This window comes from Alistipes sp. AM16-43, from assembly GCF_003435745.1.
GTDB lineage: Bacteria > Bacteroidota > Bacteroidia > Bacteroidales > Rikenellaceae > Alistipes > Alistipes onderdonkii.
Map to the genome: position 1 here is coordinate 109,261 of NZ_QTUQ01000003.1, position 57,671 is coordinate 166,931.

Genomic DNA, 57,671 nt, shown 5'->3' on the forward strand with positions numbered 1-57,671 from the left:
CCGCCCTACTTTCTTTCAGTGAGCATGATGGCGGACAAAGAAAGTAGCAAAGAAACCTTTGTCCAATCTGCGATAACTAAAAAATCCGCAAGTAAAACTTGCGGAGGCTATATATTGGGTCGTTATTTTTTGGTGGAGGGGAATGATAATCTCGAACCGTTGAACTACACATTTCTGCTTCGTCTCCATTTCCCCCAACGATTTGATACGTTCAATCATTTTTGTTGTTCCTTTCTGAATTTTCCTAAATACTTTCTTCATAATTTCGCTATACTTTTTATGGTTAATAACTATGTTTTGTATTGCTCTCACAACACTTACAACTTGAAGTGTTATTTGGAAACCGATAGGCAAAAATGGCTCAACGATGTCAATTAACGAGAAAATCCTACGATAATCTATCAAGTGATAGAGCAAAAGACGTGCCAAGTTAAATATGGCACGTCTTTTGCCAGTTTTGTCAGTCCTTTTATGGGATATACAACAGCGCAAACTCCGCCTTTCTCCGTTTGAGCAGCATGGCGTGGCGTTTTCCTTTGTAGTTGCAGAAGGCTATATACTCACGGTAGATGTTCCTGTCACCAGCTTCCAGCTTCTTGATTAAGGTGCTTTTGGGGATTGTTTTGCTGCCTAACAGCTTCGCCGGTCCCACATTGTAAGCTAACGTGCCAAGCAAAATCGAATCAACCCCGAATTTACGGAACATGGCGACAAATTTGCGCAGGTCTTTCCGCAAAAGTTCATCCGCATCCCGTTTTGTCATGGTTCGTGCCGAATACTTCTCGTTTGGCAAAAGTTTGTGACCCCAACCGACGTATGGGTAGTGTTTTTCTGAGTGCCAGCCTTCAAAGTAGCGGCAGCATAAAAAAGCACGTTCCATAAGCGGCAGTCGGTAGATTGCCGCCTGCCCGTCCGTTCCCTCTTGGCGGCTGATCTGCGCGGACACAGAACAGACCGTCAGAAGTGAACAGAGCATTGTCATGAATACACGCATCATTTCAACAAGGGGCTGAAGTTGCCGATGGGAACGATGGTAAGATCGTCGTCCTTTACATTCCTGTTGTTGAAGTCAAATTCCAGTTCGTAGGAGTTGCTAAAGTTATCCTCCACCACCACGATGAAATTATGCGCCTCATCACCCGCCGCCGTGTAGTACAGGCGGAATTTTTCGTTCTCCAGCAGGTAGCGGTCGTTAGGCAGGAAGGTGATGCCGTTATCCATTTTGAGCGAGCCTTCCCCCTCGAACTGGAAATAGCGGATGGTATAGAGCGTACCCGAAAAGTCGCCCTCCTTTTTCAGTTCACAGCGGATTTCCACTGTCTGCCCCTTTACTACCTTGTTCGGCACGGGCATGACCTCCACCGTGAAGGGATAGGACTGCTGGATGTCCATGTCATCGTCACATGACACGAGGGTGAATGACATGGCGGCTATCAGGCATAACGCCACTGCCTTGAATATTGATGTTCTCTTGTTTCTGTTGTTCAGTATGTTCATTGTTCTTCGATTTTTAGATGGTTGTTTTTCTGTTTTTTCGTTGTCAGTTGCAGGTACTCGTTCAAGTCCTTGCAACCGTCATAGAGGGAGGAACGGTCGGTGACACGTTCCCCGTATCGCATGGTAAGTGCGGCAAGCGTCCGCCGTCCGGCTTCGTCACGGTCGAGGAAGCAGCCGATGCGCCCGTATCCGTCCAGCAATCCCGCCGCCTTCTCCACGTTGGCGACTGAGTTCAGCACAAGACAGTCAGCGTTACCGGTTACACCAAGCGTCACGGCAGAGAGAAAGTCCATGAAGCCCTCGAACACGAGGCACTCGTCAGCCGGGATGTCATTCGCCTTTACCAGTGATACAGACTTCGGAGGTATGCAACCCTTGAAATATCGGCTTCTGACTTCATAGCCACCTGCCATGTTCGGAAAGCCAACGGCAAAATACCGTTTCCCACGCACACCGTAGTTCAAGCGGCAGCAGTGACGGGATGCGATGGCGTAAGGGATGCCCCGTTCCTCTAAATACTCCGTCAGCAGTGAGCGGAGCAGCGGAGCGACCTCCACATCCTCAAAAACGGATTCGGTCGGCTTCGAGAGATAGACGGGCTTTTCCCATCCGGCAACCGTCATATTGGCGGCTTCCGCTATGAACTTCGCTTGCTTCATGAAGTCATCGCTTTGCAGAAACTCCCCGGCAAGCGTGAAGATGTCGCCGCCCTTGCCCAAACCGAAGTCGTACCAGAGCTGTTTCGCCACGTTCACACGGAAAGAGGATGTGCGCTCGCCCCTGTACGGGGCAAGATACCACAGCTCGTTACCGCTCCTTCTGACAGGCTCATGCCCCAGCCGTGCGAGAAAATCCGCAAGCGGCATCCTTCTGACAGCATCTATTTCCGTCCTTTCCATGCCCGTGTCAGTTGATGATGAACTTGATACCGACCCCGAACTGCGTGTGGAACTTCCGTGTGTCGCCACCCCAAAGGCAACGCTCCCGCAGGTTGGCAAGCAGGGCGATACGGTCTGCCACGTAACACTCCACATCGAGCGTCAGCGCACCGCCGTAGATGAAGGCGTCCCGGTCGTGCAGCGTGGAGCCGTCATGCAGCACCTTCTTCCCCCAATTTACCGCCTCATATCCGGCGAGAGCCGAAGCCCCGGCATAGACGAAAACAATCTTTCGGGCGTCCGACAGTATCTTGAAGTAATAGCCGCCCTCCGCCGTGAACTGCGCCACGGGTATCTTGGTGTCCTTGTAGGGATTGTTCTTCAACAGGTATTCGCCACCGAACACCCACTTGTTCCCCTTCTTCGTGTAGGTGGAGAGAGCCGCCCCGAAGCTGTACCCGCCGTCCTTGCCGCCGAGATTGAAGCCGTCCGCCATGTCCGCCCTCACCTCGATGCCCTGCATCTTCGGCAGACACCGCTGGGCGTGCGCCTGCCCTGTAAAAAGGGCAAGCGACGCGATGATTATTGCGATGTACTTTCTCATGGTCAGCGTACTTGAAGTTCGTTGATGGTACCCGCGCGTACCAAATCCTCGTTCTCAATCACGAAGGACTGGTGACGGCCGCCGTTCTTCTCGTTCAATTCCACCACGAGGCACTTGTCATCGGGGATGGTGAACTTCGCCATCGTGAAGACCGTGCGCTCGCTCTTTTTGCCCGGCACGAGGGTGGCGTAGTTCTGCGCGCGGAGCGGCAGAATAATCTGCTCCTGCACGGCAGTACGCTTCGCAACCTTCTTGTCCACGATTTTCCAAGTGATGTAGTCCACATCGAAAGGCACGTTGCTCTGGTTCTTTATCTCCGTGTGGAAATAAAGCAAGCCGTTGTGCGTGTAGATGCCTTTCAACAGGTATTGGATGCCGAAACGCTTGCAGCCGATATGCTTCACCTCGCGCTTGTTCTGTTTGTGGATGGACTTCATGATAAGGCGCACCAGCATCGGGCTTTCGCTGCCCAGCTCTTTCAGATAGATTTCCTGCGCGTTGTTCGGGCGGTTCACCGTGCTGCCGTCATGGATGAAGTCGCACATCTCCACGTTGAGCAACAGCGGTTCGGCGGCGTACTTCACGTTGAAGGTGTAGAAACTGCCGTCCTCCGTGATGACGGACATATTCGTTTCGTTGGGAAAATTCCTTACGGTAGCCTTCACACGGATGATGTTCTCCGCTCCGTCGGCTTTCCCGGCAATCAGGTCGGGCGAGCCTAAATCGACATAGCGCACCTCCGCCGGAAAAATGACGTGGACGGTCTTGTCGTAGGTCACTTCCAGACCGTGCGGCGGTATCATGCGGTCGAAGGTCAGCTTGCGTGACAGCCCGTGATATAGGTCGCCGTCCGCCTCCTTCTGCGGATAGACCTCCTTCGTCAAGGTCGGTTGTTCACTTCCGTTGGTCGTTTCAACGGTTACATTCTCCTGCGCGTTGGCAGTTATGATGCCCATAGCGAGGGCAAACATGATGATTACTTTTCTCATTACTTTTGGATTTTAGTGGTAATTTTTATTGTTTTCAATATTTTTCTTGGTAAAGCATGACCCTGTACCCGGCTTTCAGATGCACCTTGACGGTTCGCATCTTTTTGGCGATGTACTGGCTCGTGCCTTGTATCAGCCCCTTGCCCAAGTCGGAGGCGAGCTGCGCCCCGGCATTGGTGGAGATGTTGATGCTGCTTCCCAGCGAGCCGCCCATGTTGGCGGCGACCTCCCGGACGGCGTTCATCTCCATCGAGTTCGGGATGAAGATGCCGGGCTGTCCGTCCGTGTCATAGACCGCAAGCTCCACGGGGATAATCGTGCCGTCGTATTCCAGCGAGGTAATCTCGATGTCGAGCCGCTCACCCTGTATCTTGCCCGTGCCGACCACCACCGCACCCCGGGGTATTGTCCTGCCTGCCACCGCCATAGGCTCCAGCAGGCGCAGCCTTACCGTCTGCCCGTCCGTCACGCTCTGCGCCCCATGCACGCACGCCGGTATGGTGTTCCTGTCCAATACCTCCGCCGTGCCGACAGCCGTGTTGAAACCCCGGTTGCGTTCCTGCGATAAGGCGGCGACAAACTCCGCGTTACTCATAGGCTGTGAGAGTGAAGAAACTACTTGATGCTCCACCTGTCTGATAGGCATTGCCTTGTTCTTCTTCCCTTTCTGCACGGTAGTTGGCTCTGCCCTCTGTTCCGCCGATGGCTGTCCTCCGTTCTGACCGCCCATGTACTTTGCCGCCAGCTCGTAGGACTTCTCCATAAGAGCCACCTGCTCGTCCATAGAGGAAGCCTTGCCCCTCTCGCTTTCCAGTTCCGACTCCAGCGATGCGATGCGCTCCAACAATTCGTCCATCTCCGCATTGTCGTTTTTCGGCTGGTCGTAGAAGTTTCCGAGCGTGGCGTTCAGGTCACGGTAGGCGGCTGCGGAGGACTGGATGGTCTGCGGCGTGGCTGGCTTTGCCCTTTCTTCCTTGCCGCCCGGATTGGCGAGGTCGAAGTCCACTCCGTTCTCCGTTCCCGCTATCTCGCGGTCGAACATGTCGCCCAGCTGCCCGATGGCACGGTTGCGGCTCTCCTGACGCTCTTCCATCTCCCCATGCTCGTAGGCTTTCAGCTTGTCGCCGATAATCTGCCGGTTCGCCTTGTCAGCGTCGGGCATCTCGGTGTTGTATCCGTCCGTTCCCGGCGGTTGCTCCTTGCCGGAGGACGGGGCGAATATCAGCCACATCGCCCCGATGAACACCAACACCATAGCGGGCAGCACGATCATCTTCTGCCGTTTCAGCCGTTGCGCCTCTGTCAGCGGTTCGCGCTCCTTTTTCGGTTTCCCCGTTTCGGGAGCAGCTTTGTTCTCTTTCGTCGGTTCATTCTTTGTCTGTTCCATATAAATAAGGTGTTAAGTGATTGCCTGTTTCCGCCGGGGTCGGCAGTTCCACCCGTCCGGCGTGTCCCGTTTCCATATGTGAGCCGTCGTTCCTGCCGATGTCATAGACGGCTCTGCCGAAGGTGTAAAGGGCAAGCACCGCGAAGGCGGCGAACATCCCCAGCACGATGCGGCGGCGTGTTTCCGGCGGCAAGCCGTCCAGATACCCTTTGAGACTTGCCGCCAAGCGTTTCCGTTTGTCGTGGAGTTTCCAATACATGCCCCACATTGATTTTCTGATACTTTTCATGTCCTGTTACCGTTTGATAGTCTGTAAATCCTTGTTCTCAATGATGGTGAAACCCTCGATGGTAAAACCGTTCGGGTTGTCATCCGACCGCGATGCGTTCAGCAGGCGGCAGGTGGTCACGAGGCTGCGCTCGGTGACGTTGCTCTGCCGGATGATTTTCTGTGTGGCGTAGGTCACGGCACGGTAGGGATAGGCGTTGAAGTCGCACACCACGCTGTCCACCTTCAGCACTTGGTTGATGTTCCCGGCGATGATGCGGTTGTAGTACCCCTTCTCCGCGAAGTCCGAATAATAGTGGTACACGCTCTTGTCCGCCAGCAGCAAGGCACGTTTCACGTTGTGTTCAATCGCGCTTTTTTCAGGTGATAGCGTGAAGAACATCTCGTGGAAACGGCGCACATGTTCCCGTGCCTCCGCCGGGCGGTTCTGCGACAAATCCTGAGACAAGGCGAGCATCAGGCTCTTGCCGTTGTCCAGCACATAGATTTTCTCCCGTTGCTTCTCTGCGAAACGGTAGGAGTTCCACACGCTCCACACCGTCACCACGGCGCACAGCGAGAGGAAGACGATACCGAACAGGCGTATCTGCCTGAACGACGATTCGATGTTTCTAAGTGATTTGAATTCCATTTATATTTTCCAATTTATGATTGCACATTGATTATTTCAGCAATTTGCCGACACGTCCGACTGCGTTTCCTGCGGCTGCACCCGCCACGCTGCCCGCCATGCTTCCGGCTCGTCCCGCCATCTGGTTCACGTTGCGACCGTAACCGCCCATGCCTCCGGCTTGGATAATCCAGCCCGCAACGGTGGGAATGGTAAAGTAGCCGATGATGCCGATGCAGAGGAATACGATATACACCCCGTCGCTCGAATCCAGCGAGAAGTTCGGGTCTGCCTGCATCCGCTCGATGTCGTTTTGCAGCATCAGAACCTGTATCTTCGCCAGTATGGTGCTGAACATGTCCGATACCGGTAGCCACAGATAGACCTGTATATAGCGGCATATCCACTGCGTGAGCGTGTTTTGGAAACCGTCCCATACCGACAGGGCGAAGGCTATCGGACCGAGAATCGCCAGCACCACGAGAAAGAAGGTGCGGACGGTGTCTATCACGAGGGCGGCGGCTTGGAACAGCAGTTCGAGTATCTCGCGGAAGAAGTCGCGGATGCTCTTCTTCATGTTGTACATTCCCCGGTCGATATACATTCCCGCCATCGTCACCATGTCGGAGGGCGACCAGCCGAGTTCCTCCAGTTGCTTGTCAAATTCCTCGTTGGACACGAGGTAGGCGGTTTCGGGGTTGCGTACCATCGCCTCGTATTCCAGTTTGTCCTTCTGCTCCCGGTATCGGTTCATGTCCAGCGTTTCCGCCTCCAGCATCTTTGCCGTGCCCTGTACGACGGGTGAGAGGATGCTGTTTATCGTGCCCAGCACCACAGTCGGGAAGAACATGATGCACAGACCGATGGCAAAAGGACGGAGCATCGGGAATACGTCTATCGGTTCAGCTCTCGCCAGCGACTGCCATACCCGGTAGGCGACGTAGAACAGCGCACCCAGCCCGGCGATGCCTTTCGCCACACCAGCCATGTCCCCACACAGCGGCATCATCTGCTCATAAAGTGAACGTAAAATCTGATGAAGGTTGTCGAACTTCATAGGCTACCAGTATCTTTCGTTCATGTTCCCGTACAGCCCCATGATGCGGTCGAGGTCGTTCTTCTTTTTCGCACGCAGGTAACTCACGGAGATGTTCTTGTTCGTGTAGTAGCTCACGAGGTTGCGGTAACGCTTCATCTTCGAGTGGCAGCGTTCCACCACGTCCATGCGCTCCTTGTCGGTCATGGAGAGCGTGGTGATGTTCACCACGTTCCTGAGTTCCGTCAACACTTCGTTGCTTTCCTCCAGCAGTTTCGTGTAGCCGAAAGCGATTGCGGAAAGCTCTTCGGGTCTGAAATTCCCGTCACGGAGCATCCGTTGGAAACTGTTCACATAGATGTCTGTGATGTCGCCCACCATCAGGATGGTCTGCTGCACCTTGCGGGCGTCCTTGACCAGATTGTTCACCGATTTGAGGGCATCGTAATACTTCTTGCCCTGCTGATAGATTTTCACCGTCTCCTGAAAGTTGCTCACCATGTTCGTGGCGGTCTTGGAGGTATGGATGATGTTTTTGGAGGCATTGATGATGCCCTGCGCTAGATTGCCCGGATCGCTTACGACCCACTGTGCGCTTGCCCTGCCCGCGAAAAGCAGGCACAGGCAGATAATCATTGTTATTCTTGTTCTCATGTTACTTTGGATTTTAGTGGTTGTTATTCTTCGGTCGGATGTCCCGGCTGCGGCTTCACCCGCACATAGTCCCCGTTTGGCGAGAAAGTCAGCACATCCGTGGCCTCGTTGTAGGACACGTCGATGCGGAAGCCGGTGTTCATGAACAGGTTGCCGTTCTCCTCCTGCAAGAGATAGGTTTCCGGCTTGAGCTTGCGGCGCAGACCGCTACGACGGAACACCGTCACTTTGTAGGCTTCGCCCTCCTTGTAGATAAGCACGTCAGGTTTTCCCTCCACGCTCTCCCAGTTCCCGCACAGCATGTCGCGGCGGTTGTCGGCCACGTCGCAGGATTGCAGCATCATGACCGCCAATCCGATAAGGCACTTGCTGACTTGCAGCATTTTCACTTTTGGTAAATTCATACGCGTTTTTCTTTTTTGGTTGATACATTCTGTTTTTTAGTTATTCCTTGTTTCTCCGCCTTTCGGCAAGCTGCCGGATGGCGGCTTCGATGTCGTCGCCCAGCTTCTCCGCCAGACGGTAAACCTCCACTTTTTCCGTTTCCTCGGTGGTGTACGCCAGATACTCTTCCGCGCTGACCTCCGTGGCATAGACCGCCGACTGCGTGCCGCCCAAGCCTATCCACACCTCCTTGTAGAGCCGTGAAGGGTTGTTCGCCATGTTGATGGAGAGTATCTGCGACTTCTCCTTTTCCGTCAGTCCGAGCAACGCCTGTATCTGGTCGAACTTGTTCATATATTTCCTTTGGTCAAGCAGGATTTTACAATCCGAGTTGTTGATAATGCTCTCTTTGACCACCGGAGAACTGATAATGTCGTCCACCTCCTGCGTCACCACGATTGCCTCGCCGTAATATTTTCTGACCGTCTTATACATATAGCGCAGATATTCAGCCATGTTCGCCGATGAGAGGGCCTTCCAAGCCTCTTCCACGATAAGCTGTTTCCGCACGCCTTTCAGCCGCCGCATCTTGTTGATGAAGGCTTCCATGATGATGATGGTCACGACGGGGAACAGTTCGCGGTTTTCTTTAATCGAATCTATCTCGAAGACGATGAACCGCTTGCCGAGCAGGTCGATGTTCTCCGTGGAGTTGAGCAGGAAATCGTAACGCCCGCCCCGGTAATACTGCCGCATGGTGGTGAGCATGTTGTCGATGTTGAAGTCGGACTTCTCCACCTTGATGTCACGCTGTGCCAGTTCCTTGCGGTAGTCGTCACGCATATACTCGTAGAAGGTGTTGAACGACGGCACGATGCTACGGTCGGATTGGATGCGCTCAATATAGGCACTCACGGCACTGCCCAGCTCGCCGCTCTCCGTCTTTGTCACCTTGTCGTCCTCCGACTTCCAGAGCGTCAGCAACAGGGTCTTGATGCTGTCCTTCTTCTCCACGTCGAAGATGTAATCGTCGGTGTAGAACGGGTTGAAGCTGATGGGCTTATCTTCCGTGTAGGTGAAATACACACCGTCCGCTCCGCCTGTCTTGCGTCGGATCATGCCGCACAAGCCCTGATAGGAGTTTCCCGTGTCCACCAATACCACATGTGCGTCTTGCTCATAATATTGGCGCACGAGGTGGTTCATGAAGAAAGACTTGCCGCTGCCCGAAGGACCCAGCACGAACTTGTTGCGGTTGGTCGTGATACCTCGCTTCATGGGCAGGTCGGAGATGTCAAGGTGCAGCGGTTTTCCCGTGAGCCTGTCCACCATCTTGATGCCGAAGGGCGAGAGCGAGCTGCGGTAGTTGGTTTCCTCTGTGAACAGGCACACCGCCTGTTCGATGAAGGTGTGGAAACTCTCTTCCGCCGGGAAGTCCGCCGCATTGCCGGGTATCGCCGCCCAGTAGAGTGTCGGGCAGTCGATGGTGTTGTGGCGCGGCACGCATTCCATGCTTGCCAACTGGCTGCCCACGTCGTTCTTGATATGCTTCAGTTCCTCCGCATCGTCGCTCCACGCCATGACGTTGAAGTGTGCCCGTACCGAGGTCAGTCCGTAGGAATGGGCTTCGTTCAGGTATTGGTCTATCCACTCGCGGTTGATGCTGTTGCTCCTTGAATAGCGAGATAGCGACTGCATGTTACGGGCGGACTTCTCGAACTTCTGCAAGGTTTCCTCACTGTTGTCTATCAGCACATACTGGTTGTAGATATGGTTGCAGGAGAGCAGAAGCCCCACCGGGGAGGCGAATGACAGTCGGCAGTCACTCCGGTCGGTGGAGAGCTTCTCGTAACGGGTGTCGGTAGCCACCTTGCCCGGCAGGTCTTCCGCGTCGGAGAGGGTGTGCAGACACAGGCGGTTGTCGCCGATGCGCATCTCCCTTGCCGAAAGCTCGATGTCCTGCAAGGTGGTGTCACCTTCCGGCATGAGCGAGAAGTAGCGTTCAATAAGTCCCGTCTTTCCCTCAGTACCCACAATCTCATCGGTGGAGAGGCGGCGCAGCCTGACAAGCCCGCTGTCGTTCATGATGCGCTCGAACTGTTCGCAGGCTTCCAAGAACTTGGTCGTGGTTTCCCTGTCCAGCTCCTTCGGGATGATATGTCCCCGGCACAGCGTGCTGAAATTGCTCTGCATCCGGTTACGCTCCTTTGTTGTCTTGGTCAGGTAGAGGTAGCAGGTGTGTTTCAGGTACGGACGCTCGTTGAAGTGACGCTCGAAAGAGCGGCTTAAAAAGCTCATGTCGTCCTTCTGAAGCTCCGGTTTGTAGCGTTCCTTGATGAACCAGTCCTGTTTGTGGACGACGGAGTAGTCCGGCAGCACCTTGATAGCCTTGCACCAGCAACTGTGTATCGCCTCGTACTCCGCACCCGTCACGGTGTAAAGTTCCGGTAGTTCCACCTCGAAAGCCACCGTGATGTCGGCGTCCTTTGAGATGATGCAGCCATGCTCCACCGCTAAAAGTGGGAACCTGTTTTCCAGTGTTGTCATTTTCGATGTATTCCTCATTGTCTTTCTTCCTTTCGTTGTCGTTTGAACAGACGGGTTATCCGCCGCCGGTTGATAAGGTATCGGGGATGGCTCCGTGCCGCTCCTAATTTCATCAGCCCGTGTTCACCGTACCGGGCGTTCAGCGCGAAGGTCTGCCATACAAGGAGGGAGGACGATGCCGCGCCGAAGCCGATACATATCCACTGGTCGATACCGACCATGTAGAGGATGACGAACAGGACGAAGAGAGCCAGCAGACCTCCGCAGAAGATGAAGAGGTACTGTGCCTTCAAGCCCTTGAACTCTACCGGACGGCCGATACCCTTGTTGATTGGGTATTCAGCCATACATTATTTATTAAAGGAAGAATGAGCGCAGGATGGTGGCGGCAACAATCAGGAAGATGCACGCGCCGAACCACGAGGCGGCTGTCTTGCTGGTGTCGGGGTCGCCCGATGAAAACTTGCCGTACACTTTTACGCCCCCGATAAGCCCGACGACTGCACCGATGGCGTATATCAGTTTAGTTCCGGGGTCGAAATAAGAACTCACCATAGAGGTGGCTTCGTTGATGCCCGCGATGCCGTTTCCCTGCGCGAAAGCGGAGGCGGTTGCGGCGATGACAAGTGCCGCGGAGAGGATTGCTTTTCTGTTTTTCAAGATGTTCTTGTTCATAAACTGTTCTTGTTTTTTGCCGTCAAAAGGGTGGATGGTCCTTTGTCGGGCGGTTGATACTTTGTTTCTTTACTTTGGTTTTAGTGGATGCCCGTTTGTTTCCACGGACGTGGGCGTGTCCGTTGCGGATGGGGATGCGCCTTGCGTTTCCTCGCCGCGTGGGTTGATGTCATTCTTTCATGTTCATTTCTTTTATTGTTGTCATACATAGTTGCGAATGTCGAACTCCTCGATGTTGTCCGGCACGACGAACTCCTTTTCAGATTTCTTCAGCCGAATCTCGATAAGCCCCTTGATGCGGATGCCTATCTCCGAAGAGCCTTCCATCATTTTCTCGTACAACTCCGTGCCCTCCATGTCGGTGAACACCTTAGCCGCCTTTTCACGTTCCGCCTGTGTCGCGTCCGGGTTTTTGGCGGTCTTGCAGGCGTCGTCAATCTCGTCAAAGCTGCTGCCCGAAGCCCGTGGCGTGTCCGAGGCGTCCTCTTCCGGTTCGTCGTCCCCGTATCCCAGTTCCTCCGGCGGTATGCTCGTGAAGGTCTCATCGAGTTTTTCCTCCGGGACTTGTGCCGGGCGGGATGCGTTTCCCGTTTTTCCGTCGTCAAAAGTAGCCTCTTCCTCCGACAGCTCAATGCCTTTTTCAATAGTGGCGGCTTCTTGCGTCGGTATGGCAGCGGTTGTCCGGGTGGATGCCATCCTGAAACGGCTCTTGCCGATGATGTCCGCCTTTTCCGCAGGGACTTCCTCGTGTGCCGCTATGCGTTTAGCCTCATTCCCGTCCAGTGACCGCCATAATCCGACAATGCCCTTGAAGAAGCGGACAATCCGCGTGTCCATGATGCGCTCGTAAAGGAGCAGGAACAGGAACCAGAGGTTGCAGCCGACCGATACCGCCAGCAGAATGTCTGTCATGCTGATTGTGTAATTCATATCCTTCCGTTTTTGGTTAGAATACTGAATTGTAATTTCGGGCATAAAGGCTCTTTATCGCATCTTCGCACTGGTTGAAGTGGTGCGTCAGCACATGGTCGATGTAAGCGGACAGCGTAAGCCGGTCATGCCCGATTACACGGGTGATACGCATGATACGCTCGTGGTACTCCGGGCGCACATACGCCATCTTCCCCTCACGTGCCTTTACTTCCGGGTCGCGGATGAACAGGCGTTCATAGTCCTTCTCACTGCATTTGCCGCTTACCGGGACAGGCGACAGTATTTCCACACTCGCCTGCACTTGGGTAAACATACCTCCGCAGTCTTGCTGTGGTCTTTTTTCATTCGGTGTCATTTCTTTTTCCATTTTCAAATCAGATCTTCACGTTGTTTCTTGTACAGTTCGTTGATTCTCTCCTTGTGCTGTTCCAGATGCTGGCGCAGCACGGTATCCACATATCCGCCTACTGAGATTTCCCCTCCGGCGATGTCGTTCACGATTCTGAGGATCTTGCCGTGGACGTCACGGCTGATATAGACACATTGGCGGGTCTTTATCTCGTTGCGGCGCAGGAATAGCTCGTTGTAGTCCTCGTCCTGCCTTTTCCGGCGTCCACTTTCCCTCTGCGCTTTTTCCCGTGTTACGGGTTGCACAGGAGATGGTTCCGGTGCGGCGGTGTCCTCTTCGGTCGGTGCAGCTGCGGGTACTTCCTGTGCGGGGCGCAGTGTCCCGTCCTGTGTGCGCCGCCCGATGGAGGCTAACAGCAGTTCCTCGTCGATGCCTTCCGTGTTCACTTTCCTGCTGCCCATGCTCACTGCGGTCTGATGATGTCGCTTATCTCTTCGGAAAACTCCCGGATGCCACTCCCTTTCAGCAGTGCCGTGTCCATCGGGAAGATGGTGGAGCGGAAAACGCTCTTGCGCTCTTCCGAAAGGTCACGGCGGAACTTCTTGCTGTCGGGCAAGCGGGTGGAAAGTACCGGAAAGCCCATTTCGGCTATCACTTCCTCGTAGATGCCGTACAAGTCGTTCCTCTCCCTGCCGTCCACCATCGTCCAGAACAGATGCAGCCCCTTTGTTTTCGCCTGTCCGGTAGTCATCAGCCTGTCGCGGAACATCGTGACGAATTTCAGGGTACTCTCCACGACAAAGCGGTCGGCACTCAGCGGAGTGAAAATGTAGTCCATCTGCGAGAGCGTCTTTATCACGCCGTTGCTTCGGAGTGTGCCGGGCATGTCGAAGAACACCACGTCGGGTTTCACGTCCTCAGTGGCAATCATCCTCTCGGCATCGTCGAGGGCGTTCACCGCATTGCTTTTGACGATGGTGTAGGCGTTCTTTTTGATCCGGCGGAAATGGTCGCAAGCGAGAGCCTTGAAGTAGGTGCTGCTGTCGATAAGCCCCATTTCGTGTTCGCGCAGCCCGTGGATGCTGTGCTGCGGGTCGTCGCAGTCCACGACGGCGACATTGTAGCCTTTCACGTTGTGCAGGTAGCTGGCGGCAAGTGCCGTGACAGTGGATTTGCCGATGCCACCTTTCTGTGTTGCGAATGCAACGAAGATTTCCTTACTCATAGTTCCATTTATTTTAATTGTTGATGATTTGTTTTTCTGTTTCCATACGGATTTGGCTGTCGCACCATCCGCTTCCGTGACTACACACGCAGGCGGGTCGTCGCGTATCCGGTTCTGTGGTGAAGCGGTGCGTCGGACAAATGGTGATTGACGACATTGCGTCATGAAGTCATTGAATCCATACGTCACCGAATTGTCGGAGAACCGGGTTTCCGACGGTTCGGGTATCCGTTTCGGCAAGTATCCGAAGAAGCGGATTTCCGGGTATTTGAATGTTCCGTTTATCATATCTTCAAATCGTTCGTTTCTTGAATCATGCTGCAAATAAACAAGTATATTTTGGAACCTGTATCACTTCTCCGGCAAGTGGCGGCACGTTGCGCCGGTTGGCAGTCATTGACCGGGTCAAGCATCTGTCCGATACCGCTTTAAGGGCGTAACTTTGCACCCGGACAGCAGGGTTCGCCGATGACGCGCGGCCCGGAGTCCTGAAAGGTATTTTCCCAATCCGTCCCCTGACGGATTTTTATGTTCACCTGAACATAGCAAGATGTCTTTTCAGCCGCTCAAAATATTTTGAGCAGCCACGAAAAGCACTTGCCCTTGCAGGGGGCGGGCTTTCCCTCCGAAGTCGGGAAGCCTTTCAGAACTGCGGTGCTGTAATCCGAAGCGGCGGCTTATGCCGTCAATCCGCTAAATCCAAAGTAATATGAAAGAGAAAAGGAAAAGCAAATCAGGGAGAAATCCCAAACTTGATCCGGCGGTGTACCGGTACACCGTCCGTTTCAACGAGGAGGAACACAACCGTTTCCTCGCCATGTTCGGAAAATCGGGTGTCTATGCACGGTCTGTTTTCCTCAAAGCGCACTTCTTCGGGCAACCGTTCAAGGTGCTGAAGGTGGACAAGACGTTGGTGGACTATTACACCAAACTGTCGGATTTTCATGCACAATTCCGTGCCGTGGGTACGAATTACAACCAAGTCGTGAAGGAACTGAGGCTGCATTTTTCAGAGAAAAAGGCGATGGCGTTGCTCTACAAATTAGAGCAACACACCGTCGAACTCGTGAAACTGAGCCGCCGGATTGTGGAACTTTCAAGGGAAATGGAGGCAAAATGGTCGCAAAAATCAGTGTAGGAAGTTCGTTGTACGGCGCGATTGCCTACAACGGGGAGAAGATTAACGAGGCGCAGGGGCGGCTTCTCACCACCAACCGCATCTACAATGACGGTTCGGGAACGGTGGACATAGGCAAGGCGATGGAGGGTTTTCTCACCTTCCTGCCACCGCAGATGAAGATCGAGAAGCCGGTGGTGCATATCTCTCTCAACCCGCACCCGGAGGATGTGCTGACCGATATTGAGTTGCAGAATATCGCCCGCGAGTATCTGGAAAAACTCGGTTTCGGAAACCAGCCTTATCTTGTATTCAAGCACGAGGACATCGACCGCCACCACCTGCACATCGTGACGGTCAACGTGGACGAGAACGGGAAAAGGCTCAACCGGGATTTTCTCTACCGCCGCAGCGACCGTATCCGCAGGGAACTGGAACAGAAGTACGGATTGCATCCGGCAGAACGTAAAAATCAGAGATTGGATAATCCGTTGCGCAAGGTGGCCGCATCGGCAGGTGATGTGAAGAAGCAGGTAGGCAACACCGTGAAGGCTCTGAATGGGCAGTACCGTTTCCAGACGATGGGCGAATACCGTGCGCTCCTTTCCTTATATAATATGACGGTGGAGGAAGCGAGGGGCAACGTGCGCGGACGGGAGTATCACGGGCTGGTCTATTCCGTCACGGACGACAAGGGTAACAAGGTGGGCAACCCGTTCAAATCCTCGCTTTTCGGGAAGTCCGCAGGCTATGAAGCCGTACAGAAGAAGTTTGTCCGTTCCAAATCGGAAATCAAGGATAGGAAACTGGCAGACATGACGAAACGCACCGTCCTTTCCGTGCTGCAAGGCACTTATGACAAGGACAAATTTGTATCCCAACTCAAAGAGAAGGGCATCGACACCGTACTGCGCTACACAGAGGAAGGGCGCATCTATGGGGCTACCTTCATCGACCACCGCACGGGATGCGTGCTGAACGGTTCGCGCATGGGTAAGGAGCTTTCGGCGAATGCCTTGCAGGAACACTTCACCCTGCCATACGCCGGACAACCGCCGATACCGCTATCCATCCCTGTGGATGCTGCGGACAAGGCACACGGGCAGACCGCCTACGACAGTGAAGATATATCGGGCGGTATGGGCTTGCTCACTCCCGAAGGTCCGGCGGTAGATGCCGAGGAAGAGGCTTTCATCCGGGCGATGAAGCGCAAAAAGAAGAAAAAACGCAAGGGCTTGGGTATGTAATCAGAGTATCAACAATTAAAAAATCAATGTATGTCACAACAAGAAGACGATTTGAGGGCATTGGCGAAAATCATGGATTTTCTGCGTGCCGTGAGTATCATTTTAGTGGTCATGAACGTGTACTGGTTCTGCTACGAAGCCATCCGGCTGTGGGGCGTGAACATCGGCGTGGTGGACAAAATCCTTCTGAACTTCGACCGCACGGCGGGGCTGTTCCATTCCATTCTCTACACGAAGCTGTTTTCCGTCCTTTTGCTTGCCTTGTCCTGTCTGGGTACGAAGGGTGTCAAGGGTGAGAAAATCACTTGGGGGAGAATCTGGACAGCATTTGCCGTCGGGTTCGTGCTGTTTTTCCTGAACTGGTGGTTGCTGCCCCTGCCGCTGCCGCTTGAAGCGGTGACGGGACTGTATGTCCTTACCATTGGAACGGGCTATGTCTGCCTGTTGATGGGTGGTCTGTGGATGAGCCGCCTGTTGAAACACAATTTGATGGAGGATGTTTTCAACAACGAGAACGAGAGTTTCATGCAGGAAACGAGGCTTATCGAAAGCGAGTATTCGGTCAATCTGCCGACACGTTTCTATTACAGGAAACGCTGGAACAACGGTTGGATCAATGTAGTTAATCCCTTCCGTGCGTCCATCGTGTTGGGTACGCCGGGCAGCGGCAAGTCCTATGCCGTGGTAAACAATTTTATCAAGCAACAGATTGAAAAGGGCTTTAGTCAATACATCTACGATTTCAAGTATCCCGACCTATCTACTATTGCCTACAACCATTTGCTGAACCACCCGGACGGCTACAAGGTAAAGCCGAAGTTCTATGTGATCAACTTCGACGACCCGCGACGCTCTCATCGGTGCAATCCCATTCACCCGGATTTTATGGAAGATATTACGGATGCCTATGAGAGTGCCTACACAATAATGCTCAACCTCAATAAAACGTGGGTGCAAAAGCAGGGCGACTTCTTCGTGGAGTCACCTATCATTCTGTTTGCCAGTATTATCTGGTATCTCAAAATCTATCAGAACGGGAAGTTTTGCACGTTTCCCCATGCTATCGAGTTTCTGAACCGCCGTTACGAGGATATATTTCCGATACTGACCTCTTATCCGGAGCTGGAGAACTACCTTTCGCCGTTCATGGATGCGTGGCTTGGAGGGGCTGCGGAGCAGCTCATGGGTCAGATAGCGTCGGCAAAAATCCCGCTTTCGAGGATGATTTCACCGCAGCTCTACTGGGTGATGTCAGACAGCGAGTTTACGCTGGACATCAACAATCCCGAAGAGCCGAAAATCCTCTGCGTGGGTAACAATCCCGACCGTCAGAATATCTACGGTGCGGCACTCGGTCTGTATAATTCCCGTATCGTGAAGCTCATCAACAAGAAGGGGATGCTGAAGTCATCGGTCATCATCGACGAGTTGCCCACAATATACTTCAAAGGGTTGGACAATCTTATAGCTACCGCCCGAAGCAACAAGGTTGCCGTGTGTCTGGGCTTTCAGGATTTCAGCCAGTTAGTGCGTGACTACGGGGACAAAGAGGCGAAAGTGGTGATGAACACTGTCGGCAATATTTTCTCCGGTCAGGTGGTGGGGGAAACAGCCAAGACGCTCTCCGAGCGGTTCGGTAAGGTGTTGCAGAAACGGCAGTCCATCTCCATCAACCGGCAGGATGTTTCCACCTCCATCAACACGCAGATGGACGCGCTCATTCCACCGAGTAAGATTTCCGGGCTTACGCAGGGAATGTTTGTCGGTTCTGTATCCGACAACTTCAACGAGCGTATCGAGCAGAAGATTTTTCATTGCGAGATTGTGGTGGATGCCGAAAAGGTGAAACGGGAAGAAAGTGCCTACAAGAAAATTCCCGTCATTACAAACTTCACGGACGAGGACGGCAACGACCGCATGAAGGAAACGGTGCAGGCGAACTACCGGCGCATCAAGGAAGAGGTGAAGCAGATTGTGCAGGAGGAACTGGAGCGTATCAAAAACGATCCGGTGCTGTGTAAACTGCTACCAGATAATGAGACTGTCTAACAAGTCCCCAAAATTGAAAATTATCCCTATCGAAGTTTGAAGTGACCCCCAAAAGTTGGATACAATTTTTTTGGGGGGCACTTCAGTTCTGACGGGTAAAATCGTAAAATTCGGACTTGTTAGACAAATACTTACGCGGTTTCAACCTCAGGTACTGAATCTATCGAATTGACAAATTTAACCAATTGCGGATCTGAATCTTTTTGTATGAGGTTTCGGAGACTCTTTTTCAATTCATAAGCATCATCCCCTGCTGTATTTATTAAATCCATATAAAAATCTTTGTTTTGCAGAATCAATGAACGGCATGCCCCATCGGAAATTACAGGTTTCACTATTTTATCAATAACGTCTCCAGCTTGACTTTTCAAATTACCATGCGATCTAAGCCATGTTTCGAAAAATTGAAACTTTATTGCATTGATAGTCTTTTTACCGATGCAGAAATCATTTCTTATATCGGTAACTGTCGATTTAATTTTTCGTTTATCCAATCTTTCAACTATATTCTTGAAACAATTAGGGAAAGGATTCAAACTTTGAGTTCCAGAAGCAATATCCATCAGAATCTTTTTGCCAAATTCAGTCAAGTTATCTGGCAAGGATTTGATTTTAGCCAGTAAATGTTTTATTGCGACAAACCAATAATATGATGTATGTGCTGTTCTTTGGGCGTATAATGTATCAACACTTATTTCAGACAACGCTTCGAACGCTATTTTATTGATATGATCGGTCAGGACATTGCTTATTTTAGTGGTCAAATCGTAAAAAGATGCGTCAGGAATTACATCTTTAATATTGTTCTTAGTGATATACTTATCCAAATCGGTATTCCACTCTGCTAAATGCTCGATAAATACCTCATCCGTTACACCTATTCTGTTCTTAATATCTTCAAATTGGGGCAATATGTCTGAGAGCAATAATTTATAGCCAAGTTTATGATTTACCATGTATTGTAGTGTTTCATTTAATAGCGGTATATTCCATCCCACACTATTTACTAATAAGTCTCCATGATCCACATAATAGTCCATGAGTTCTGCAACATATTTTATATCTCCACCCTCTATTAAGGAAACGGAATGACCATGTGCCAATTGCATGGCGACTAAATCGTAATATCCAGACTCTTTAATGTTTCGGCCATCAGTTTCTAATTCAGAATGCAACTGATTTATGTAGGTTGAATCTAACGTTACAGGTAAAGGTCTTTCTTCGTCAGATGCCAATAAACGATAGGTTGTAAATATAGCCCCTATATTATCTTTATTTACATTCTGTTCATCAATGCAATTCGTGATCGCTTGCAAAAGCGTTGGAAACGTATAGGTAGAATTATCTTTTAACGTTTTTACAATATCTGCATGGTCGAAATTATCGGGTAGTAAGTTTGCCAAATAATTATCGAGCGCCTCCGAATTTGTTGCTACTTGATAATATTTATATGCTTTAGTTGTCGCGTTATCCCGATAGGCAGCATCTGTTGCATTTGCAGCTTGAATATAATCGATAAATGTATTTGGCTTGACTGTTTTTGCTTCAATCAATGACGTAAAATCGCACGCCAACTTATTTTGCGCAATAAACCTGTCTATTGCATCTAACGTTTTGAAATAGTCGCCGCCATTGAAGTCATTGAACCGAACTATCTTCTTATATAATTGAGCAATCACATGGTTTTGGCTTTCCGTGTCTAAATGCAACAGCAGTTCTTGGTATTCGACAGGGAACACCTGCTTCTCTATGGATTCTTTTAATTTCAATTGTGCTATTCTTTGCCATACACGCAGAATAACATCGCTCTTTCGAGTTAATTTATGCAAACAATGTATAATCTTATCGATAAGCGCATTGTCCATACATTGTATAACTTCTTCTAATACAGTGTCAAATTGTTTATTAGTCTCTGCATATTGATTTATGTCGTGGTCTTCTTCTCCGTTGATGCAGCCTTCAATATATTTTTTCAATGGAATTTGTCGAGCATCTTCAACATCGACACCATATACCAAAGCTGCAATTTCGCGTTGTGTTTGCAGATCATTGTTAATTATTGTTTGAATGCCATTCAGATAGTCGCCGGACAATATTTGTTCTACTGGATTTGCCAGAATATCCGTCTTCTTCAAACAGAACAATGCTATGTTTATCATCAAAATTTCGTTACACCACTCTTGTTTAAGAGCGACCATCTCATTGATATATGATATAATTTCCCTAACATTGGCATTAGGATTTACCAATCTGAATATCCGATTTATAGTTTCTTTCGCTTCATTTTCTGTTTCTCCAAATGCTTCAACAAACAGTTTGTTGAATATACTTCGATAGTCGGTAATAACAGGAGGAGCAACACGATAAACAATAGGGAAAGTTTTATTGATAAAATACTTGGTCAGTTGTTTCGTTTGTTCGTCGGTCTCATCTCCGAATGCACAAGCTAAATGTGTTTCATCGAAAGGAATAACAGCCCAAACATTTTCAAAACCGCTATCGGCGAAGAACGTATGGATAGAAGACCATAATTCTTTTACTTTTTCAGCGGGGAGACGATCCATGTTGTCAAAAACAAGGACTAATTTACGTTGTCCTTTTTCCTTGATAAAATCAGAAATGTCTTGCATCCATGTTTTGAACTCGTAAACCGTTGGTTCGTCTTCGCTCAAAGTCTCATAGCAAACGTCCTTTTCGACTTTATCTTGATAAATAGCTAACATATAACTCCATCCATATTTATGATCTTTGCTATATGCCCATTTCCAAACGCACAATGCAATAAGAACTGGCAGTGCAGCTATGATAATAGACAATAAAGAAAACCACCATGTTGTGGGTGTAGGTTTTACTGCATACGCAATAAATGTAAATATCGGAGTTAAAACTGCAACCAAAAATGCCGCAACCATACCATTACTGATAAGGGGATATTTTTCGGTTACGGTCTCCGTTTTACGGGCTAATAAATATTTCAGCTTTTCAGACCATGATACGGTTTTCGTACCTCCACCTTTGACTTTTATTGTTGCATTTCCAGATAGGATACCATCATCAATAAGTTTGCTTGTAAGCAATTCCAATATAGAGCGGCGTTGCAAGTCCTCTTGATGTCCCCATGCGTCATACTCAAAAAAGTAATAGTCGTCTGATAATTCACGTTCCAACATTTTAACCACGTTGGATTTTCCAGATCCCCAAATACCTTCGATGCCGATAATTCGAGGTAAAGTACATTCCTCATCCAATGAATCATTCTGACAAAAATGGCGAGCAATAGTTTTTGCCAACCTTTCTTGCGAACCTCCATCGAATTTGTCAATACCACACGGTTTATTTTGGATAAACCGCGGATATTGCTGTTTGGATTGTAGTTTTGTTTCCATATACGTAATTTATTGATTATACGAACTCCAAATAATTCTCCCGATTTACCACATGAAACTCGGCATAGGGATAGGCTTCTTGGAAGGCTTTCGGTGCGGCCGGCATTTTATTTCCCCACTTGAACTCCAAGGCGGTAAGACTGTCGGCACTCTCCTCAATCAGGTCGATTTCCTGTTTGTCGTAGGTGCGCCAGAAATAGAACTCCCTGTGCAGTCCCTCATTGAAGTTCGCTTTGCGCCGCTCTCCGATGATGTAGTTCTCCCACAGCGCACCGACATCCTGCCGAATGGCCAGCGGTGAGAAAGCCCCGATAATGGCATTGCGAATGCCGTTGTCGTAGAAGTACCACTTGCCAGCTTTTGTAACCTCCTTGCGTAGGTTACGCGAATAAGCCCCCAGACGATAGATAACGAAGACCTTTTCCAATAGGTCGAGGTATTTTTCAACGGTCGTCTTGCTCATGCCGAGTTGTTTACCTAACTCTTCGTAAGAAACTTCGCTGCCCAACTGAAAAGCTATCAATCGCAGTAGATCGCGCATCTTGCTCGAATTTTTTAAGCCGTCAATTGCTAAGATATCTTTAAGCAGGTATGCACCGACAATATCACGTAGGTAGTCTGTTTTACGTTCATAGTTCTCCATCATTACTACTTCGGGATAGGAACCGTAAATCAAGCGCGCTTCGAGGTTCTGGCGGGTTTCAAGTGCCGTTTCCGTCTGTGCGATTTCCCGTTGCGAGAATGGTGTAAGGAGAAATTGCGTACTGCGGCCGACCAACGGTTCACCAGTCTTATTCAGCAAATCGAATGACGAAGAACCACTTGCCAAGACACTTATTCCCGGTATTTCATCAACTATCAACTTCAGAATACTACCGATTTGTGGTATGTTCTGTGCCTCATCAATAGCCAGCAAATCAATACCATCCAATAAATGCCGATAATTGGCTATTGAGCGATTCTCCAATAGTGCTAATGTGTCGTAGTCTTCGCCGTTGAGCATCATCGTCCTACCTGAATAGTTGTCCACAATTTTACGCATCATTACCGTTTTACCAACACGGCGAGCACCAAAAATCAGTACTGCTTTATTGGGCGCGATTCGTGCTGTAATCTTCTCTTGAAGTATTCTATTTACTGTTTCCATACCTTATAAAATATAATGCAAAGATAATCATATTTTTTTAATTGGCGAATTTTACAAAAAAAACGGGCTATTAAATGGCGATTTTTACAACCACAATCTTATGGAAGTTGTTTCATTGTTTTTAGTAATGATATATGTTCATACTATGATGACTCAATAATTTACCAGACATACGTTTCTGAAATTTGTCCTTATAGGAATGAAAAACTCACATATATTGTGCTAATTAATATATAATTAAATGAAAATAAAAAGACAGGATACGAGTATTCCTGTCTTCTCATATGTAATGGATATTTTTTTATTTTCTCATCCGCTCCAACTCCTCATCACGCAACATTCTCTCGTTCAGTTTTTCCTGCATCCTGTCAATGAAATAGGTGCGGCTTTCGTTCTTCCGGCGTTTGATATCAGTGTAGAAGCGGTAGCAGTCTTTAGAATCAACCCCGAATATCTTATAGAGAAGTGGGGCGAGCTGTTTGAGCGGCATATTGCCGTTGTTGATGCAGCCCATCACGTCTATGCCGTAGATAAGTTCCACGAGGTCGATGGCATTGCCCGTCCATTGAAGAAGGCTGGCGGTGGTTTCTGTTGCGTTGTTGGCGGATATTAGTGGTGGCACTTGGGGCGTGGCAAGGAATTTCTGCATCTTTCTTACGAAAGACAGAGCCTTGCTGACGTAGGCGGCAATCTCTCTTTTTTTCTTCTGACAGATTACGTACGGGATGGTGCTGCAACTCGATTTCGATGTAGGCAAGCGCGATGACGGTAAGGTTCATGTCCATGCCGCCGTTGCACAGTTCGATCACTTGGGTGGCGAAAGCCGTGTATGCCGTTTCCATATTGCAGTCGCCGGCTTCGTTTATCAGGCGGAAAAAGTCGGTTTCCGCCAGCAAGAAATAATTCATGGTTCTGTCAATTTTGAAAATTACACTTTGTTTTCTGCGTGCGCACATGAATATAATTGGCAAAAAACGCGGCAGAAAATAAAAAATCCAACACTCAATTTTACAAAGTGCTGGATTTCAGAGGTATAAAATTCAGTATTTTTTCACAAGGACAAATTATCTCCGACTTAAATTGTTTGTAATCGGAACATTTATTCTATTCCTGAAAATAGAAATGTATGCTTGCCGCACATTTTGGCTATCTTGCTTTTTTATCAAGGATATAGATAATGCGACATACACCGTTGGGATAGCTTTTCAAAGAGGAAAGCGTCCAGTGTTGCTCTGGCAGAGCCGACTTAAAAAAATGTCGTCCGCTTCCGGATATGAAAGGAACGGTGTATAGTATGATTTCATCCACAGCGTGCATCCGCAGCAGTCCGTTTATATAGTCTGCCGTGTCCGGTGTGGCTTCCGCGAGGTAACGGATGTTTGTGCAGTCTTTTCTCCATTCGTGCAGCATTGAAATGGAATAGTCCGGTGTCACACGGTAAAAGGCTTTCTTCCTGATTTCATCAAGACCGCAACGGTCAAGGCACAAATCCTGATGTGCTTTATCATATAACTCTGAAGAAAGACATCCGTCCATCGTCAGTACGGCGAGAATCTGAACTTTACCCATAATCGTTTCCTTTCGTTAGGCAAGGGTAAAAAAGTAGCGTGCAATTCACACTACCTTCAAGCGATGGCTCTGGTAAAGCCTTTACGGAGAGTACGTGAATGCACGCTATGCGTAAGCATAGCATAAGCATCACGCAATCGTCTCCGTAGTTCCAATTTACCAGATTTTCGCTTGAAACGCCTTGCGGTCTTATCCTATATGTTGGCGGCGAAAAGCTCCTGCCAATCGCCGTTTTTCTCAAATGTTATGCAAAGATAGCCAAATTCAGTGAATTACGGGCTATGATTGCTTGAATTTATATTTAAGTCCATACTCTTCAAGTTTGCTGTATAGTGTTGTCCTGCCTATGCCGAGCAGTTCTGCGGCGACACTCCGGTTGCCGTTTGCCTGTTTCAACGCACGCAATATCCGCTCCTTATCCTCCGCGTCATTGCGCAAGGCGAAGCTGACAGTAGAGGTCGGTTTCGTCACGGCAAGTTCCAGATGCTCTTTCATGACAACACCTTCCTGCGCCTGCAATACAGCACCCATAACTTTCTGCCGAAGTTCCCGCACGTTGCCCGGCCATGCGTGTGTCAGCAACGCTTTACGTGCTTCGGAACTGAACCCGCTCACGCTACACTCCAGCTCTCTGTTTGCCATATCACGGAAGAACTCTGCCAGCGGCATAATGTCTTCTTGACAGTCACGCAACGGAGGAACGGTTATCCCGAAGTCGTGCAGGCGGTACAGAAGATCCTGCCGAAAACGCTTTTCATTCACCGATACCTCCAAATCTTCATTGGTAGCAGCGATGATGCGGACATTGAAATTCCGGTCTGCCTTGTCTCCGACCGGGCGATACCGCCTCTCCTGTATGGCACGGAGCAACATCTGTTGGGTTTCCAACGCGAGGTTTCCTACCTCGTCCAGAAACAACGTGCCGCCTTCCGCCTCATGGAAATATCCTTTCTTGGCATTGTCCGCACCTGTAAATGCACCTTTGACGTGTCCGAAGAAAGCCGACGGTGCAAGCTCTTTGGAGAGTGAACCGCAGTCCACCGCCACAAATGGCTTGCCTGCACGTTTGCTCTTGTCATGCAACAGGTGGGCAATATGCTCCTTGCCCGTGCCGTTCTCACCAAATATCATCACGCTCATATCGGTGGCGGCTACCAGCCTTATGCGGTGCATGATTTTCTGAAAGGCGGAACCTTCACGGGCGAATATAGGCATACGGCGTTGTCCTGCCTGACGTTCTTTCAGTATGGAACGGATCAGGGGGACAAGTTTATCCTCCACAAGCTGTTTGGGAATATAGTCTATCGAGCCGAGTTTCATGCTTTCCACGGCGGTATTAACTTCGGCGTAGTCGGTCATAATGATGAAGGGCTGCATCTTTCCCTCCTTTCGCATCCAGCACAAAAGGTCTATGCCACTGCCGTCAGGCAGACGCAGGTCGGCAACCACGATATCATTATCTGTTGCCTGTTGCAGATGTTTCTTCGCGGTTGAGAGGTGGTAAGCCTTCATATTGCGGTAGCCCTCCCGTGACAGCATATTGCAGACATATTCGCAATACACGATGTTGTCTTCCACCACAATTATTTTTGTCTTATTCATCTTCGTATTTTCTCCTTTCCTCTTCTGCCAACCGTATTATTTCCACTCCCTTATCCAGCACGGCAGTCACGGCATGGCTTAACGCTTCACCATCCGGGAGAGCATCGCCACGAAGCAATCCGTAAAGTACATTCAGCGGTTGGTCGGCACGGAGCACCTCCCACGAACTGCGCAGGTGGTGGATCAGGGAATCCAGCTTTTGCAGGTCTTTTTCTTTTGCTGCATCCCGTACCGCCTGCATTTCCTTTTCTGTTTCAGTTATCAACTTTTCCAGCATGACGGCTTCATTGCCATAGGACAATAAGGCGGAAAAGTCCGGTTTCCCGTCCGGTGTCGCTTTTATGGCACACCTGTCGGAAACCTCCATCAGTTCCGATATGGAGAACGGTTTGAACAGGCATCCGGCAAAGCCTTTTGCCAATAGTTCCCCTTTGTTACAACTGCCCGAAGCGGTTGCCACAACCACCGGGATTGTTGGTGAATTGCCCACGTTGGACGAACGCAACAGTTCCAGCAATTCGAAACCGTTTATATCGGGCATATTCAAGTCTGTCAGCAACAGGCTGTATTCTTTCTGGCGTATCATTTCCATCAGTGCCGCAGCATCGGTGCAAGTGTCGCAGTGTATTCCTTCTTGGGAATACATCTCTTTCAGCATCAGAAGTAATACCTCATCATTGTCAATGGCGACAACATCATGGAATTTATTGTTATGATAAACAGGTGTATTGCTTGTATATCCAAGCTGTTCTTCAGCTTCCTGCATAGAAATTTCAACTGTGAAACGACTGCCTTTCCCTTTCTTGCTGTCTAAACGGATTGTTCCGCCAAGCATCGACACAATATTACGCATTATGGCAAGCCCAAGCCCGAAACCCTCCTTTGCGGCGGCATTTGATAGACGTTCAAACGCACCGAACGCTTGTTTCTGTTCCTCTTCTGTCATGCCTGTACCTGTATCTTCAACGACCAGTGTCAGAACTCCATTATCATATTCAGTAATCAAAGAAACACCGCCTTCTTCTGTGAACTTGACAGCGTTTGACAGCAGGTTATTCCCGATTTGTATTATTCGCTCTTTGTCGGTCAATACAATGGCATCGTGTCCAGTCTTCACGGACAAGGACAGCCCTTTGTTCACGGCAACAGGCATGAACTCCGTTTCAAGTGTGTGCGTGATTGCTGAAATCCGGCAGGGTGACAGACGGGGCTGTTCCTTGCCGTTGTCCAGGCGGAAGAAGTCAAGCAAAGTGTTAAGCATATCCCGCATACGGTCGGAGGATTGCAGTATGTTTTGGATATACTGCCCGGACTTATCCTCACACTGTTCTTTCCGTATCAGTCCGGCATAGCCTGTTATTGCTGTCAGCGGTGTGCGCAGTTCATGGGTGATAGTATGTACCGCCTTCTTCCTTGACGTTATCAGTGCCTCGTTCCGTTGTACGGATTGTTCCAGTTGCCTTATCAAATCAGTTGTCTTGTGCTTGTATTGTTTAATGCTTTTTGCATCACGATGTATGATGATGTAGGAAATTAACAACAATAGAAGAACGAATCCCATTAAACCGCCTACTTGCATAAATGACTTTTCACGCATGGCAACTATTTCGTTTTCCCGGCTTTGCAGTTCGGTTTGTACCTTTTCTTCTATTTGGCAAATCAATTCTTGCAGTTGTCTGTTAAGTTCTGCATTACGAGCTGCAAGGCTGTCGGCTTGTTCCGACAATTGGCGATCCTGCACTTTCTGTTCGCTGATTACGTTTCTATTGACCGAATGAAGGATAGTGGTTGATACTGCTGGAGTTACTTCCTTTTTTTTGCCGAATATGCCTAAGAAACCTTTTCGTTTTGGCTTTTTGGACTGTTCCTGCACACTTTTCTGTACAATAACCGGAATTTGATTGGCTATCTTCTTGTTAATAGATTGTTGTTCATCCATTAACCGGACTATCTGGAACATCTGTCGTTCCTTATCCTCTAAAAGACTGCGCACACTATCGATGCGCTCTGCTGGATAGGTGGCCTTGAAACGGCAGAGCATACTGTCCATTGCCATACGCCGTGCATGGTAATGCTCGATATCTTTATCGTTCCATTCCAGTATTGTTTCACCCAATAGAGAAAATTTTATCATTTGAATATTGATATTGTTTATTTCTTTTCGGAGCTCGTCTATTTTTTTATTGCCAAGTTCTAATGCTTCTATCTCCTGCCATTCATAGAGGCTATTATATGCCATACATCCGATAAGAATGGAGATAAGTATATATCCCAACCGTATTGCCTTATAGAAATTTCCTGACCGCTCCATTATTTTAATGACATTGATTTTTGGAACATGAATAAAAGTTTATCTTTTTCGTTCATGCGGATATTATCAGAATAACCGTCTTTTGTTATTTGATACCCACATGGCTTAACCATAAAAATGCCTAAGCCCTTAGTGTACGAACTTACTTCTGAGGCATAGTCTTTACTTGTATTTAATGGAACTTTCCCTTTAATATGACACCACTCATTATTACAACTGATGTCTTCAATCTCAGACATCAGTTTTTGCAAATCTGTAATAGCTTTGGAACTCGCTACTTGGGGTATCTGCAACTCAAAACAGAGCATCGGTTCGAGAATGTCCACACCTGACTGTTGCAAAGCCAGCCTGAAGACATAAGGGGTCAGCTGTCTGAAATCAGCAGGTGTACTTACCGGGCTATAATACTCGGCTTGAGTAAAAGTTACTTTCAGATCTGTCACTTCCCATCCATGTAAACCAGATTGGCAAGACATACGAATCCCTTCAAAAACGGCATTTTGAAAAGAATGGTTCAGATAACCATAGGAGATGTCACTTTCGATTTGCAACCCTGCCCCTAACGGTAAGGGTTCAAGAGTCAGCCCTATTGTGGCCCAGTAAGGGTTGGGTGGTACTTCGATCTGAATAATCTTATTGACCTTTTTTATAGGTCGTTCTTTGTAGATAGTCTTGATCTCATCAAAATGGACCTTTACGGAAAATCGTTCTTCCAGCAATGTCTGTATGATTTCCTTTTGGGTCAAACCATATAACGAGATTTCCAATTCATCACTATATGAGTTTATGGAAAAGGACAAAGACGGGTCTTCAATCCACAATGTATTCAGAGCGGATATCACCTTGCTTCTCTCTTCGGGCTTATTTGGCCGGACGGAGGATTTGAGAGCGGGATGCTGATGAGATAATCCTTGAATCAAACAAGGTTTAGCACCTAAATAATCTCCGATTCGAAAATCTTCTATATCTTCTACAATCGCGATATCATTGGCACCCACTTCATCAACATTTATCTCTCTGCCCTGATAAATAGTCTTTAGATTTTTAATCTTGATGAATTTTTCCGAATCGTTGATTCTTACAACGTCTCGAAGTCTCAGACTTCCGTCAATTATTTTAAGAAAACTTCTTTTATGCCCTTTGGGGTCATGCTCTATCTTATAGAGATAAGCTGAAAGTCTGTTTGAGACTGATGCCGGAGGAAGTATAAAAGAAGAAATGGCGTCCAACAACTCATTGATACCGATATTGAACATTGCTGATCCATGTAGCACCGGATAGACTTTGGCTTTTGCCACAAGAGCGATTATCGTATTCCAATAATCAGCCGGTGAAATTTCGCTATCCGCCAAATATCGTTCTAATATATCGTCGTCATGGTTGCATACAAATTCTTTGTATTCTTCCTTTATATATGTTTGGGAGCAAACCGGATAAACCGATCCATCGACAACAGTTTGCATAAACAGGACATCTTGCGACAGATTTGTTTTTATATCCATATACAAACGCTCCAAATTCACACCGGCACGGTCAATCTTATTGATAAATATAATTGTCGGGATTTGCAGCTTTTGTAAAGTACTGAACAGCAACTTTGTCTGCGCTTGTATGCCTTCCTTTGCGGATAAGATGAGGACTGCTCCATCAAGCATTTTGAATGTCCGCTCCACTTCCGCAATAAAATCCATGTGTCCCGGAGTGTCAATGATATTGCATTTCACTCCATTCCAGATAATAGATGTCGTAGAAGCCCGGACAGTAATTCCTCTACGTTTCTCTATATCCATAGAGTCCGTTATGGTGTCACCATTATCCACACGGCCGCACTTTTCCGTTGCTCCACTGGCAAACAGCAGATTCTCGGTTACGGAAGTTTTTCCTGCATCAATGTGAGCAAGAATTCCTAAATTTATAATATTCATTTGGATTAAGCAATAATATACTACAGTAGATGCATTGTCGAAACGCACCTTTTAATACCTCCTCGTAGCATATGAGAACTACAGGATTACTAACTCGTATTAATATGTATATTATTACTGCCGCATAACGATTACAAAATTACACAAAAAAATATATCTAACAAAAGTGGGAGGATTTTTTAACTTTTTACCATAGACATTTTATTAGGGAAGCGTAGGTTCAACTGGCAAGTACAAATAAGTAGAAATGTTTGAACAACACCGTTTTAGGAAGTTGAAAAATCAAGTTTCTCTCTCGGTATAGCGTTTATTTTGGCCAATATCTTCTTTAGTTTAGCATTTGTGTATTTCCCATTCGTGTTCTATTTAGCTCCTTATTATGAGTATGTAGCAAGTTACTTATCAAATTCAGCCTCTTTGAGGGTCAAATATGGTTTTGCAAATGGTGACTGACAAGACATAAACAAGGTCAGCAGGAATTTTTTACATAAATGGACATGAATGTATATAACCTAAAATAAGAATAAATTTTAATAAGGGCTGCCCAAAAAGAAAAAAATGCAGTTGCCATCCTATAGATACTTGCAGAAAGGATAAAATTTACTTTTAGACCTTTTGGGATAGCCCTTATTAATACTTCAGATAAAATTCCTTAGGTTATATTTTCAATCCTTTGGACCGGGTTTCCTCCTTGGCATACAGTCCCGGACGCCCGATTATGACATGGTTGGCAACGATACTATCCGCCGGACTGCGTATCTGCGGCGGTGCATTTTCGGGATATTGCGCCTGCCTGTTCCTCACATCTTCCGCTTCCGGCTTGAGCTGTTGCCCTTCATTCTCCTTTTCTGCGACTTCGGGCGTGGGTGGCGCAAGCTCCAGCTGAATTTTTCGGTCAAGGGCGGCAAGTTCGGACTTCAACTGCTTCAGCTCGTCCTCCTTCTTCCACACCTTACCCGCTATCTCCTGTAACTGCGGTATCTCCATCTCCAGCACCTCGTTCTTCGCCTTGTACTGGTCGATGATGGAGGGTATCCTCTCCATCGCGTTGAGGAAGTTGCGGGCGGCGGCCAACGGGTCAGCCATCGCCAGATGCCCGTTGTTGTAGGTGTACTTGTAGTTCCCCTCGACCACGAAGCGGTTGTCGGTGAACTCCAATCCCTCTTTGAGTATCCTTTCGCTCACCACCTTTATCGGAAAACCGTAAAGTTCACCGACCTGCGTGTACAACCCTCCGGTCGTGGCATTCTTGGCTATCTCCTGCAAACGCTTTCCGATGACCTTCTCATCGGCGGAATCCACTCCGTCCACCTTTATTATATTAAGGCGGTTGCCCTCCTTGTCGGTCTGCACCACCGACAGGAAGCGGTTCCAGTCCTCCGTCATGGCATCTATGAAAGCCGTGTTGTTGCGCAACTCGCCGGTCTTTGACTCCAGCTTGAACTCCGAATCACGCTTGCCCTTGTTGAACGACTTGCGTTCCCCTTCGAGCGATGCGATCCGCTTTTCCAGTTTCGCCTTGTCCAACAGGTCGGTATTGCCGGAGAGCAACGCCATGTATTCCGAGAAATTCATGCCCGATTTTTCGTCCATTGCCCCCTCGTCGATGGTACGCGCACCCATCGCACCGCTTTTGAGCTGGCTTATGAAAGTCTGCTTGCAGTGCAGGAGGTTGAACTTGTAGCTGTCCAGTGACTTCTCCACCGCGTAGATGATTACATCCACGTTGTTCCCGGCGAAATGTTTGGCAATCTCATTACCTGCCCTAACTCCGCGTCCGTCACGCTGTTGCAAGTCGGACGGTCGCCACGGCGTATCGAGATGATGGATAGCCACACACCGTTTCTGGGCGTTCACACCCGTTCCGAGCATAGAGGTAGAGCCGAACAGCACACGCACCGTCCCGGCGTTCATGGCGTCTATCACCGCCTTCCGCGCCTTGTCGGTCTTGCACTCCTGAATGAAGCGCACCTCGCTTGGCGGTATACCGTAGTCCTCCGTCAGTTTGCGCTTGATTTCCGAATAGACGTTCCACCCGTCGCCCGGCTGGTATGTCCCCAAATCAGAGAAAACGAACTGCGTGCCTTTCTGGGCGTCGTATTTTTGATAATACTCCGCGATCATCTTGGCACAGTGACTCGCTTTGTTGTCGGGATGATCTTCGTAATTCGGGTCTATCATGCGCATGTCGAGTGCCATTTTCCGGGCATAGTCCGTGGCGATGAGCATCTTCGCCTTTTCTTCCGTTTCCGAAAGCGGCAGCCTGCCCAACAAGGTGGCATCGCCCGTCTTGGCGAACTGCATCAGTTTCTGTATGAAGTCCTCCTGTTCCGGCGTGGGCGGTATATGGTGCAGTATCTCGTTCTTGGCAGGACGGTCAACGCCCACATCCTCCGCCGTGCGGTAGTCCGTGATTTCATTATAGAAGGCGGCAAGCTCCGGCACTTTGATGAAGTAGCGGAAACGCTCCTTCTGGACCACATTGTTCGTCACGTTAAATTCAAAATCCGTCGTCTTCTTGGCAAATATCGCCGCCCAAGCGTCGAAACACCTTATGTCCTGCCGTTCCAGCTCCTTCGGGCGCAGGTACTTGAACAGCAGGTACAATTCAGTCAGTGAGTTGCTGATAGTCGTGCCGGAGAGGAAGGTCGCACCCAAGTCTTTTCCTGTGCGCTCCTGTATGGTGCGTATGGCAAAGAGCATGTTAAGTGCCTTCTGGCTTCCCTCGCTGTTTCCCAATCCCGCCACACGGTCGTGGCGCGTGTTGAAAGTCAGATTCTTGAACTGGTGGCTCTCATCTATGAAGATGTGGTCGATGCCCATCTGCTTGAAATCCACCACGTCGTCCGTGCGTGACTTTATGGCGTGTTCCACCTTCTCCAGCTTCGCTTCAAGGTTGTGCTTGCGCTTCTCCAATCCTTTCAGCATCGCCCGCGACACGTTCTTTCCCTGCTGCCGTAGCACTTCGAGGTTTTCCTCCACCGTGTCAAGCTCTGCTTGCAGGATGCGCTGCTGCAATTCCGGCGACTGCGGTATCTTGCCGAACTGGTCGTGCGACATGATGACGCAATCGTAGTCGTTGTTCTTTATATTATTGAAGAAGCGCACACGGTTGGCGGTCGAAAAGTCCTTCTCCGAAGCGTACAGAATACGTGCGTTGGGATATGCCGCCTGATAGGTGGCTGCAATCTCCGCAACGTTGGCTTTCAGCCCGATAATCATCGGCTTGTGTGCCAAATTCAGACGCTTCATCTCATGCGCGGCGATGCACATTATCAGCGTCTTACCGGTTCCCACCTCGTGGTCGCAAATTCCGCCGCCGTTCTGTTTCAACATCCAGACGCAATCCATCTGTGAGGGATAGACGCTCTTGATACCCCGGCTTGCCAGCCCTTTCAGGTTGAGGTCGGGAAAGGTCTGATGGGAGCCGTCGTAGCGCGGGCGCACGAAACAGTTGAACTTGCGGTTATACATCGTCACAAGCCGCTCCTTGAACTGCGGCGACTGCTCTTCGAGCCATTCGGAGAAGCCGTTTCGTATCTCGTCAATCTTGGCGTTGGCGAGTTGTATTCCCTCGCTGTCGCGCATCTTGATGTCGTTGCCATGCTCGTCCTTGCCGATGGACTTCATCATGTCAGGGCAGGTGTTGTGCAGGGCGTGTTTTAGGAGGTGCATACCGTCATAGTTCCGGTAATACCCCTTCACCAGAAACTCGTCCGTGATTTTCATGGTGCGGTAGCCGCACACCACCGAAAACTCGTCCATGCTTGCGGAATAGGCGATTTTCACCTCCGTGTCGAACAGCCGGCTCATGTAGGCGGCATAGACACCCGTCGGAATCCAGCGTTCCCCGAAATTGAAGTCCAGATCCTCGAAGGCGATGCGCTGCGGCTCGGCATCTTTCAGAGCCTCCAACGCCTGCTTCACCTCCGGCATACGCTCATTTTCGGGATTGTCACCCATCCATGCCTCTATGCGTTCCGCTTTCTCTATGACATTTCCGGCGATGAAACGGTCTTTGATTTCGTAACCGGTCACGAGCGGATTGTAGTAGATGCGCCCTTGCAGGGCAGTGAGCAAATCCTCCGCCGTGCTGTCGGTTATCTCCCGCATATAGTCGAGATTGACCGTACCATATTTGTTGAGCGACGCAGACAGGGCTTCTTCGGGAGAGCCTACGTTGGCATGGCTCTCCACCGCGAAGGAAACAGGATGCTCGAAGATGTCCGCCTTGACGAACTTTCCGTTTTCCATCCGTTCCAGCGAAAGGATGTCGCGCCCGCCCGCATCCATCATCACTAACTTCACGTTCTGCTTGGCGTTGAGGTTGCCGTAGCGCATGACAAACTCATCGTAACAGGTATTCAGATGCTCTCGCCACGGAACATTTGCCTCGCGCCGGAGCGATTCATAACGGTACAGACGCTCGTAGGCGTCACGCAGCGACACATACAACAACGCCTTTTCCTTCTGGTATCCTTTCAGGTCGAGCGGCTGGAATGTCGCCCCGTATGGCGTGATGTCTTTCAGGTAGCCGATGTTATGACGCCCCCGGTCAGCCACCAGCGACCCTTCGCGCAGGTGCATCTCCGGCGTGCGGTGGTAGGCACGCGGAGAAAGGTCCACGACTTCCTCCTTCGGCTTTTCCGCTTCGATGTCGGGGAAAAGGAAAGTCCCCACCGCTTCCGATGGGGTATCTGTAACGGCAGGTGCGGCGACTGCCTCCGGCTGTGTTTCCTCCTGTCGTGGCTGCTCACGGGAAGTTTCCGGCACGGCTTTCACTTCCGTCTTTTCCGCCACTTGTTTCTCGTTATGCTGCCTTGCCAGTTCCCGAAGTTCTTTCCTACGCTCCGGCGTCAAACCCATCATCATTTCATAGAAACCGTTGATGGGAGGATTGGTATCCCAGTCCAGTGTGGCATAGATGTCGTCCGGGTCGGCAGGCTTGGCGGTGTTCTCCGCTTTCACCTCCTTATTCTCCATTGCGGGTTTTGCAGTTGGAGCTGTCGGTGTAACCGTGACTTTCGGTTTGGGCGGAGTGGACTTTGCCGTAACTGCCTTTTTCACCGTCTTTTTCTTTTTGGAGGTTTTCGGTTGGCTGACCTCTTCCGTCATCCCCCAGAGGTCAAGCAGGGTGAGCTGCACGCCTGCGGAATATTGCGGGCGCGGTTCTATCTCCGGCTTTTCATCTGCGGGTTGCGGCTTTTCTGTCGGAGTTTCCACCGTCTGCGCCGAGGATACTGTTTCCAATTTTATGGCAGGACGCTCTACTTTATTTTGAACGGCAACTTTTTCTTCCGTTCCTGCCTGCCGGATTGAACCCGAATACAAGCGCATGGCAAGCCTGTAATGGAAATCCTCGTCGAGCATACGGCGCAAATCCCCGGCGATGCCTGCTGCCTTGCCCTCGTGCAGATAAACCATAGCGGGCTTCCCGTAGGGGTCTGTGTCAAGTTTCGCCATCGTATGCACGATGCGTTCCGGGTGGTGGATGAAATAGGCGTTGTCGGTCAGGGCGGTTTTCGTGTCCGTCTGTATCACGGTCATCAGCCGCTCGTCCTGCGACATTTCCTTCTTGCTGAGGTTCTTTTGCAGGACAATCAGGTCACTGCCCACCTCCGTGCCCGCGTTGTCCGTGAACAGGTTGTTGGGCAGGCGTATCGCGGATACCAGATTGGCCTGACTGAACAGCTCGTTACGCACGGAGGTCTTGGTGCTATTCAATACCCCTTGCGAGGTGATGAACGCCACGATACCGCCGTCACGCACGGCATCCAGTCCTTTGAGAAAGAAATAGTTGTGGATGGTTTTCTGGGCGGAGCGTCTGCCGAAAGAGTCGCTCCGCTGAAACTCCGCGTCGAACACGGCAATGTCACCGAACGGAATGTTGGACACCGCCAAGTCGAAATAATTGTTGAACGGTCTTTCGATTTTCTCAAAACCGCAGGTGCGCATTTTCTGGTCGGGATAGAGATGCCTCAAGATTGTACCCGTGAGCAGATCCTTCTCGAAAGCCATCACATCCGCATTGGGGCTGTGCCGCAGCATGGAATCCACGAACACGCCGACACCTGCCGACGGTTCGAGCATACGGGCGGGGCGGACGCTGTAATCTGCCAGCACGTCCGCGATGGTGTCGGTTATCTCTTTGGGGGTGTAGAAAGCGGTCAGCACGGACGCTTTCAGCGAATCCACAAACCGCTTGTACTCTGTTTCGTCCTTGCTGTTCTCACGGATAAGCCTGTGCAGCTCCACCGTCGGGGCGAACAGTTCGAGGTCGGATTTCGCCCACCGGACGGCATCCGTCAGTTCCTTTGCAGGGTTGAGGATACATTTCAGACCGCCGAAACCGCAGTACCTTTGAAGTATGGCACGCTCTTCGGTTGTCGCTGTCCTATTTTCCCTGTCAAGGATGAATGCCGTCCGTATCGCCTCGATGTTGTCCCGCAGTTTCTGTTTGCGGTTAAACGCCATATTCGTCTAAGTAAAGGACGGTTGCTCCCGTCAGCTCCGTGTAGAGCAGGTCGTAATCGGAAGACAGGGCGAAATTGTCATCCGAGAGGTCATAGACGGAGAACACGTTGCCGACAAGCGGCAGCAGTTTCAGGACAAAGGCTTCACGCTTCTCTTCCGGCACTTCATCGGCAAACTCGTTTTCCACGACTTCGCGGAGGATGGCGTAACGGGAATAATGCAGCCCGCGCAGCAGCGTGTCCATCGCCAGTTCCTGCGCACCATCGGCGGGATAGCCTTCAAGCCGTGCCCTCTCATACGTTTCGGCGGCACGGTCGGCCCGTTCCCGTATGAAAGCGGTGTCGTCAGCCTGTTCAAACTTGTTCGTGCGGAGATAGTCCAGCAGGTACAGACCGTAATAGGAAAAGTCGGTCTGACCCTCGTTTTTCTTCTTGTTGTTCATTACTTTGGATTTAGCGGATTGATAATTAACGGGATAATCGGTTGGAAAAAGGAAGAAAAAGGCACTCGGTATCCCTCCGAGTGCCACCACTAAATCCAAAGTATGAGTGTAATCCGGTATCGAAGAACAATTCATTACTCTGAACAAGTGGCAAAGTTAATACTATTTCTTCCGTCCTGAAAATTTCTTGTCCTTTTTAGCCTCCGGGAACACAAAAGTCGTGTTATATTCCCCGTCAAAGGCGACAACAGCATCGAAACTCTTGCCCTGTTTGCTCTTGAACCCTTTGAGCAGCTTGGTATGCCCTTCGGTGAGCAGGTCTTTGATTTCATCGTCGGACAGGGTGCGTCCCGCTTTCAGCCGGAACACGGGCAGTCCGCACTCCGTGTTGTCGCAGCGTACCACCTTGCCGTAGAACCGCATCCTGCCCGTGCCACACTTGGGACACGCGCAGCCGGAGTCACGGCTGCCGAAGAGCTTGTCGCACGAGATCAGTTCGGAGGTTATCTCACGTGTGTACGCCTCTATCTCCTTGCGGAAGGTGTCGTCGGACAGTTCCCCGCGCTCGATACGCGCCAGCTCCTTTTCCCATTCGCCCGTCATGGCAACATCGGCGATGCGCATCGTCTTGACGACGGAATTGAGGGCAAGTCCTTTTTCGGTGGGAACAAGCGACTTCTTGCAGCGTTCCATGTAACCGCGCTTGAAAAGCGTTTCGATGATGGAGGCGCGTGTGGCGGGAGTACCGATGCCACAGTCCTTCATCGCCTGCCGCAGTGCGTCGTCCTCAATTTCCTTGCCCGCCGTTTCCATTGCCGAGAGCAGGGTGGCTTCGGTATGCAGCGGCTTGGGTTTGGTCTTTCCTTCGGTAATGGACGAGCCTTTCGGTGTCAGCGTGTCGCCTTCCTGCCAGCCGGGGATGGTAATTTCCTCTTTTTCCTCGCCATAGACGGCACGCCATCCGGTTTGCTTCACGACGCTGCCTTTTACGGTAAACTCCACTCCGGCACATTCCGCCGTGACAGTGGTCACATCCTTGACGCATTTCTCAGAGAATGCCTCGACCATGCGCCCGGCAATCATCTGATAGATGGTATTGTCCTCTTTGGAGAGGAAGAGCGGTTTCTCACCCGTGACGAGCAGGGCATGGTGGTCTGTCACCTTGCCGTCGTCCACGCTGCGGCGTGTCGGGGCGGCTTTTGCCCGCACCTTGTCTTTCCATTCGGGCTGTGTGCCGATGAAAGCGAGCAGTTTGGGAATTTCGGCAAACACGTCTTCGGGGATGTAGCGGCTTCCCGTTCTCGGATAGGTTATCAACTTCTTTTCGTAGAGTTTCTGCGCGATTTCAAGCGTCTGTTCCGCCGTGAAGCCGTGCTTGGCGTTGGCTTCTTTCTGGAGCGTGGTCAGGTCGTAGAGCAAGGGAGTTTCCTCCGTCTTCTCCTTGCGCTCGGCTTTCGTGACAGTGGCGCAACCTGCCGCCTTTACCTTATTATATAGTTCCATCGCCGGTTCTTTCTCTTTCCATTTCTCGGAGGATGAGAATTTCACGACTTCGCCGTCGCAACCGTCCGTTGCGATATGGAGCTGCCAGAATGCTTCGGACGTAAAGCGGCGGTTCTCCCAGTAGCGTTCACATACCATAGCCAACGTTGGTGTCTGCACCCGCCCCACGGAATACGTGCCGTGTCCGGCGGCGATGGATAACGCCTGTGTGCCGTTGATGCCCACGAGCCAGTCGGATTCGCTCCGCGCTTTGGCGGCGAGGTAGAGGTTGTCGTATTTGCTGCCGTCTTCGAGTTTCCGCAGTCCCTCGCGGATAGCTTTGTCGGTGAGAGAGCTGATCCACAGGCGCACGAAAGGAGTGGTGCAACCCGTATAGTGGTAGAGGTAGCGGAAGATAAGCTCTCCCTCGCGTCCGGCATCGGTCGCCACGATGATATGTTCGCTTGTGTCGAACAGTCTTTTGATGACTTTTATCTGCGACACCACGCCGCTGTCGGGCTTGTAACCTTTCTCCGTCCTGACCTGACGGGGGACGAGCGTGAATGTGTCGGGAATAATCGGGAGGTTGTCACGGACAAATCCGCGCACGCCGTAGCCGTCGGGCATGGCAAGCTGAACGAGGTGTCCGAATGCCCATGTCACGGCATAACCGCCTCCCTCGAAATATCCTTCCTCTCTCTTTGTCGCGCCCACGATGCGGGCGATTTCACGTGCCACGGAGGGCTTTTCTGCAATGATTGTCTTCATGTCTTCTTCTTTTTTGTTGATACTTTGGATTTTATTTTGGATTCAGTGGCGGACACGGGATTACATTTTCATGCCCTTGCCCGTTTTCTTCTGCGGCTTCTCCTGCTGCTGTTGCTGGCGGGCGTCCTTCGGGTTGGTCTGACCTTTCTGCAACGGCTCTCTCAGATTCTTTGTAGCCTCGTTGGTCTTGCCATCGTTGTTCACCGCCACCTGCGTGCGGCTCTCGTTGGACGGAGCAACCTGCTGTGCATTGTCAGGGTTCGTGTCGTAGCGGTACGGGCGTCCCTTCTCCGGGTTGAACTTGATATACATCGTGGCATGGAAGCCCTGCTTGTCGGTCACGTTCTCCAGCTTCACGGCTTTACCCGCCACATAGTCGGCTTTCTGCTGGTCGGTGAAGCTCACGCCGCTCCATTTGCTGATGGGGCGGATGCTGCCGTCCTCGTTCGTCCACGTGTTGCGGCGTTGCTCCTTCTTGGTCTGTGCGGCATTTTCCCCGCCCTGCGCCTGACTTTTCGATGTGTCGCCTTTGGTTTCCTGTGTCTGTGCGGTACGGGGCGACTTGCCGGTTCCCGGCACGAACTCCACGCCGCGCTGCTCCACGTTCACTTGCAGGGTGGTGACGAACTTTCTGCCGTCGTTGCGCTCGATGAGCTTGTCGCGTACGGGCAGTCCGGCGCGGAGCATGTCCCGCTCCTGCGTGGTGATTTCCGTCTTGCCGATGCGCTCCGGGATGCGCACCCTGCTTGCCGGAATGTCCGTGATTTCATTCGTCTTGCGGTCGATGCTGATGTAGGAGGGGATGATCTCGCCCGTTTCCCTGTCCACAATGTCCACGACCCTACCGAGATTGCCCGTTTCGCGGAGGTTCTTCCGGTCATTGTCGGAGAATTTGTGTTCCTTGTACTCATCCAGCTTCTGCTCCTTGCGGATGAAGTGCGGCACGAGGCTGATGTTTCCCTCACCGTCCTTCTTGAAGGAGAGGCGGGCGTCCAGCTCGAATGATTCGCCGCCGAAGGTCGGTTTGACCTTTACCAAGTCGGACTTGCCATAGTTGAGCATCTTCGTAAGGTCGCCGGACTTTTCAAGGTTGTCCCGCTTTACGCCCCATCTGTCCTCCAGCTCCTGCCAGTTGATTTTACTCTCGTCGATGGGCTGGTAGCCACGTTTGCCCTGCATCTGTTCGGATTTGTCCTGTTGCTGTTCTTTCCGTTGTTCCATGTTCTCCTGTTTTTGAGGTTCTTGTTTCTCTGTCTGTTGTGCTGCCATCTCTTCCTGCACCTTCTTCTCATAGTCGGAGGTGTCCACCTTGTGAGGGGCGAGCAGCTCCTTGTTCGCTTCGGGGTCTTTCAGCAGTTGCTTCATCACCTCTAAGAGATTTTCAGCTTGGTCTGCCGCAATGCGGTAGAAACCGAAGCGGCTGGGTTCCTTGCACTGCCGGAAGAAGTTCTTGAAGAAGTTGTCCAGCACGTCGCCATGTCGGTCGAATTGCAGGAAACTCTGCGCGTTCTCCGCTTTTGCGGGGGTGCGCTTGGGTGTGCCGTCCGCGTTCAGCCCGGCTACCACGCTGATCTCGCCTGTCTTCTCGTCACGGACTACCAGCACGTCCTTTTCGTCTTTTTTCTTTGCCATCTGAAAAATGTTTTAATGGGTTATTTATGAAAGAAATTATGGATACGAGCCTTGTAGAAGGCTATATCTTCCTTTTTGAAGTCCTTGATATGGTTGGAAAGGAATGTCAGCACGTCCTCCTCGCTGTAATAGGTCTTCTTGCCCAGCGTCTTGTAGGGCAATGCGCCTACGCTGCGGTAGCGTTGGAGGGTGCGTTTGCTTATCTGGAGCAACATGCACAAATCCTGATTGTCGAAAAGGCGGATGCTTTCCGTGATAGTGGGCTGTTTCCCCTCAGCCTTCATCGCCAGCAGCAGTTCGTCCTGACGGTCGAGCCGTTCCATCAGCTTCTGCATCCAGCCCTCGAAGTTGTTTCGTGTGAGCAGTTCCATGACCTATGTCCTCCTTCCTTTTGGTTTGCCGCCCGTGCGCAGCGTGTGGTTGTGGAACAGGGTGTCTATTGTCCCTTCCTCGTTCCTTACTGTGTTGTCCTCCAATAGCCGCAGTATCTCGGAAAGGCGGTAGCGGCAGCTTCCGCGTACCACCACATACTCGATACGGTGGTCGGTGCGCATACGCTGCATGGTGCGCTTGCTCACGTTGAGCATCTTCGCCGCCTGTGCCGTGTCAAGCAGCTTGTCTTCGGTTTCCCGCTTCCGTTTCTTCTCGTCCCTTGCCTCGCGGATGTACCCTGCGATGTTCGCAATCTGCGCCATCATCTCCTTGTAGGCGGAACTTTCCATTGTTATCACTTTCATGTTCAGTCCTTTCTTTTTGTTTCTGCGACAAAATTCGGCAATAAACAAAAGGGGCTTTAACAACTCACTACGTGACTCACGTAAGATTTTTGCGGAAGATGGCTCCGTAACCCGGTCAAACGGCGCAACAGGCAGCCTTTCAGCGGAAAACGATACGTCTTGTATGCCGTTTCGTTACCTTTGCGGCAAACTCTAAATGACATGAATATGGAAATAGTATCTATCGAGAAAAAGACTTTCGAGATGATGGTGGCGGCATTCGGCGCACTCTCGGAGAAGGTCGCCGCCCTGAGGCGCAAAAGCGACACGGGGCGCATGGAAAGATGGCTCACGGGCGAGGAGGTCTGCGGGCAGTTGAGAATAAGCCCGCGCACGTTGCAGACGCTGCGTGACAGGCGGCTTATCGGCTACTCGCAGATAAACCGCAGGTTCTATTACAAGCCAGAGGAGGTGAAGCGGCTGATACCGCTTGTCGGCACGCTCTATCCGCACGGCAGATGATTTGATTTATTCACCCACTGAATCCGAAGTTATGATGAACGAGAACAACGATGTTTTTACGATGGAAGACGAGCCGATAGCCTCTGTGGTGCAGGATATGCGCAAAGGCTCGAAATGGCTGTCCGCATTTCTGGAAAGCTACCGTCCTCCGCTGGACGGGGAACGTTACCTGACGGACGGCGAGGTGTCGGAACTGCTCCGTGTGAGCCGGCGCACCTTGCAGGAATACCGCAACAACCGCGTGTTGCCCTTCATACTTTTGGGAGGGAAGGTGCTTTACCCGGAAACGGGGCTGCGCGGGGTACTGGAAGCGAACTACCGCAAGCCGCTGGAGTGAGGCGGTTTCATGAAAAAGTAAACGGGTGACACCTTTTGTGGTGCTACCCGTTTACTTGTCTTATGGGGTATGTGCAATCAGCAATACCCGGCTTTTCCGTTCTGTATGAACATCACGTATGTCTGCCGTTTCTCTTGTGAGAGTGCCTTTCCCACCAGCCATGTGCGGAACAGGTGGGTGTTGTAGGTATTCACCCTGAAAGCGACCGGGATGATGATTTCAAGGGCGTACACGTCCGCGTGCAGCCCGTTTTCAAGCTGCATGTAGCGGCACACCTCGTAGTCGTTCAGCACGTCCGACTTGCGGACGGCTCTGATGGCGGCGTTCACTGCCGGGACGGTCGTATGGAACAATCCGGCTATTTCGGTGGCGGTCATCCACACGTCGTTACCGGTTACGCTGACTGCCTTGTCCTCGATGATGATTGTGTCACGTTTCATGGCTTTTCTTTTTAGATGGTGCAACCTGCAAATTCCTCGACGCCGTTCAATCTTGCGGCAAGGTTCTCCATGTCCTGATTGAGCTTCTCTTTGGTTATCTTTGCGTAAATCTGCGTCGTCTTTATGCTCTTGTGTCCGAGCATGGAGCTGACCGTTTCGATGGGAACACCGTTGGAGAGGAATATCGTCGTGGCTGCCGTGTGGCGGCTCTGATGCCACGTGATATGCTTGGTGATGCCGCAACGCTTGGCGACGGCACGGATACCGGCAAGGCACGTGTTATAATGCGGAACGGGAAATATCCTGCCGTCCCCGCACAGTCCCCGGTATTTGCCGATTATGCGGTTGGCGATGTCGAGCAGGCGGATGTTGGACACCACGCCCGTTTTCTGGCGGTTGATGTTTATCCACTCGTGTTCGTCGAAGTAGGTGCGGATATTCTCTTCCGTAAGGTTGCGCATATCCGCGAACGACAGCCCCGTGAAGGCGCAGAACAGGTAGAGGTCGCGGTACAATTCCTGTTTGGCGTTTTTCAGTTTCCCCTCCATCAGCAGGCGGATCTCATCTTTGGTCAGGAAACTGCGTGTTGTTTCCTCCTTCTTGATTTCATACTCGCGGAACGGGTCGCGCGTCAGCCACTCGTTGTTGATGGCGATGAATACCATCGTCCGTAACGGGCAGACGTACAGCCACACGGTATTGGTGCAGCAGTGCTTGTCCGTGCGCAGGAACATCTCGAAGTCGGAGATGAAAGCCGGGGTAAGCTCTTTTAGGGCGATGTCCTTCACATGGTAGCGGATGTCGAGGAACTCTTGCATGTGCTTGTAAACGGTGCGGTACTTCAGCAGCGTGCCTTTGGCTTTCATGCCTGCCTCCACCTGCTTCTCGTAGTCCTCGTTGTGCTGGCGGAACACCTGCATCAGCGTGTGGTAGCGGTGTTCCAGTCCGAGAAAGGCGTTCTTCACCTTCTCCGCCGTGACGAAGTTGTCACGCTCCATGATTTCCTGATAATGCCTGTTGATGCGTACCCGCATCTTGTCAAGCATACGGTTCGTTTCGAGTGCCGCCGTGCTTCTGCCCGTGACACGTCCACCTTTGGTGTCCCACAGTTTCGGATCGACAGTCAGTTTGCAGCTGAACTGTGTCTGGCTGCCGTCCACCGTGATGCGTCCCATGACGGGAACTGTCCCGTCCTTTTTCACTACCTGACGCTTGAGGTAGTAGATTACTGAAAATGTACTCTTCATTGTCCTTAATTTTTGGGTTTCAAAATTAGTTGGTGAAGAGTCCGGTGTTGGTACGCAAAACGGGGAGGAACGGCGCAATCTTTTTCCGTAACCTGATTTTTCGCATGAGTTATGGATAACTCACTATTCCTTAGAGCCTTGTTTCGCTATTCGTACCCGTTTGTCGCATTTTCGGGCATGGTTACGAACAAGTAACGTAGCGGCGTCAGGATTTGGCTTCGGCAGGGATTGTAATGGCTTCACGGATTATCGCCACTTCAACCAAAACCCTTGTAACTCAATTCTATCACTATATCTTTCCGCATTTCACTTTTTTGTAGTAACTTTGCGTAAAAAAACCGGAATCGGAACAAAATTAGGACAAACAAAAAATAACTTCGTTATGAATTTTATCAAAACTTTCCTGGCTGCCATCCTCGCGTTTGTCGTGGGATCGGTACTGGTAGTCTTCCTTTGGATTTTCATCCTGCTCGGCATTGCCGGTTCGATGGAGAAAAGCGTGGCCGTACACCCCGAGTCGATCCTCAAGCTCGATTTTTCGGAGGTGTTGACCGATGCCCCGTCGAGCGATCCTTTCGCCGGCTTCGATTTCGCGACGCTCCAGTCTACGCGCATGCTTCCGCTGATGAAGGCGCTGCGTGCGCTCGAGGCGGCGAAGGACGATCCGCGGATCAAGGGTATTTACCTGCGTATGAACGGCAACGGCGGAGTGGCGGGTTCGGCCCTGCTCGAAGAGCTGCGTGAGGCGATCGTCGATTTCAAGCAGAGCGGCAAGTTCGTCGTCGCCTATAACGAAACCTACTCGCAGGGGCAGTATTACCTCGCCTCGGCGGCGGACAGGATTTACATGCAGCCCGAAGGAGGGATGGACTGGTCGGGCCTTTCGTTCAATTTGGCGTTCTACAAGGGGTTGCTCGACAAGCTCGATGTCAAAGCCGAGGTTTTCCGCCCCACGGCCTGCAAGTACAAGAGCGCCGTCGAGCCCTATATACTTCCCAAAATGTCGGACGCTAACCGTGAACAGATGCAGGAACTGGTCAATTCGATGTGGAATACCATCGCGGGTTCGGTGGCCGAGGCACGCGGCATCGACTTGGAAACCCTGAACCGGATCACCGACAAACTGGAGGTCTCGTTGCCCGAGGATGCCCTCGAACACGGGTTCGTGGATAGCCTGCTCTACGAAGACCAGATGAACGACGTCTTTGCCGAGCTGGGCGTGCAGTCCGATTCCGACGGCCAATACAATTTCGTCACCCTGGGCGAATATGCGTCGCAGGTCAGTGCCGACCTCAAGAATATTTCGGCCGACCAGGTTGCTATCGTATATGCCGACGGTGCGATCGTCGACGGCGAGGGCTTCGGCCGCGAGATTTACGGCAATACGCTGGCTGCGACGCTGGCCGGCGTGCGTGCCGACGAAAAGGTCAAAGCCGTGGTGCTGCGCGTGAATTCCCCGGGCGGCAGCGCATTGGCTTCGGATGTCATCTGGCGCGAAATGGAGCTGCTCAAGGCCGAGAAACCCGTCATCGTCTCGATGGGTTCCTATGCGGCCAGCGGCGGATACTACATTTCATGCCCGGCCGATGTCATTGTGGCCGACAAACTGACCCTGACGGGTTCCATCGGCGTCTTCGGCATGTACCTCAATACCATCGACGCCCTGAAGAACAAGCTGGGCATTACGTTCGACGCCGTGAAGAGCAATACCTCGGCAGGCATGGGCATGACTTCGGCCCTTACGCCAGCCGAAAGGGCTTCGATCATGCGCGGCGTGGATAAGGTTTACACGACGTTCACCAACAACGTGGCGCAGGGGCGCAACCTGTCGCTCGAGAAGGTGCTCGACATTGCCGGCGGCCGTGTATGGTCGGGCGACAACGCCCTCGGCATCGGCCTGATAGACACGTACGGTGGCCTGAAGACGGCCATTGCCGTCGCTGCGGACAAGGCCGGGTTGGGCGACAATTTCCGGGTGACGGAGGTGATCGAGCAGCCGACGGGTTTCGCGGCGTTCATCTCGTCGCTCAACGTCAGCATCCGCGAGGCCATGACCCGCTCGGAACTGGGAGTCATGATGAAGGAATACAAACAGGTGCAGGAAGCTGCTTCGCAGCAGGGGATCGTCATGTATTATCCCTTCAAACTCGAACTGCGCTAATCCCGGCCGGATGCCGGAACGATAAAAAGCGGCCTCTCGAAAAGGGGCCGCTTTTTATCGTTGCAGGGTTTCAAGGCCAGTGTGTCCGCGAGGCTGTCATCCGTGCCTGAAAAGGGGTTTGTCAGCCCTTGGCCGGGACTTTGGCCGCCGGATTTCCCCCCCCCGCCGAATCCTGCCCGCAGCGCATTTCATCCAGCTTGCGGCCTATCTCCTCGACCTGTTTCGCGTCGGGCGAAATGACCGTCGACCCGAACTTGCGCCGGTAGTCGCCCGGCGGGGAGCCGATGCGTTCGCGGAAGGCGCGGTTGAAATTCGAGATGTTGTAGAACCCGCAGCGCATACCGATCTCGGCGATCGGGTCGTCGGTCTCGACGATCATCTGTGCGGCGCGCACGATGCGGAAGCCGTTGAGGTAGTTCCACAGGTTCTGGTGGGTGTACTTTTTGAAAAAACGGCAGACCGAAGTCGCGGACATGCCTACCTCTTCGCCGATGTCTTCGAGCGAGATCTTACGTTGGTAATTGCCCTCCACGAACTGTACGATCTTGTTGATCCGGGCATTGCCGTCGGGTTGCATTTCGTAGTACGGGGCACCTATCGGCCCCGTTTCGTCCGGCCCAGCCGTGGCCAGGTCGTTGAGTATGTTCAGGAAAAGCGACGCCGATGCGAATCCCCGCAGCCCGGGCAGTTGCAGTAACCTGTCGCGGACGCGGTCTACGACGCTTTCGGCGAACCAGAGCCCGGCGACCGGCTGGCTCAGCATTTTCCGGATGGGGAGCATGGATTCCGTTTCGAATATCTGCCAGTTGGGCATGTCGCGGCTGAACTGCACGGCGACGGCCTCGCAATTGGTCTCCGCAAAGGCTTCGTCGCGTTTGTAACAGTGCGGTACGCGCGGGAAAATGATGATAAGGTCTTTTTCCGTGAAATTGTCGACCGATTGTCCGGTGACACGTGTCCCCTTTACGTTCAGGGTCAGGCTGAGCATGTAATCCTCATGGAAATGAAGGGGCGGATCGGTCTGTTTGTCAAACCAATACTGTGTGATGAACAGATCGTTGCCGGGCAACGGAGTGAGATCATTCAGGACACGTTTCATCGGGTAATGAGGCTTATTGTAACAAATATACAAATTAATAAGGACAAATCAAAACCGGGGCGGGTTTTGTGGGAAGGATACGCGGCCGGGGTTTCCCGCACCTCCGTTTTCCGATTCGAGACGGGGCGTAAAGGCATCCTGCAGGTGAAAAGTGCGGAAAACCTTTTCTCCTTTCGCATTTAATGAATATCTTTGCGGATATGGCAGTGATCAGATTGACAAAGGAGTTTTCGTTCGAGGCCGCGCATGCCCTCGACGGGTACGACGGGCCGTGCCGTGAGATTCACGGGCATTCCTACCGGTTGTTCGTGACCGTGAAAGGGTGCCCTGCGGACGACGACACGAACCCCAAGTGTGGGATGGTGATGGACTTCGGTGTCCTGAAAAGCATTGTCAACGAGGAGGTCGTCTCCCGTTTCGACCATGCGCTCGTACTGCGGGCGACACGCCGCGACGCTCCCCTGCGGGCGGTGCTGGCCGAACGTTTCGGCAACATCGTCACGGTGGATTACCAGCCGACGTGCGAAAATATGCTCGGCGATTTCGCGGCACGTATCGCACGCCGCCTGCCTCGGGGAGTGGAGCTGCATTCGCTCCGCCTGCATGAGACCGCAACCTCATTCGCCGAGTGGTTCGCCGAGGACAACCGCTGATTTCCGCCCGGCGGTTCCGCCGGAACGACATACCCCGCCATTTTTACCGGACAGCATCCGGTGCGCAAGGGATAGGCGCACGGCAAATACCGAAAGGGAACTATTATTGACGCAACATTGAATATATGAAAAAACTGTTTCTCGTCGACGCCTATGCGTTGATATTCAAGTATTACTATGCCTTTCTGGGTCGTCCCATGCGCAACCGGGCCGGTATGAATACCTCCGTGGTATTCGGCTTCGTAAAGTTCCTGCGCGACATCCAGAAGCGTGAGCGGCCCGACCTGCTGGGCGTGGCGTTCGACCCCAAGGGAGGCAGCTTCCGCCGGGAGATATTTCCCGAGTACAAGGCCAACCGCGCCGAGACGCCCGAGGACATCCTCCTCTCCGTCCCCTATGTCAAACGGGTGCTGGAAGCCATGTGCATCCCGATCCTCGAAGTCGAGGGTTACGAGGCAGACGACGTAATCGGCACGCTGTCGCAAAAAGGCGTCGAGGCGGGTTACGAGGTCTTCATGGTCACGCCCGACAAGGACTACGGCCAGCTGGTACGTGACAATTGCAAGATTTACAAGCAAAAGGGCGCCGAGGGGAGCATCGAGATCGTCGACCGGGAGGCGATCCGCGGGAAATACGGCATCGACGACCCCAGCCTCGTGCGCGACATCCTCGCACTGTGGGGCGATGCTTCGGACAATATCCCGGGCGTGCCGGGGATCGGCGAGAAGAGCGCCTGCAAACTCGTGCAGGAGTGGGGGACGGTGGAGAATATCCTCGACAACGTCTCGAAGATCAAGGGCAAGCAGGGCGAGAAGATCGCCGAATGGGGCGACAAGCTGCGCCTTGCCAAGACCCTGACCACCATCTGCCTCGACGTGCCCATCCCGTTCCGCGAAGAAGACCTCACGGTCTGCGAACCCCATATCGACGAACTCAAGGCCCTCTTTGCCGAATTGGATTTCAAGGCCTTTATGAACGACCTTACGAACCTTGCGCCCCCCGAGGAGCAACCCGAAGGCCCCCGCCAGGAGGCGCAGACCCAGCTTGCGGAGATGGCACGGGCCAAGTCCGCCGCCGCCAAACGCGCGGCGCTGGTCGGACAGGGCAATCTCTTCGGCGACCCGGTGGTCGAGATGCCCGCCGCCGAGGTTCCCGTTGCCGAGCTTCAGGCCGAAGCCGATGCCATGCAGTTCAAGACGGCGCAGACCACGCCCCACGATTACCGCCTTGTGGAGAATGCCTCCCAGTTGCGCGAAGTGGTTGCCGAGGTCGGGAAATACGGCGAATTCTGTTTCGACACCGAGACCACGGGGTTCGATATCTTCAACGACCGCATCGTCGGCATGTCGCTGGCCGTAAAGCCGTTCGAAGCGTGGTACATTCCCTTCAAGGAGGAGAATACGGCGGAATATACGCAGATCGTGCGGCCGCTGTTCGAAGACGAAGGGATTGCCAAGATCGGCCAGAACATCAAGTTCGACCTGATGGTGCTCCGGCGCCTGGGACTCGATATCCGCGGCCGCAAGTACGACACGATGATCCTGCATTACCTGCTCGATCCCGAGTCGCGCCACAACATGAACGCCCTGTCGGAAAAATACCTCAACTACAAGCCTATCGAGATCGAAACGCTGATCGGCAAGGGTTCCAAGCAGCTGACGATGGATCTGGTGAACGTCGAGCGCGTCAAGGAGTACGCCGCCGAAGATGCCGACGTCACCCTGCAACTCAAACACGTGCTCTACCCTCAGGTCGAGAAGATCGGGCTGCAACACCTCTATTTCGAGGTCGAGGAGCCCATGATCGCCGTACTGGCTGACATCGAGATGGCGGGCGTGCGGATCGACTCCGGGGCGCTGACCGAATACTCCGTCGAACTGAGCCGCAGGCTGGCCGAACTGGAAGCCGCGATCCGTGCCGAAGCCGGCGAATCGACGCTCAACATCAACTCGGCACGCCAGCTGGGCGAGGTGCTTTTCGCCAAGATGCGCATCGCCGAAAAGCCCAAGATGACCAAGACCAAGCAGTTCTGCACCGACGAGGATTATTTGCAGACCTTCGCCCGCAAACATCGTATCGTCGACCTGATCCTCGAATACCGGGGTGTCAAGAAACTGCTCTCGACCTATGTCGAAGCGCTTCCCCAGCTGGTCAACCGGACGACGGGGCGTATCCATACCTCCTTCAACCAGGCGGTCACGGCTACCGGGCGCCTTTCGTCCACCAATCCCAACCTGCAGAACATCCCCGTGCGCGAAGAGATGGGGCGCCGCATCCGCCGGGCGTTCATCCCCTCCGATTCCGACCATCTGCTGCTCTCGGCCGATTACAGCCAGGTCGAGCTGCGCCTGATGGCGCACCTTTCGGGCGACGAATCGCTGATCGCGGCCTTCGCCCACGGCGAGGATATCCATGCCGCGACGGCCGCCAAGCTTTTCAACAAAACCCTCGACGAAGTGACCTCCGAGGAACGCCGCCGTGCCAAGACGGCCAATTTCGGCATTATCTACGGCATTTCGGCCTTCGGCCTGAGCCAGCGGCTCGAAATCCCGCGTAAGGAGGCCAAGGACATTATCGACGGTTATTTCGAATCTTACCCCAAGGTCAAGGAGTATATGGACAATGTGGTCGCCAAGGCCAAGGAGGAGGGATTCGTCTCGACGATCTTCGGCCGCCGCCGCTATCTCAACGACATCTCCTCGCACAACGCCGTGGCGCGCGGCCTGGCCGAGCGCAATGCCGTGAACGCCCCGATCCAGGGATCCGCGGCCGACATCATGAAGATCGCCATGATCAATGTCCACCGCCGTTTCGCGGCCGAAGGCATCCGGTCGAAGGTGATCCTTCAGGTACACGACGAATTGGTCGTCGACATGCTCCGTTCCGAACAGGAGCGCGTCGCGGCCATCGTCACCGAATGCATGGAATCCGCCGCCGCCCTCAAGGTGCGCCTGGTGGTCGACTACGGTGTGGGCGACAACTGGCTCGAGGCGCATTGACCGCGTCCTGAGTCCGTTTGCAAGATATAGTAACGGACGGCATCGGATATGCAGACTCCCTGTTAATGCCTTGTATCCGTTATATCCGATGCCATCGCCGCCTCCTTCTTCGGTGCTGCCCCGGCGCTTTTGCGGACGCTTGTCTTGCTCCGGCGTCCCACGGGGAGGCGGCAGGAAAAATACAATGTTCGCGGATTTTTTGTTTTGATACTGAAATAAACTGACAGCTATGATCGAACCTATTTACCAGCCGGCCGCGTCGCGTTACGAAGATGGCATGACCTACCGGCGTGCGGGACGCAGCGGTGTGCTGCTGCCCGCCTTTTCGCTCGGCATGTGGCACAATTTCGGCAGCGGGCAGACCTTCTCCAAAGTGCGTCAGATGGCCCATTACGCGTTCGACCGGGGAATCGTCCATTTCGATTTGGCGAACAACTACGGCCCTGCCTACGGTACGGCCGAGGAGAACTTCGGCCGTCTGATGGAGCAGTCGTTCCGACCCTACCGCGACGAACTCTTCATTTCGACCAAGGCGGGTTACGACATGTGGCCGGGGCCCTACGGCAACTGGGGCTCTCGCAAATACCTCATGGCAAGCCTCGACCAGAGCCTGCGGCGCATGAAGCTCGATTATGTGGACATCTTCTACTCGCACCGCTACGATCCCGAGACCCCGCTCGAAGAGACCCTCCAGGCTTTGGTCGACATCGTCCGCGCAGGCAAGGCGCTCTATGTCGGGCTGTCGCGCTACCCGCTGGCCGCGGCACGTTTCGCTTTCCGCTACCTGGCCCAGCGCGACGTACCCTGCCTGCTTTTCCAGGATCGCTACAACCTGTTCGACCGCGAACCCGACACGTCAGGCATCCTGACGCTCAATGCCGAGGCCGGAGCCGGGTTCGTGGCCTTTTCGCCTCTGGCGCAGGGGCTGCTGACCGACCGTTACCTGAACGGTATTCCTGAAGGCTCGCGCATGGCGGCGGAGGGTTCGCTGCGGCGCGACGTGCTGACGGAGAGGATGTCGGAACGGATCCGGGGCCTGCATGAAATCGCCCGGCAGCGCGGCCAGACCCTTGCCGAGATGGCTTTGGCATGGCTGCTGCGCGACAAACGTGTCACGTCGGTCATTATCGGGGCAAGCTCCGTCGCCCAGATCGAAGATAACCTCCGGGCCCTGGAGTACGCCTCCTTCTCCGACGACGAACTGGCGAGAATCGACGCCCTGTCGCGGGAATAGCGCCCTGCACGGATGAAAAGATCCGCAGTCCCCCAGGACTGCGGATCTTCGTGTTTTTAGCTTTCTGTTATTGTCGCAACCGGTAGGTTCCGTCTGAGAAGTCGATTCGGTCGAGTGTCAGCGTGCGCGGATCGTCGTAGATATGCCGCACCGCGGCGACGGAATCCAACTTGCCGCTTTTCTGGCTGTTGATGAAATACCCCCAGACCATGAACCACGTCCAGTCGGGCTGGTTGTGGTAACTCTCCGGATCGGGCAGCTGCCCCACTTCGCCAAGGGCGATCGGTTTTCCGCCGGCCAGGGCTTTCAGGTCGTCGTGGTGCGACTGTTTGTAGTCGCGGTGATAGACGTCTGCCGCCAATATGTCGACATATTCCGAACCGGGATAGTAGTCGGCATAGGGGCCGGCTTCGTCACCCTGCTTGTCCCGCGGGGCATTCGTGTTCCATACCCAGAGCAGGTTGTCGAGCCCGTGCACCCGGGTCAGGTAGTCGTAGGTCATGATCCACAGCTTTTTGAATCCGTTTTCGCCGGGTTTGGCGCACCACCAGAACCAGACGCCGTTCATCTCGTGGTAGGGTCGCCAGAGGATCGGAATCCGGGCGTCGCGCAGTTGCCTGAGATAGGGAATGACCGTGTTCATCTGTGCCTTCCATTGCAGGTTGAGGCGCGTGCCTTCTGTGGTCAGTTCCTCCCATACCAGTTGCGGGGGACGGTTCTTCCATGTCCAAATCGACGAACCGTTGCAGTCGTTGCATTCCGCAGGGAAGCAGCAGTGCCACATCAGGGTGATGATCCTGCCTTCGGCGTGCCGGGCCTTGATCTCTTCGACGAGCCCCTGCCGCAGTTCTTCGGTCGATTTATTGTTCGGAAGGCACTCACCCCAGGGCGAGGTGAGGTTCATCGGGCCGCAGTGGTGGTAGTCGCGGACGTTGTCGCCTTGTGCATTGAAACTGAAATCGCTTCCCCAGACCACGGGGTGTTTGCCCGTCATTGCGAAAACGACACTGTCGTAACGCCCGGGGTCGCTGATGAAATTATGCTGCCCGGCGAGGGTATACCGGCCGCGGATGGAATATAGGAATTCGAGCAGCTGGCGTGCTTCCTGCGACGCGTCGGGGTTGACCGGGGAGATTTTCAGATTGTCCGAAGCGCATCCGCCCAGCAGGGACGCGGCCATAAGGGACATGAGTAATCGCAGCATGGGTCGTTATTTTACGGTTACGCCCTTGGGCATGCGGTACATGTCGGGCAGGTCGTTTTCAAAAATAGTCTGCGCATCGTCAAAGAATAGCTTGAAGTCGGCCGCCGTCGAATCGGAAGGATAAGGCCCGTAGGCGTGGCGGGGATTGTCGTTGCGCCATGCCACGACCATGCAACAGGGACGGTTGCGGAGCGCAGGCAATACATCGTGCGTCCAATAGTCGGCGTTGTGGTCGTTTTCCAGCCCGGTTTCGGTCACACCGACGGGCTTGTGCACGCGCTCCGACACCTCGGCGAGTGCCTTTACGTTCGACTCGAATGCCTTGCGGTTACGGCCGTGGTAGCAGTCGATGCCCACCAAGTCGACCCATTCGTCCCCCGGCCAGCGGAAAAGTATACGCCCCACGGGATCGTCGTATACTTCGTCCATTTGCGGGGAAATGGCGTATATTACGTTGTGGATCCCTTTCGTGTCGCGCAGGTAACTGACGATGAAGCGCCAGAAGGCGATGAATTCGGAGTCGGTCGTGGCCGAGCGGCCCCACCAGTTCCAGGTCTGGGTGTGTTCGTGCAGCGGACGGAAGATCACCGGGATGGGGCGGCCATCGTCGTCGACCATCTTCTTCAATGCTTCGGCGACATCGTCCAGACGGGCTTTGTACTTGACGTTCATCGTCGAGCCTTCGGTGAGTATCTGATCCACGACCTTGGTGTTGTCCCAGGCCGTGCCGTCGGGGTATTTTTTCCCGGGGCCTTCGGTCAGGGGATTGTTCTGGTGCCACACCAGCATACTGATGCCGCCGCGTTTATGGGCTTCGCGGAGGAGTTCGATCTTTCGCTCGTCGATACCTGCCATGTCGAGGCTGTAGACGGCCGGATGCGAGCCTACTATGTCTTTCACGTCCGAGCGATCCGGGTCGCCCCGCCAGCCGATGCCGTAGGAGGGATAATCGTGGTGGCCGAACATTACGCCGCGGAATCCGATGCACCAGAGGTTGGCGTAAAGCGCTTTGGTTTCCGGTGTCGCCTGGGGATCGACCATTTGCAGAACGGTTTTTTCCGGCGCTTTCAGGCGTTTGCCGCCTGCGAAGGCCGTCCCGCAGAGCGGGAGCAGGAGAAGGCAAATAAGCAGTCGTTTCATTTCAGTGGTTTTAAGTTGTCTTTATTTGAAGATGCGCTGTGCGAAATCATGCAGCTGAAGTCGCCAGAACTGCCATTCGTGGCCCCAGGGGCCTTCGTGGAATTCGTAGTGTACGCCACGGCGGCGAAGGTCGTCCACGGTGTCGAGGTGTCCCTGGTATCGCGGGTCTTTCGTACCGCATGAAATCCACAGCAGTTCCAGTTTACGGTTGATGCGTTGCGGCTCGCCGATTACGCCGGGCACATAGCGTTCGTAATCGAACTGTCCGTCGCTGAGTATGCCGGCACTGAACTGCCCGATGGCGCAAAAGCGGTCGAGGTTGCGCAGCCCGATCACATAGGCCTGGCCGCCGCCCATCGACAGTCCGGCGATAGCGCGGTGCCGTTTGTCGGTATGTACCCGGTAGCGCCTTTCGACCAGGGGAATGACATCTTCCAGCAGCTCTTTTTCCAATGTGGCGATGCCCTCGGGGGTGCTGCCTCCGGCCCATGAACCGTCGGTCAGGCCGTTGGTCATCACGACGTACATCGGGACGGCTTTGTTTTCGGCAATCAGGTTGTCGAGTATCGTTGCGGCCCGTCCGTCCGTAACCCAACTGTTTTCGTTGTCCCCGCCCCCGTGGCGCAGGTAGAGTACCGGGAATTTTTGCCGGGGATGCCTGACGGCAGCTTCGGGGACGTAAACCCGCAATGTCCGCATACGACCCAGAGGGGTTGACCGGTAATTCAGGGTGTGTATTTCCCCTCCGGGGCGGTATGCTTCGTCGAAACGGCGGTTTTCAGCACCGGGGATCTCCACGACGCTGCCGTAGACCGTGGTTCCGGCCTTGACAGCGGGGTTCTCGGGGTCGATGGTTTCGAAGCCGTCGATACGGAATATATATTGGTAGACGCATGGCTCCAGGGGGCCGACCGTGACGCTCCAGACTCCGTTGCCGTTGCGCTGCATGGGGATTTCGGATACCTCCCACTCTCCCAGAAGCAGTGTGACCTCGTGTGCGCGGGGCGCCCGCAACCGGAAGGTAATTGAGGCGTCGTCGTGAACGGCGGGGGAGAAGGGCGGTTCGGCCGGTTTCCACCAGCCTTCGGTCGAGAAAGGGGTTTTTTCCTGCGCCTGGCCCGGAAGGCCGGCCAGCAGCAGCGCCGCTGCTGCGAGCCATTTCGCTATTCGTCCCATACGAAAGTACCGGCTGCTCCCGGTTCGAGTTCGAGTTCCGCGAAACGTCCGTTGTATTGGATACGAATACTGCGCCGCGACCAGGAGTCATTGGCTGCAACGAGCACGATTCGCCCGTCGGGGGTGCGGAACGCCACGTTGGCAGCCACGCCGGCATGCTCGGCGACGTTCGTGCGGAATACATTGGGCCGCTGCTCGTCTTCGCAGATGGAAACGCTCCTGTCGCCGGGAGCGGTCGAGGCGATGCGCACGGAGCCCGGGCGCACGAATTTCGATGCGTGGGCAATGACGTAATAGGCCAGGTTGCGCGATACCGAATCCTTGTCGATGGTCAGCGCGCCCTGGCACATCGAGCAGCCGCCGTTGTCCGTGTGCGGGTCATTGAGGGGATCGGCCGCGAGGTTCCACAGCACCACGTTGCGGCTCCAGTTGCGCATGATGCCGACTATGAGCCGCTCGACGGCCGGGGCGATTGCGATTTGCCGTTGTCCGGGACGTTCGGTGGTCATCTGTTCGGTGAAATAAATCTCCTTGTCCGGACGCGCTTCGTGGACGTAGCTCATGGCGCTCAGGTCGCCGCGGTAGTGATGGAAAGCAGCTCCCGTGACATATTTTGCGGCCTCCGGGTCGTTGTAAACAGCCAGTGCGTAGTCCGGCCGGTCGCAGTTGTGGTCGAAGACTACGATGCCGGTAGACAACCCTGCTTCCCGGAATTTGGGGCCCAGATAATTTTTGATGAAATCGGCCTGTTCAAAGGCAAACCAGTACATACTGGGGGTGTTGCGCGAGTTGAGGGGTTCGTTCTGCACGGTAACGGCGTCGATGTCGATCCCGTGATCGCGCATCGCTTCCACATAACGTACGAAATAGTCGGCATAGACTCCGTAACACTCCTTGCGAAGCTGCCCGCCGCGCACGTCGGCATTGGTTTTCATCCATGCCGGCGCCGACCAGGGCGAGGAAAGTATCTGGATGTCGGGGTTGATGGCCAGGATCTCCCGCATGACCGGAACCACGTCGTGGAGGTCTTGTGCCAGTGAGAATTGTTTGAGTTCGAAATCTTCCTTGCCAGCGGGCATGTCGTCGTAGGAAAAGACGAAGCTGTTGAGGTCGGAGGCGCCGAGCGTCAGCCGGATGCAGCTTATGCCGATGCCTTGCTGTGGGTCGAAGAGCTCCTTCAGCAACGACTTGCGGGCCTCGGGCGACATCTTCATCAGGTGTTCGGCACTGCCGCCCGTGAGGGCGTAGCCGAAGCCGTCGATTCGCTGGTAGCTCTGCCGGGGGTCGATTATGATGTAGTTTCTGTTTTCCTGCCGTTGGGTCGAAAATTCGGCGGCATGCTTCTGCTGGGCGAAAAGTTCCGACCGGTCAGGGCATGTGATGTAAGAGCGGATGGTCTGTGCCGCGGCCGGGACGGCAAGTCCGGCGGCGAGGGACAGGGCCAGGAGTTTTTTTAGCATGATACGCATGGTTTTAGTCGTTGAAGGTGTTGCGAGCTGAGCGGTCGGGGTCTTCGGCTGCCCTGCATTTCGAGTC

The 57,671-nt window shown here is 52.5% G+C and carries 48 protein-coding genes and 1 pseudogene (1 of these 49 running past the window's edge); 9 read left to right on the top strand and 40 right to left on the bottom strand.

Annotation, left to right across the window (positions count from 1 at the left end):
• Positions 1-15: 15 nt before the first annotated feature.
• From DW189_RS14705 to DW189_RS06595, 19 genes are all read right to left on the bottom strand, one after another.
• Entirely contained in the window at positions 16-405 is a 390-nt protein-coding gene (locus tag DW189_RS14705) for a hypothetical protein (protein WP_004291527.1), read from the bottom strand.
• Positions 406-469: 64 nt separating this feature from the next.
• The gene (locus DW189_RS06515) at positions 470-997 is read right to left on the bottom strand and encodes a glycoside hydrolase family protein (protein WP_004291526.1); all 528 of its coding nucleotides are present in this window, start codon (positions 995-997) and stop codon (positions 470-472) included.
• Positions 994-1,497: a DUF3872 domain-containing protein gene (locus tag DW189_RS06520; protein WP_004291525.1), complete on the bottom strand. Its 504-nt coding sequence runs from the start codon at positions 1,495-1,497 to the stop codon at positions 994-996. The genes DW189_RS06515 and DW189_RS06520 overlap by 4 nt, the downstream gene beginning before the upstream one ends.
• A complete protein-coding gene (locus tag DW189_RS06525) occupies positions 1,494-2,396 on the bottom strand; it encodes a toprim domain-containing protein (protein WP_004291524.1) in 903 nt (300 codons plus the stop codon). The genes DW189_RS06520 and DW189_RS06525 overlap by 4 nt, the downstream gene beginning before the upstream one ends.
• 7 nt (positions 2,397-2,403) lie before the next feature.
• The gene (locus DW189_RS06530) at positions 2,404-2,979 is read right to left on the bottom strand and encodes a conjugal transfer protein TraO (RefSeq protein ID WP_004291523.1); all 576 of its coding nucleotides are present in this window, start codon (positions 2,977-2,979) and stop codon (positions 2,404-2,406) included.
• A 2-nt stretch (positions 2,980-2,981) separates the two neighbouring features.
• On the bottom strand, positions 2,982-3,968 hold the full coding sequence (traN, locus tag DW189_RS06535) for a conjugative transposon protein TraN (protein ID WP_004291522.1): 987 nt from the start codon (positions 3,966-3,968) through the stop codon (positions 2,982-2,984).
• Positions 3,969-4,002: 34 nt separating this feature from the next.
• The gene (traM, locus tag DW189_RS06540; RefSeq protein WP_004291521.1) at positions 4,003-5,355 is read right to left on the bottom strand and encodes a conjugative transposon protein TraM; all 1,353 of its coding nucleotides are present in this window, start codon (positions 5,353-5,355) and stop codon (positions 4,003-4,005) included.
• The gene (locus DW189_RS14425; protein WP_004291520.1) at positions 5,336-5,644 is read right to left on the bottom strand and encodes a TraL conjugative transposon family protein; all 309 of its coding nucleotides are present in this window, start codon (positions 5,642-5,644) and stop codon (positions 5,336-5,338) included. The genes traM and DW189_RS14425 overlap by 20 nt, the downstream gene beginning before the upstream one ends.
• Positions 5,645-5,650: 6 nt before the next feature.
• Complete coding sequence (gene traK, locus DW189_RS06545; RefSeq protein WP_004291519.1) at positions 5,651-6,274, bottom strand: conjugative transposon protein TraK; 624 nt, start codon at positions 6,272-6,274, stop codon at positions 5,651-5,653.
• Positions 6,275-6,305: 31 nt separating this feature from the next.
• Positions 6,306-7,310, bottom strand: a complete 1,005-nt coding sequence (gene traJ / locus DW189_RS06550; RefSeq protein WP_004291518.1) for a conjugative transposon protein TraJ — start codon at positions 7,308-7,310, stop codon at positions 6,306-6,308.
• A gap of 3 nt (positions 7,311-7,313) precedes the next feature.
• Positions 7,314-7,943, bottom strand: coding sequence for a DUF4141 domain-containing protein (locus tag DW189_RS06555; RefSeq protein ID WP_004304283.1), 630 nt, complete (start codon positions 7,941-7,943; stop codon positions 7,314-7,316).
• 23 nt (positions 7,944-7,966) lie between these two features.
• The gene (locus DW189_RS06560) at positions 7,967-8,347 is read right to left on the bottom strand and encodes a DUF3876 domain-containing protein (RefSeq protein ID WP_004291516.1); all 381 of its coding nucleotides are present in this window, start codon (positions 8,345-8,347) and stop codon (positions 7,967-7,969) included.
• 40 nt (positions 8,348-8,387) lie between these two features.
• On the bottom strand, positions 8,388-10,892 hold the full coding sequence (locus DW189_RS06565) for a TraG family conjugative transposon ATPase (RefSeq protein ID WP_117507250.1): 2,505 nt from the start codon (positions 10,890-10,892) through the stop codon (positions 8,388-8,390).
• Positions 10,889-11,221, bottom strand: a complete 333-nt coding sequence (locus DW189_RS06570) for a DUF4133 domain-containing protein (RefSeq protein ID WP_004291514.1) — start codon at positions 11,219-11,221, stop codon at positions 10,889-10,891. The genes DW189_RS06565 and DW189_RS06570 overlap by 4 nt, the downstream gene beginning before the upstream one ends.
• 10 nt (positions 11,222-11,231) lie before the next feature.
• Positions 11,232-11,549 (bottom strand): DUF4134 domain-containing protein, encoded by a 318-nt coding sequence (locus tag DW189_RS06575; protein ID WP_002560983.1) that lies wholly within the window; start codon positions 11,547-11,549, stop codon positions 11,232-11,234.
• Between the two features lie 201 nt (positions 11,550-11,750).
• Complete coding sequence (locus DW189_RS06580; protein WP_004304280.1) at positions 11,751-12,479, bottom strand: hypothetical protein; 729 nt, start codon at positions 12,477-12,479, stop codon at positions 11,751-11,753.
• A 16-nt stretch (positions 12,480-12,495) separates the two neighbouring features.
• On the bottom strand, positions 12,496-12,849 hold the full coding sequence (locus tag DW189_RS06585; protein ID WP_004291505.1) for a DUF3408 domain-containing protein: 354 nt from the start codon (positions 12,847-12,849) through the stop codon (positions 12,496-12,498).
• Positions 12,850-12,851: 2 nt separating this feature from the next.
• The gene (locus tag DW189_RS06590) at positions 12,852-13,292 is read right to left on the bottom strand and encodes a DUF3408 domain-containing protein (RefSeq protein WP_004291503.1); all 441 of its coding nucleotides are present in this window, start codon (positions 13,290-13,292) and stop codon (positions 12,852-12,854) included.
• A gap of 2 nt (positions 13,293-13,294) precedes the next feature.
• Positions 13,295-14,344 carry a ParA family protein gene (locus DW189_RS06595; RefSeq protein ID WP_004291492.1) on the bottom strand — a complete coding sequence of 350 codons (1,050 nt, stop codon included), beginning with the start codon at positions 14,342-14,344 and terminating at the stop codon, positions 13,295-13,297.
• Between the two features lie 421 nt (positions 14,345-14,765).
• Here DW189_RS06595 and mobA point away from each other — a divergent pair, with 421 nt between their 5' ends.
• The 3 genes from mobA to mobC are packed head-to-tail and all read left to right on the top strand — an operon-like array spanning position 14,766 to position 18,469.
• Complete coding sequence (gene mobA, locus DW189_RS06610; RefSeq protein ID WP_004291488.1) at positions 14,766-15,194, top strand: conjugal transfer protein MobA; 429 nt, start codon at positions 14,766-14,768, stop codon at positions 15,192-15,194.
• Positions 15,173-16,420 carry a conjugal transfer protein MobB gene (gene mobB, locus DW189_RS06615; RefSeq protein ID WP_004291483.1) on the top strand — a complete coding sequence of 416 codons (1,248 nt, stop codon included), beginning with the start codon at positions 15,173-15,175 and terminating at the stop codon, positions 16,418-16,420. Before mobA ends, mobB begins: the two co-directional genes overlap by 22 nt.
• Positions 16,421-16,450: 30 nt before the next feature.
• Positions 16,451-18,469 (top strand): conjugal transfer protein MobC, encoded by a 2,019-nt coding sequence (gene mobC, locus DW189_RS06620; RefSeq protein WP_004291482.1) that lies wholly within the window; start codon positions 16,451-16,453, stop codon positions 18,467-18,469.
• 131 nt (positions 18,470-18,600) lie between these two features.
• Here mobC and DW189_RS06625 read toward each other — a convergent pair whose 3' ends face one another.
• The 13 genes and pseudogenes from DW189_RS06625 to DW189_RS06685 form a co-directional block, all read right to left on the bottom strand.
• The gene (locus tag DW189_RS06625) at positions 18,601-21,855 is read right to left on the bottom strand and encodes a P-loop NTPase fold protein (RefSeq protein WP_004291481.1); all 3,255 of its coding nucleotides are present in this window, start codon (positions 21,853-21,855) and stop codon (positions 18,601-18,603) included.
• A 16-nt stretch (positions 21,856-21,871) separates the two neighbouring features.
• Entirely contained in the window at positions 21,872-23,002 is a 1,131-nt protein-coding gene (locus DW189_RS06630) for an ATP-binding protein (RefSeq protein ID WP_004291480.1), read from the bottom strand.
• 301 nt (positions 23,003-23,303) lie between these two features.
• A pseudogene (locus DW189_RS06635) lies at positions 23,304-23,910 on the bottom strand (RteC domain-containing protein).
• A gap of 238 nt (positions 23,911-24,148) precedes the next feature.
• Positions 24,149-24,571 carry a dihydrofolate reductase family protein gene (locus DW189_RS06640; protein ID WP_004291474.1) on the bottom strand — a complete coding sequence of 141 codons (423 nt, stop codon included), beginning with the start codon at positions 24,569-24,571 and terminating at the stop codon, positions 24,149-24,151.
• A 279-nt stretch (positions 24,572-24,850) separates the two neighbouring features.
• Positions 24,851-26,173 (bottom strand): sigma-54-dependent transcriptional regulator, encoded by a 1,323-nt coding sequence (locus DW189_RS06645; RefSeq protein ID WP_004291471.1) that lies wholly within the window; start codon positions 26,171-26,173, stop codon positions 24,851-24,853.
• Positions 26,166-28,484, bottom strand: coding sequence for an ATP-binding protein (locus tag DW189_RS06650; RefSeq protein WP_004291467.1), 2,319 nt, complete (start codon positions 28,482-28,484; stop codon positions 26,166-26,168). The genes DW189_RS06645 and DW189_RS06650 overlap by 8 nt, the downstream gene beginning before the upstream one ends.
• Positions 28,484-30,409, bottom strand: a complete 1,926-nt coding sequence (tet(Q), locus tag DW189_RS06655; RefSeq protein ID WP_004291466.1) for a tetracycline resistance ribosomal protection protein Tet(Q) — start codon at positions 30,407-30,409, stop codon at positions 28,484-28,486. The genes DW189_RS06650 and tet(Q) overlap by 1 nt, the downstream gene beginning before the upstream one ends.
• 657 nt (positions 30,410-31,066) lie before the next feature.
• Positions 31,067-36,883, bottom strand: coding sequence for an N-6 DNA methylase (locus tag DW189_RS06660; protein WP_004291462.1), 5,817 nt, complete (start codon positions 36,881-36,883; stop codon positions 31,067-31,069).
• Complete coding sequence (locus DW189_RS06665) at positions 36,873-37,325, bottom strand: DUF1896 domain-containing protein (protein ID WP_004304266.1); 453 nt, start codon at positions 37,323-37,325, stop codon at positions 36,873-36,875. The genes DW189_RS06660 and DW189_RS06665 overlap by 11 nt, the downstream gene beginning before the upstream one ends.
• Before the next feature lie 162 nt (positions 37,326-37,487).
• Positions 37,488-39,575: a type IA DNA topoisomerase gene (gene topB / locus DW189_RS06670; RefSeq protein ID WP_004291456.1), complete on the bottom strand. Its 2,088-nt coding sequence runs from the start codon at positions 39,573-39,575 to the stop codon at positions 37,488-37,490.
• Between the two features lie 60 nt (positions 39,576-39,635).
• Positions 39,636-41,207 carry a DUF3945 domain-containing protein gene (locus DW189_RS06675; protein ID WP_004291455.1) on the bottom strand — a complete coding sequence of 524 codons (1,572 nt, stop codon included), beginning with the start codon at positions 41,205-41,207 and terminating at the stop codon, positions 39,636-39,638.
• Between the two features lie 20 nt (positions 41,208-41,227).
• Entirely contained in the window at positions 41,228-41,578 is a 351-nt protein-coding gene (locus tag DW189_RS06680; RefSeq protein ID WP_004291454.1) for a helix-turn-helix domain-containing protein, read from the bottom strand.
• Between the two features lie 3 nt (positions 41,579-41,581).
• Positions 41,582-41,944 (bottom strand): helix-turn-helix domain-containing protein, encoded by a 363-nt coding sequence (locus DW189_RS06685; protein ID WP_004304264.1) that lies wholly within the window; start codon positions 41,942-41,944, stop codon positions 41,582-41,584.
• Between the two features lie 201 nt (positions 41,945-42,145).
• Here DW189_RS06685 and DW189_RS06695 point away from each other — a divergent pair, with 201 nt between their 5' ends.
• Both DW189_RS06695 and DW189_RS06700 read left to right on the top strand, forming a co-directional pair.
• On the top strand, positions 42,146-42,445 hold the full coding sequence (locus tag DW189_RS06695; RefSeq protein ID WP_004291426.1) for a helix-turn-helix domain-containing protein: 300 nt from the start codon (positions 42,146-42,148) through the stop codon (positions 42,443-42,445).
• A gap of 31 nt (positions 42,446-42,476) precedes the next feature.
• Positions 42,477-42,782 (top strand): helix-turn-helix domain-containing protein, encoded by a 306-nt coding sequence (locus DW189_RS06700; protein ID WP_004291424.1) that lies wholly within the window; start codon positions 42,477-42,479, stop codon positions 42,780-42,782.
• Positions 42,783-42,859: 77 nt separating this feature from the next.
• On the opposite strand, the gene DW189_RS06705 is transcribed toward DW189_RS06700, so the two are convergent.
• Entirely contained in the window at positions 42,860-43,222 is a 363-nt protein-coding gene (locus tag DW189_RS06705; protein WP_004291423.1) for a hypothetical protein, read from the bottom strand.
• 11 nt (positions 43,223-43,233) lie between these two features.
• Positions 43,234-44,469: a site-specific integrase gene (locus DW189_RS06710; protein WP_004291422.1), complete on the bottom strand. Its 1,236-nt coding sequence runs from the start codon at positions 44,467-44,469 to the stop codon at positions 43,234-43,236.
• A 382-nt stretch (positions 44,470-44,851) separates the two neighbouring features.
• On the opposite strand from DW189_RS06710, the gene sppA reads away from it, so the two are divergent.
• Positions 44,852-46,630, top strand: a complete 1,779-nt coding sequence (gene sppA, locus DW189_RS06715) for a signal peptide peptidase SppA (protein ID WP_117507251.1) — start codon at positions 44,852-44,854, stop codon at positions 46,628-46,630.
• A 121-nt stretch (positions 46,631-46,751) separates the two neighbouring features.
• Here the strand turns inward: sppA and DW189_RS06720 are convergent, their stop codons facing one another.
• The gene (locus tag DW189_RS06720; RefSeq protein WP_032134616.1) at positions 46,752-47,729 is read right to left on the bottom strand and encodes an AraC family transcriptional regulator; all 978 of its coding nucleotides are present in this window, start codon (positions 47,727-47,729) and stop codon (positions 46,752-46,754) included.
• 200 nt (positions 47,730-47,929) lie between these two features.
• On the opposite strand from DW189_RS06720, the gene DW189_RS06725 reads away from it, so the two are divergent.
• From DW189_RS06725 to DW189_RS06735, 3 genes are all read left to right on the top strand, one after another.
• The gene (locus tag DW189_RS06725; RefSeq protein ID WP_174760541.1) at positions 47,930-48,382 is read left to right on the top strand and encodes a 6-pyruvoyl trahydropterin synthase family protein; all 453 of its coding nucleotides are present in this window, start codon (positions 47,930-47,932) and stop codon (positions 48,380-48,382) included.
• Between the two features lie 125 nt (positions 48,383-48,507).
• On the top strand, positions 48,508-51,381 hold the full coding sequence (gene polA, locus DW189_RS06730) for a DNA polymerase I (protein WP_117507252.1): 2,874 nt from the start codon (positions 48,508-48,510) through the stop codon (positions 51,379-51,381).
• 229 nt (positions 51,382-51,610) lie between these two features.
• The gene (locus tag DW189_RS06735) at positions 51,611-52,615 is read left to right on the top strand and encodes an aldo/keto reductase (protein ID WP_117507253.1); all 1,005 of its coding nucleotides are present in this window, start codon (positions 51,611-51,613) and stop codon (positions 52,613-52,615) included.
• A 67-nt stretch (positions 52,616-52,682) separates the two neighbouring features.
• On the opposite strand, the gene DW189_RS06740 is transcribed toward DW189_RS06735, so the two are convergent.
• The 5 genes in view from DW189_RS06740 to DW189_RS14745 are tightly spaced (at most 21 nt apart) and all read right to left on the bottom strand, a layout consistent with a single transcriptional unit that may run on beyond the window.
• Positions 52,683-53,819, bottom strand: a complete 1,137-nt coding sequence (locus tag DW189_RS06740; RefSeq protein ID WP_022332722.1) for a glycosyl hydrolase — start codon at positions 53,817-53,819, stop codon at positions 52,683-52,685.
• 6 nt (positions 53,820-53,825) lie between these two features.
• Positions 53,826-54,959: a glycoside hydrolase family 26 protein gene (locus DW189_RS06745; protein WP_117507254.1), complete on the bottom strand. Its 1,134-nt coding sequence runs from the start codon at positions 54,957-54,959 to the stop codon at positions 53,826-53,828.
• Positions 54,960-54,980: 21 nt separating this feature from the next.
• Entirely contained in the window at positions 54,981-56,135 is a 1,155-nt protein-coding gene (locus DW189_RS06750; RefSeq protein ID WP_117507255.1) for an esterase, read from the bottom strand.
• Positions 56,123-57,595 carry a glycoside hydrolase family 30 protein gene (locus DW189_RS06755; protein WP_232045706.1) on the bottom strand — a complete coding sequence of 491 codons (1,473 nt, stop codon included), beginning with the start codon at positions 57,593-57,595 and terminating at the stop codon, positions 56,123-56,125. Before DW189_RS06755 ends, DW189_RS06750 begins: the two co-directional genes overlap by 13 nt.
• 13 nt (positions 57,596-57,608) lie before the next feature.
• Positions 57,609-57,671, bottom strand: partial view of a carboxylesterase family protein gene (locus DW189_RS14745; RefSeq protein ID WP_390613237.1) — the 3' portion only. Its footprint extends 324 nt past the window's final position; 63 of the gene's 387 nt are visible here — the last part of the coding sequence; its start codon lies off the right edge, out of view; the stop codon is at positions 57,609-57,611.

What these genes read in the sequence shown, in the direction of transcription:
- DW189_RS06580 (WP_004304280.1), bottom strand. Translation starts at nt 12,479, where the DNA reads ATGAATTACACAATCAGCATGACAGACATTCTGCTGGCGGTATCGGTC.
- DW189_RS06590 (WP_004291503.1), bottom strand. Translation starts at nt 13,292, where the DNA reads ATGGGCAGCAGGAAAGTGAACACGGAAGGCATCGACGAGGAACTGCTG.
- DW189_RS06720 (WP_032134616.1), bottom strand. Translation starts at nt 47,729, where the DNA reads ATGAAACGTGTCCTGAATGATCTCACTCCGTTGCCCGGCAACGATCTG.
- DW189_RS06665 (WP_004304266.1), bottom strand. Translation starts at nt 37,325, where the DNA reads ATGAACAACAAGAAGAAAAACGAGGGTCAGACCGACTTTTCCTATTAC.
- DW189_RS06680 (WP_004291454.1), bottom strand. Translation starts at nt 41,578, where the DNA reads ATGGAACTGCTCACACGAAACAACTTCGAGGGCTGGATGCAGAAGCTG.
- DW189_RS06745 (WP_117507254.1), bottom strand. Translation starts at nt 54,959, where the DNA reads ATGAAACGACTGCTTATTTGCCTTCTCCTGCTCCCGCTCTGCGGGACG.
- DW189_RS06705 (WP_004291423.1), bottom strand. Translation starts at nt 43,222, where the DNA reads ATGAAACGTGACACAATCATCATCGAGGACAAGGCAGTCAGCGTAACC.
- DW189_RS06735 (WP_117507253.1), top strand. Translation starts at nt 51,611, where the DNA reads ATGATCGAACCTATTTACCAGCCGGCCGCGTCGCGTTACGAAGATGGC.
- DW189_RS06515 (WP_004291526.1), bottom strand. Translation starts at nt 997, where the DNA reads ATGATGCGTGTATTCATGACAATGCTCTGTTCACTTCTGACGGTCTGT.
- DW189_RS14425 (WP_004291520.1), bottom strand. Translation starts at nt 5,644, where the DNA reads ATGAAAAGTATCAGAAAATCAATGTGGGGCATGTATTGGAAACTCCAC.
- DW189_RS06555 (WP_004304283.1), bottom strand. Translation starts at nt 7,943, where the DNA reads ATGAGAACAAGAATAACAATGATTATCTGCCTGTGCCTGCTTTTCGCG.
- DW189_RS06575 (WP_002560983.1), bottom strand. Translation starts at nt 11,549, where the DNA reads ATGAACAAGAACATCTTGAAAAACAGAAAAGCAATCCTCTCCGCGGCA.
- polA (WP_117507252.1), top strand. Translation starts at nt 48,508, where the DNA reads ATGAAAAAACTGTTTCTCGTCGACGCCTATGCGTTGATATTCAAGTAT.
- DW189_RS06560 (WP_004291516.1), bottom strand. Translation starts at nt 8,347, where the DNA reads ATGAATTTACCAAAAGTGAAAATGCTGCAAGTCAGCAAGTGCCTTATC.
- DW189_RS06685 (WP_004304264.1), bottom strand. Translation starts at nt 41,944, where the DNA reads ATGAAAGTGATAACAATGGAAAGTTCCGCCTACAAGGAGATGATGGCG.
- DW189_RS06565 (WP_117507250.1), bottom strand. Translation starts at nt 10,892, where the DNA reads ATGAGGAATACATCGAAAATGACAACACTGGAAAACAGGTTCCCACTT.
- DW189_RS06640 (WP_004291474.1), bottom strand. Translation starts at nt 24,571, where the DNA reads ATGGGTAAAGTTCAGATTCTCGCCGTACTGACGATGGACGGATGTCTT.
- DW189_RS06585 (WP_004291505.1), bottom strand. Translation starts at nt 12,849, where the DNA reads ATGGAAAAAGAAATGACACCGAATGAAAAAAGACCACAGCAAGACTGC.
- mobC (WP_004291482.1), top strand. Translation starts at nt 16,451, where the DNA reads ATGTCACAACAAGAAGACGATTTGAGGGCATTGGCGAAAATCATGGAT.
- traM (WP_004291521.1), bottom strand. Translation starts at nt 5,355, where the DNA reads ATGGAACAGACAAAGAATGAACCGACGAAAGAGAACAAAGCTGCTCCC.
- DW189_RS06570 (WP_004291514.1), bottom strand. Translation starts at nt 11,221, where the DNA reads ATGGCTGAATACCCAATCAACAAGGGTATCGGCCGTCCGGTAGAGTTC.
- DW189_RS06660 (WP_004291462.1), bottom strand. Translation starts at nt 36,883, where the DNA reads ATGGCGTTTAACCGCAAACAGAAACTGCGGGACAACATCGAGGCGATA.
- DW189_RS06530 (WP_004291523.1), bottom strand. Translation starts at nt 2,979, where the DNA reads ATGAGAAAGTACATCGCAATAATCATCGCGTCGCTTGCCCTTTTTACA.
- sppA (WP_117507251.1), top strand. Translation starts at nt 44,852, where the DNA reads ATGAATTTTATCAAAACTTTCCTGGCTGCCATCCTCGCGTTTGTCGTG.
- DW189_RS06700 (WP_004291424.1), top strand. Translation starts at nt 42,477, where the DNA reads ATGATGAACGAGAACAACGATGTTTTTACGATGGAAGACGAGCCGATA.
- DW189_RS06755 (WP_232045706.1), bottom strand. Translation starts at nt 57,595, where the DNA reads ATGCTAAAAAAACTCCTGGCCCTGTCCCTCGCCGCCGGACTTGCCGTC.
- DW189_RS06525 (WP_004291524.1), bottom strand. Translation starts at nt 2,396, where the DNA reads ATGGAAAGGACGGAAATAGATGCTGTCAGAAGGATGCCGCTTGCGGAT.
- DW189_RS06595 (WP_004291492.1), bottom strand. Translation starts at nt 14,344, where the DNA reads ATGATAAACGGAACATTCAAATACCCGGAAATCCGCTTCTTCGGATAC.
- DW189_RS06695 (WP_004291426.1), top strand. Translation starts at nt 42,146, where the DNA reads ATGAATATGGAAATAGTATCTATCGAGAAAAAGACTTTCGAGATGATG.
- DW189_RS06645 (WP_004291471.1), bottom strand. Translation starts at nt 26,173, where the DNA reads ATGAATAAGACAAAAATAATTGTGGTGGAAGACAACATCGTGTATTGC.
- topB (WP_004291456.1), bottom strand. Translation starts at nt 39,575, where the DNA reads ATGAAGACAATCATTGCAGAAAAGCCCTCCGTGGCACGTGAAATCGCC.
- DW189_RS06740 (WP_022332722.1), bottom strand. Translation starts at nt 53,819, where the DNA reads ATGCTGCGATTACTCATGTCCCTTATGGCCGCGTCCCTGCTGGGCGGA.
- traN (WP_004291522.1), bottom strand. Translation starts at nt 3,968, where the DNA reads ATGAGAAAAGTAATCATCATGTTTGCCCTCGCTATGGGCATCATAACT.
- DW189_RS06625 (WP_004291481.1), bottom strand. Translation starts at nt 21,855, where the DNA reads ATGGAAACAAAACTACAATCCAAACAGCAATATCCGCGGTTTATCCAA.
- traK (WP_004291519.1), bottom strand. Translation starts at nt 6,274, where the DNA reads ATGGAATTCAAATCACTTAGAAACATCGAATCGTCGTTCAGGCAGATA.
- DW189_RS06725 (WP_174760541.1), top strand. Translation starts at nt 47,930, where the DNA reads ATGGCAGTGATCAGATTGACAAAGGAGTTTTCGTTCGAGGCCGCGCAT.
- DW189_RS06710 (WP_004291422.1), bottom strand. Translation starts at nt 44,469, where the DNA reads ATGAAGAGTACATTTTCAGTAATCTACTACCTCAAGCGTCAGGTAGTG.
- DW189_RS06650 (WP_004291467.1), bottom strand. Translation starts at nt 28,484, where the DNA reads ATGGAGCGGTCAGGAAATTTCTATAAGGCAATACGGTTGGGATATATA.
- DW189_RS06675 (WP_004291455.1), bottom strand. Translation starts at nt 41,207, where the DNA reads ATGGCAAAGAAAAAAGACGAAAAGGACGTGCTGGTAGTCCGTGACGAG.
- mobA (WP_004291488.1), top strand. Translation starts at nt 14,766, where the DNA reads ATGAAAGAGAAAAGGAAAAGCAAATCAGGGAGAAATCCCAAACTTGAT.
- DW189_RS06520 (WP_004291525.1), bottom strand. Translation starts at nt 1,497, where the DNA reads ATGAACATACTGAACAACAGAAACAAGAGAACATCAATATTCAAGGCA.
- DW189_RS06750 (WP_117507255.1), bottom strand. Translation starts at nt 56,135, where the DNA reads ATGGGACGAATAGCGAAATGGCTCGCAGCAGCGGCGCTGCTGCTGGCC.
- DW189_RS06630 (WP_004291480.1), bottom strand. Translation starts at nt 23,002, where the DNA reads ATGGAAACAGTAAATAGAATACTTCAAGAGAAGATTACAGCACGAATC.
- mobB (WP_004291483.1), top strand. Translation starts at nt 15,173, where the DNA reads ATGGTCGCAAAAATCAGTGTAGGAAGTTCGTTGTACGGCGCGATTGCC.
- traJ (WP_004291518.1), bottom strand. Translation starts at nt 7,310, where the DNA reads ATGAAGTTCGACAACCTTCATCAGATTTTACGTTCACTTTATGAGCAG.